This is a genomic window from Saccharospirillum impatiens DSM 12546, assembly GCF_000423605.1.
Taxonomy (GTDB): Bacteria; Pseudomonadota; Gammaproteobacteria; order Pseudomonadales; family Natronospirillaceae; genus Saccharospirillum; species Saccharospirillum impatiens.
Genome location: NZ_AUIH01000022.1, coordinates 1 through 57671 on the forward strand (window position 1 = coordinate 1; position 57671 = coordinate 57671).

Below are 57671 nucleotides of genomic sequence, written 5' to 3' on the forward strand. Positions count from 1 at the left end.
TTGGTTGCTGTGTTTGGGGCCATCGCCCTGGTGGGCATTCAGAGCCGGGCCGAGCGCGGTCATCACCTCGTTTTTGGCGGCTTCGACCTGCTGGCGAGCCTCGTCTGAATCGTCTTCAGCCTGGCGTTGCTGGGCCGTGTTCAGCGCCGTGATGGCCGCGTTGAGCGCCTGGTGATCCTGATCGATCAGGGCTTCCAGCAGATCCGGTACCAGCAACAGTTCATCGCTTTCTGGCAGGTAAGCCACGTCCAGGCTCAGCGGTATTGGGTCGGCGGGTAATACGGTTACCGTCAACGAGTGCTCGGCGTCGCGATTGGTCGCTTGCAGTTGGTAGTCGCCTTCGGCAATGGGAATGTCCAGCCTCCAGTCGGCTTCCGCTTGCTCGTGATTCATGGGAACCGACTGTTCACCCTGCGTAGGCCCCTGCCACTGAAATCGCACTGCGCGGCCATAACTGCTGGTACCGGTCACTGCTAATACCGGCGTGCCCGGCACCCAAAGTTCCCGACCGGGCTCGGGTGGCCGGGTCATGCTGTATTCCGGGTGGTTCAGGTTCGCCAGCGGCGTAGCGTGGGGGACGCCATATAACTCATAGGCCAGGTCCCACCAGGTCTGATCGTCCGCTAAACGGTAGCGTTCCCGGGGTTGGTGGACCGGGCGCTGGTCGAGCCTGATGCGAGCATCAGTCAGTGGGTTCACCACCCGCACCATGGCGTTGTATTCATTACCGCCTTCAACCGGAGGGCCGCCGCCAAAACGGGATGGCAGTGAGGCAGAGGGCGTGGTCTGTGCACCACCGGCACTGGCCGGGGCATCCGTAGCGGGCAAGGGCGTGCGAAAGGCAAATACTGAGCGGTGGTTGTGCAACCCCTGGCGATACTGCGTCAGCGGCTCAACCCGAGTGCCATCCCAGGCGAGCATCAACCGGTTGCTATTGGAGGCACCTTGCTGCCAGTTGCGCACCGTCTGGGCCGAGGCTTGCCAGCAAAACTGGCGGTGCTCCGGGCGCTGCAAGAATTGACGAACCGGCAAGGGCAGGTCGTACCAGCGAATGGGGTAGCAGCCGTTGGGCTGAACAGAATCAGGCAGTGCATCGGGCCGGGCGATGTCTATCGGCTCGGCACTGACTGCGAAGGGCTCTTCCCGGAACCCGGTGTCAAACTGGCTGGTCATCCCTATGGCCCGCTGTTGTGTGAACAGGGGTTACTTTAAGGATGTGCTCGTTCAGGTCCAGTAACAATGCCAATCGTTGTGATCGATTTCCCAGGAAATGGGTGATGTCGCGGTAGGTCAGTCGATAGAATCAACCAGCCTGTCTGTGCGGATACCATGCTGATTACGACACAAACCAAACCAGCAAGTGCAAAATCACGCCCGCAAAAATACCGGCAATAACATCGTCAATCATAATACCCACGCCACCGCCTACGCGCCGGTCAAGCCAGCTGATTGGCCAGGGTTTCAGGATGTCGAATACCCTGAACAAAATGAAGCCGAGCACGACTGTCCAGAGACCGACGGGCACGGCGATCATGGTAATCCAGAACCCAACGAATTCATCCCAGACGATGCCACCATGGTCGTGAACGCCCATGTCCTGCGATACGCGATCACACAAATAACAGCCGAACACAAAAGCCAGCACCACCACGACCAGATACAACCAGAGCGGTAACAGGGTGAGCAGCAGGAATAAGGGAACGGCAGCCAGTGTGCCGAAGGTACCCGGCGCCTTGCTCGCAGCGCCGCTGCCGAGGCCAAAGGCCAGAAAATGCATCCAGTGGTTGTGCCAGCGACGGGCACTCGGTTCAGTCATTCATTGCATCCTGTAGCAGAGCGATCGATTTAGAAGTGTTGAAAACCGGCCTGATCTAAGGCCTTAACCTCGCCATTATGCCGAATCAGTGCCTGGCCGTCGCCTGCGACTGCCTGGCCAATACGGGTCAGTGGCAATGCCAGAGCCGCCGCCAGTGCCTTCAGCGACTGACGCTGCCGGGGAGAGGCGGTAAACGCCAGCTCATAATCGTCGCCTCCGCTCAGTATCCAGGATGTCACCTGGTCTTTTGGGTAACCCTCAAAACTGGGGGCCTGTGGAAGGCTGTCGATATCGATCAGTAAATCGAGGCCGCTGGCTCTGGCCAGGTGCCCGCTGTCAGCCGCGAGGCCATCGGATACATCAATGGCGGCACTGGCAAGGCCAATCAACCGAAGCCCGAGTTCGAGACGCGGTTGTGGCGACCAATAGGCATCAAGCCAATCCGGTGGCACAGATGCACCGGCCGGGTTAAGCACCGCCGGTAAGACCGCTGCCGCACGCCCGGGTAAGCCGGATACCCAAAGGTCATCGTTCGGCTGTACACCATCGCGGCGCAAAGGCGTATCGACCAGACCGTGCATTTGCAGGCTGATGACCGGGCCCGGGCCCGAGGTGGTATCGCCTCCTGCCAGCACCAGCCCGTAAGACTCACTCAGCTCACGCAAGCGGCCCGCGAAGGCGTCGAGCCAGCGCTCATTCAGTGGCCGGGGTAAGGTCAGGGCGAGGGTAAAAAATGCGGGCTCTGCCCCCATAGCGGCAATATCACTGAGCGCCGGCAGAAAAGCCCGCTGGGCAGCCTGGGCACCTGTTGCCTGTTCAGGAAAATGCCGACCGGCAACAGCGGTATCAATCGACATCACCGTCGCCCGGCTCGGGTGCCAGATCAGACAATCGTCCCCCTGACCCAGAATCAAATCAGGATGAGTGCCCTGCCAACCCCGGAAATAGTGCGCTATGAGCTCGAATTCATTCATGTCGGGAAGTGTGGCGTGGCGGACGGGCAAAGGCAAGATAGGGCATCCGGGTCAGGAACCGACCCGGGACCACCTCAAACAAGGCGTGGCATCAGCCCTGAGGACCGGCCGCCTTGATGGCGTCGGATACGTCGTATTTTTCGAAGTTCTGTTTGAACTCCTTAATCAACGACGCTGCTTTGGCATCGTAGGCCGCCGGGTCGGCCCAGGTGTTACGGGGAACCAGCAGTTCGCCGGCAACACCCGGTACGGCCACTGGCACGTCGAGGTTCAAACCATCGATGTGGCGAGTTTCAACGTCGGCCAGCTCCCCATTCGTAATCGCGGTGATCACGGCCCGGGTTACCGGAATGCTGAAACGCTTGCCTTCGCCGTAGGCACCACCAGTCCAGCCGGTGTTGACCAGATAAACATCGGTACCGGCCGCTTCAACTCGTTTCATCAGCAGCTCGGCATAAACACCGGCCGGGCGCGGGAAGAACGGTGCGCCAAAACAGGTAGAAAAGGTGGTCTTGATGCCTTTACCCGCGCCCATTTCGGTTGACCCGACCAGGGCGGTGTAACCACTGAGGAAATGGTAGGCCGCTGCTTCTTTGGTCAGTTTGGACACTGGCGGTAATACGCCATTCAGATCGCAGGTCAAAAACACCACGGCATTGGGCTCGTCACCCATGTTGCTCAACTGGCGCTTTTCGATGTGCTCAAGCGGATAGGCAGCTCGTGAATTCTGGGTCAGGCTGTCGTCGGTGTAGTCTGGCGCTCGCTGTTCGTCCAGCACCACGTTCTCGAGAATGGTCCCAAAGCGGATCGCCTTCCAGATCAGCGGTTCGTTTTTCTCTGTCAGATCGATGCACTTGGCGTAGCAGCCACCTTCAATGTTGAACACCACTCCCGGGCCCCAGCCGTGCTCGTCATCGCCGATCAAGAAACGCTCCGGGTCTGCACTGAGAGTTGTTTTACCGGTACCGGACAACCCAAAGAACAAGGTGGTTTTGCCATCGTCACCCACGTTGGCCGAGCAATGCATTGGCAGTACATCCTGAGCGGGCAGCAGGAAGTTTTGAACCGAGAACATCGCTTTTTTCATTTCACCGGCGTAATACAAACCAGCAATCAAGACTTTGCGCTGCTCAAAATTAATGATGCAGGCAGAGTCACTGCCCGTACCGTCACGCTTGGGGTCGCAAACAAAGCTGGGAACGTTCAGCACATGCCAACCGGCTTTATCTTGCGCGTTCCACTCATCAGCCACAATAAAGAGGTTACGGGCAAATACCTGATGCCAGGCCAACTCGGTGCTGACGGTAATGGGGACGCTGTGTTTTACGGCCGATCCAACTTCGAGATGACCCACAAAGTGCTCCCGGTCGGCCAGGTGATCACTGACACGCTGCCACAGGGCATCGAATTGCTCTGAATCGAAAGCGCGGTTGACGGCGCCCCACTCGATTTCATCCTGACTGCCCGTTTCCTTCACGATAAACCGGTCTTTCGGTGAGCGGCCAGTTCGCTCACCGGTTCGGGCAACAAAAGCCCCGTTATTGGCAAACTCACCTTCTTCGCGGCGGACAGCAAACTCCAACAGCAGAGGGGTGCTCAGGTCCACGTGGGCGTGAGGGGAAAAAGCGGCCATTGGTGATGATCTCCTTAATGGGGGATTGTCCAGCGATTGCTTGGTTTATTATAGGTATGCGTTGATAGATGCCATGAGTGTACTGTGTGGCGACACTGGCAAGAAACGATATTTCGTCAATATTTTTCTGACAAATAACATCGGACGGATTTATACTGAAAGAAAACGACATCCAACCCAACTGGTCAGCTTTGAGATGTTCCGACCCGTCGAGAGGGCATGCATCGCACTGGCGCACCACGCAGGGCTTTATGTACATTGATTGAGCATTGATACAGATGCAGGTTGGAAAAATGGTCAATAACCGGGCAGTTTCATCAACTTTCGGGGGCATCGAAGTGATCAGGCTTTGTCAGACGAGAATGGCCATATGTTGTTAAGTTACAAGATTAATCACTCTACAGGCCAGATTTGGTAATTCGATTTCATTGATGTTTTTTTTGAAACACTGTGTTCAGGGGTGCCCGCTATCGTTGTTGCTAGGAAGCACCAAGTGAACGTTCATAACGAAGGGGCTGGGTAAGCAGTATACCGACTAGCTCAGGGGCCCAGCTTCCCGAATGTCCGGATCTCAATCAGAGAGACAAGGCAAACCGAACCACGCTGGGTAGATGCCTACTGGCCAAATGCTGGATCTTCGCTTAAAAAGACTCTGGACCTAACTCAGATTGGTCGGCTGCCGTACTGACTTTCGGGCTTACGCGGAGGGTCTGCGCGCTTCCCCCGTTCGACTTTCTCAACCTTGCCACCCGCTTCCAGAAAAGCCTCGACTTCACTGGCCATCTTGGAACGCAGTGCCTCACGGTCAGCCAACAGACGTTCGGCTTCCGTTTGCTCGGGCGCTAACTTTCCAGCCTTCTTATTATCACTCACCTTGTGTCCCCCTTTGCTGCTCTGATTGGCAGTCGAATCTGGCGACTATACATCTGGCGGTGCATAGTCTCGCAGAAGCGCTGTCACTGTCTCACACCGTTCTTTTATAAACCAATTTGGTCGTTTCGCAAACAAAATCGCACAGGGTGTAACCGTTGATTAAGGTTGCACATCACCCGCGAACGCTACTCAGCCCAGTCTGATGAATCCTGGAACAGGGGTCGCAACTCCCGCGCAAACCGCCGACTGACCGTCACCGGCTCTTCCAGCCCGCGAACACTGAGCCATATGCCGCCCTGGGCATCCCGGGTCAGTTTCTCCAGTCGGCTTTTGGGCACCAGGGTTGTACGGTGTACACGCACCAGTTGCTCCGGGAAGCGCTCTTCGAGCTGTTTCAGGCTGTAATCACACAAGCGCTCACCCTGACGACACTGTGCCACAACGTATTTTTGATCAGCCCGGAAACAGAATACATCGTTCAGGGGGATGCGCTCCTTGCCACGCCCGGTTTGCAGCGCAATAACCGGGCCGATATCGGCGCCAGTCAGTGCGGTCAATTGCGCCCGGTTCAATTGGCCGGCACTGACCAGTACCTGGTGCAGTTCAGCCGCTTTTACCGGTTTCATCAGGTACGACACGGCCTGCACCTGAAATGCCTCCAGCGCGTAATCATCGTAGGCGGTACAGAATACAATGGCAGGCGGATTTAACTGTTGTGACCATTCAGCAGCAAGCTCCAGGCCGCTGTGCCCAGGCATGCGAATATCCAGCAGTATCAGGTCAGACGGGTCGTCGATTTGCCGGCGCAGAGCCTCCTGCCCGTTAGCGGCAGTGACACATCGGGTCACACTGTCTTCCGATTGTAGCAACCGCAGCAGCCGTTCCCGGGCCAGGGGTTCATCGTCTACGATCATGACTTTCAAACGTCACTCCTTTCGCTTTCGCGCATCAGCAGTTTCGCCGGCAAGGTTAAACGAACCCGATAGGTTCGCTCATCGGCTGCCGCATAGAGTTTCGCGGTGTCCCCATAGAGTGTGGCCAGGCGGTGGCGAATGTTTTCCAATGCGACCTGATTCCCCCGGGGGCTCTTGCGACGTTCAGTGTTGCGTTCCGGCTCTGCCATGGTGGCCTGCTCAACTGAACCCCCGGCCTGCACCAGTGGGTTTTCAATTTCAATCACCAACTGCCTGTTCTTCTCCCGGCATCGAATAAGCAGTTGCCCCCCGCTGACGCTCGGGGCAATGCCATGGACAATGGCGTTCTCAATCAATGGCTGCAGAATCAATACCGGAACCGACCATCGTGCCGTCGGCCTCGGCGTCTGCCAGACAACCTTCAGCCGGTCGCCAAGACGCCACTGCTCCAGCGAAAGGTAGCCATCAACAAGTGCCAGTTCATCACTGAGGCTCCAGAACGTCGTGGCTTCTTTCAAACTGGCGCGGAACAGCCGGGACAGATCTTCAATCGCCCGCTCGGCGGCCTCAGGCCGGGTGGCGATCAGTTCGGCGATGGTATTCAGGCTATTGAACAAAAAGTGAGGTCGGATTCGATTTTGCAACGCCTCAATACGGGCCGACAGCTCCGCCCGGGAGCGATCCACCAGCGCCTGCTGTAACTGAAAATAGCGCAGCAACAAGGCAGCGATGATGGCCGTCGCGGCCGTATGACGCAAAACCGTCATCGACTCTACAGCGGCCCATCCGCCCAACACCAGTACGCTGCCGGCCAGGCTAACCAGCAAACCGACCCCGGACACTGTAGAGAACGCGACCAGCCATCCCAGCCAAAGTGGGATACGCGCTAGCCAGCGACGCAGCCGGCACAACAACGCCGCAGAAGGCAATACGATCCACTGCACCATCAGGCTCATGGAGCCAAGCTGGATCCAGTCGATTCCCGATTGCAGCAACACCCAGACCAATACCAGCAGTTCGGATACCAGGACGAGAAAAAACACCGAGGTGGCGGTGCACAAATCGGGCAACACCAGCGAATGCCGGTTTGAAGCATGGGATAGGGTATTCGCTGGCTTCAAGTGCGCGACCTGCCGGTTAATCTGCCAAAGACAAGCGCTCAGTGTCGCCCTTGCTGGCGCGAGGATCAAGCCACCAGGGTACTGTGACCATAGCCAACGCCCGCCAAGCCGATATAATGCCCTTTCAATGTGCCCAAGGAACCCTGTAATCATGTCTGATGCCCATGCTCAAAGCACCAATGCCGCCTGGGGTGGCCGTTTTGCCGAAGCAACCGATGCGTTTGTGGCTGAGTTTACCGCCTCCATCCAATTCGACCAGCGTCTGTACCGACATGATATTCAGGGCTCCATTGCCCATGCGACCATGCTGTCTGAGGTCGGCGTGCTAACGGCCGATGAGTGTGAACAGATCGTTAACGGACTGAAAGCCGTTCAGGCAGACATCGAATCCGGCCAACAGGTCTGGTCAGTGGCACTGGAAGACGTGCACATGAATGTTGAATCGGCGCTGACCGCCAAAATCGGGCCAGTCGGTAAAAAACTGCACACCGGTCGCAGCCGGAACGATCAGGTCGCCACCGATATCCGGCTGTATCTGCGCGAGGCCATCGACGGCCTTGGCGCCGAACTGACTCGGTTGCAACGCGGCCTGATCACGCTGGCGGCGAATGAAGCCGATACCATCATGCCAGGCTTTACTCACTTGCAAACGGCCCAGCCAGTCACCTTTGGCCACCACCTTCTGGCCTGGAATGAAATGCTGCAACGTGACTTCGAACGCCTGCAGGACTGCCGCAAACGGGTGAATATTCTGCCATTGGGCGCCGCGGCCCTGGCCGGCACCACGTTTCCGATCAACCGGGTGCGCACCGCCGAACTGCTGGGTTTCGACCGCCCCTCCGAAAACTCGCTCGACTCAGTATCAGACCGGGACTTCGCCATCGAGTTCACCCACTGGGCATCGCTGACCATGATGCACCTGTCGCGCATGTCCGAAGAGTTGGTGTTATGGGCCTCAGCCCAGTTCGATTTCATCAATTTGCCAGACCGCTTCTGTACCGGCTCCAGCATTATGCCTCAGAAGAAAAACCCCGATGTGCCGGAGCTGGTACGCGGCAAAACCGGCCGGGTATTTGGTCATCTGATGAGTTTGCTCACGCTGATGAAAAGCCAGCCGCTGGCGTACAACAAAGACAATCAGGAAGACAAGGAGCCCTTGTTCGACACCATCGACACACTGGCCGGCAGTCTGCGTGCCTTTGCCGACATGATTCCCTACATAGAGGCCAAGCCCGCCGTCATGAAGGCCGCGGCTTTGCGTGGCTATAGTACGGCGACGGATCTGGCAGATTACCTGGTCAAGAAAGGCATGGCCTTCCGGGATGCACATGAAGTGGTTGGCAAAAGTGTTGCCTACGGGCTGGCAGAGGGTAAAGACCTGAGTGAAATGACGCTCGATGAACTGAAACCCTTCAGCGATACCATCAGCGCTGATGTATTCGACGTGCTGACTCTGGAAGGCTCGGTCGCAGCCCGTGACCATCTGGGGGGCACAGCGCCGATCCAGGTTCGGGCAGCGGCAACGCGGGCCGAGTTGCTGTTGGCCAGTCGATCATAAGCTGTCGCGGCTATCACCACTCCAGCGAGCGGTGATAGCTGTCCAGCCATTCAGTCATCTCGACGGCGGGCAGTGGCTTGGCGAAGTAATAGCCTTGCAGGAAATCAATCCCCAAACGCACCAGTTCGTGGAACGTCGCCTCGTTTTCAACGCCTTCACCAACCGTTTTCAAGCCCAGATTGTGGGCCATGGTGATGGTCGACTCGACAATTACCCGGTCCTGGGCATCCTCAAGCAAATCGTCAATAAAGCTTTTGTCTATTTTCAAGGCTTGAATCGGCAATGCCTTCAGGTAAGCGAGCGACGAATAACCGGTGCCAAAATCATCTACTTCAACCCCTACACCAAGGTCGGCCAATTGATTGATGATCGCAATCGCCCGAACCGGATCAGAAAGCAAGGTGCTCTCGGTTAACTCCAGCACCAGCGCTGAGCCAGGCAATGCGTATTTGACCAACAGATCTTCAATCTGACCAGGCAGCGCCTGGTCCAACAATACGCGCGATGAGAGATTCACCGCGACGTGGCAATCAGGGTGTTTGCCTCGCCAGTGGACAATTTGTGCCAGGCATTGCTCCAGCACAAAGCGGGTAATCTGGCGAATGCCCTGCCCCATTTCCGCCAGCGGAATGAAGTCGGCGGGTGACAGAGCCCCCAGTTCCGGATGCTGCCAGCGAACCAGCCCCTCGAACCCGGCCACCTGGCCCGTAGCAGCGCTGATGATTGGTTGGTACGCCACCCACAATTGCCCGGCGCCAATGGCCACTTCCAGTTCAGACAACACGGCGATTCGCTGGGGGGTATGAGCATCCAGATGCGAATCAAATACGACGACTGACTCGTTATTCGCCTTGGCCGCGTACATGGCTACATCGGCGCAGCGCAGCAGCTCGTGACCGTCTTGCCCCTGCTCCGGGTAATGAGACAGCCCAATGCTGGCCTCAACTTGCAGTTGCATGGCGTCAATCTGATAGGGTTCACGCAAACAAAGCGCCATGCGCTCGGCAACGCTCAACGCCTCTTGCTGACTCACATCGGGCAGGAGCACGGCGAATTCATCGCCACCCAAACGGGCAATGTTCTGGCTGGTTCGCCACCCCAGCATGCGTTGAATGCGCGGTCCAATCTCACACAACAAGCGATCACCAAAATGATGGCCCAGAGTATCGTTGATTTCCTTGAACCGGTTCAGGTCAAACAACAACAGGCTTGCGGTCTGGTCAGGCTGTTGACCCAATACCTGCTCGATCCAAAGGTGCAACTGAGCGCGATTGCCGAGCCCGGTTAAACTGTCGTGCATCGCCTGGCTGCGCAAGTTCTTTCGCTGCATCAGGTTGTCGAACGACAAATTCAGGGTTTGAGCCAGCATCGACAGAAAATCAAGATCATTGAGAATCAGTTCATCGCCCAGAATTGCCAGGCCCGCGACGGCCTGATCATCCACCACCAGGGGAATGTAAAACCACTGATTGGAGTCTGTTCCCCAACTGATGTGGCGGGTATCCAGCGCCTGTTGCAAAGCAGCGCTGTGCTCCCGAAAGTGCGTACGCTGCTCTGGCTTGAGACTACTGGCGTACCAGAACTCACTGCCTGGCTGATAACAGGCAACCTGATTAAGGCCCACCTTCTGTGTGAGTGCCGTGCAGCTGGATACCAAAAAGTCGCGCACGCTGTTCTGGCGCTCCAGGCGCGTAGCGACGTCGACCAGCCCGCGCAGGCGTTGCTGGCGGCGGTTCATTACTTCATGTTGTTCACGCAACGAGGCTTCGGCGCTCAACCGGTCACTGATGTCATTGAACGACAGCATGACGCCCTCGGTCTGATTAACGCTGACCCGAAAGGAGTGCACGACCATGGTCCGCGTCGAGCCGGTGAGTGTTTGCAACTGCCACTGGCTTTGCCGGGTCTCTGCATCGCTGGCCTGCTCAACAAATGCCAGAAACGCTGGCCAGGTCTGCTGACCGTCGGGTTGATTATCCGGCAGAATGGCTCTCAGTTGCAGAGCTTCGACGTTTTGATCCGCATTGAATAAACGGGCCGCAGACCGATTAATATTTACCACCCGGCCCTGACGATCAACAATCATTGAGGGCTGTACTGCGGTCTCGAAAAATGCCCTATACCGTGCCTCACTTTCCTGAAGCCGACCTTCCAGGCCGAGGCGTTCAATTTCAGTTACGGCTCGCTCTGTATAGAGTTCAAGCACGCGGGACAAGGTCGAATCAACCGGCCGTGGCTGGTCATGATCAATGACCAGAATACCGACCCACCGTCCGCGCCGGTTATCCAGACGAAACGCCTCAAGGTGAACCATGGACTCCAGGATCGGCCATCCGTGACGATCCGGGTCGGACAGGTTCCTGACCATATGTGGCTGGCTGCCGAGCGGAGCCAGCAGGCTGTCGGCCAGGCGCATACTGTAACGGGGCTGCATCAACCCATCCTGAATCGACACCAGGCAGCCCAAATACTGCCCATCACTTACCTGAAGCAGGCTAACTTGCCGGCAATCCAGCAGCAGGGCCAGACGTCTGCACAGGTGTTCGATAAAATCCTGACCGGTAGCAACGGCCACATCGGCATTAAGACGAATCAGGACCTTATCGAGCCGAGCATTGTGTTTTTCAATGCGAACCGGGGCATGGGTATCCACCAAAGACCCCAGGCACACGATGTGCTCACTGTCCTGGCGAACAAAGTTGGTGCGCTCTTCTACCCAGATATAACCCTGGTCCCTGTGTTTGATCCGGTAAGTCATGTAGATCGGAGACAGCATAGCGCGGCACCGATCATATTCAGCACCCACGCGCCGCCGGTCTGTGGGGTGGACCATCTGGTACAGGTAGCGTTTCGGGTTTTCACCCAAAAAGTCCTCAGCCGGATATCCGGTCAGTTGCTCAATCGACTCACTGACATAGTTCAACGCCCACAGGTCTTTTTGTTCGCCTCGCGATTCCGCTTCATAAAACACCAAAGGTGCATGTTTCAACCAAGTGGAGGGATCTGCAAGGCGCCGGGAAACGGTATTCCCGACCCTGGAATGTGCGGTTTTTCCCTTCAGAGGCATGGTGACAGGCTTTTATGGTCCGAATACTGGCAGTTTAGTCAGTTAACGCAGATTTGACGAACAGGATCGGCATTTTTCGATCTTTCCGGGGGTTAAGCGAGGTAATGAGGGCAGAGGGGATGCATATAATGAGTTGTACGTCACAAAAAACGCAGCCCGGAGGCTGCGAAAAAAGAACACACCATGATCTTACCGTCTGCCTTACAGCCGCGCCTCGGTCTGCTCGTCGAAAAACACGGCCTTACTCATATTAAACAACAGATCCATTGTATCGCCGACTTTGCCAGCTTCCTGGGGGTGAACCCGACACTCGCATTCCTGATCGTTGATTCGCGCCAGAATCAACGTATCTGCTCCAGTCGGCTCCGTCACTTCGATCTTCACAGGTACCTGGGTGATGAACTGTTCAGAGACCAGATGGGGCATAACATGAGTGATTTGCTCAGGGCGAATGCCCAACACCACCGTTTTGCCCACATAATTGCTCAGATCGGCTTGCTTCGGGTCGACCGGCAACTGAAACACGGTGCCCTGAGACTCGATCTGGACGGCATAATCGTTTTCATGACGAGTAACTTCACACCGCAAAAAGTTCATTGACGGTGAACCCATAAAGCCTGCAACGAACATATTGGCCGGGTCATCGTACACTTCCTGCGGCGTACCAAACTGCTGGACGATACCGCCTTTCATAACCGCAATGCGGTCAGCCAGGGTCATGGCTTCGATCTGGTCGTGCGTGACGTACACGATCGTTGTGCCAAGACGTTGATGCAGCTTCTTCATTTCGGTGCGCATTTCCACACGCAACTTGGCGTCCAGGTTCGACAGGGGTTCGTCAAACAAATAGATCTTGGGTCGACGCGCCAGCGCCCGGCCCATCGCAACGCGCTGGCGCTGGCCACCGGACAACTGCGATGGTTTGCGATCCAGCAGCGGTTCGATTTGCAACAACTTGGCAACCCGGGCCACTTCCTCGGCGATTTCAGCCTTGGGCATCTTGCGAATTTCAAGACCAAAGGCAATGTTCTTGCGCACGTTCATGTTCGGGTAGAGTGCATAGCTCTGAAACACCATGGCAATATCACGGTCTTTCGGCGCTTCGTAAGTGACGTTGGTATCGCCTAGAATAATGTCGCCTGTGGTGACATCCTCAAGGCCCGCAATGCAATTCAACAGCGTCGACTTACCACAGCCCGAAGGCCCCACCAGAATGATGAACTCACCGTCTGTAACATCCAGGCTAATGCCTTTCAGAATGTGCTCTTCACCAAAACTCTTGTATACGTTGTCTATTTTCAGTTCAGCCATGTTCAGAACTCCCGTTAACCTTTTACAGAACCGGCCGTCAGACCGCGTACGAAATATTTACCGGCAACCACATAGACCACGATGGTCGGCAGCGCCGCGATGATGGCACCGGCCATATCCACGTTGTATTGTTTCTCACCGGTTGAACTGTTCACCATGTTATTAAGGCCCACCGTCACAGGCTGGGAACTCGGATCGGAGAACACTACACCAAACAGAAAGTCATTCCAGATCTGGGTGAATTGCCAGATCACGGTGACCACCAGAATGGGCGCCGACAATGGCAGAATGATACGAAAGAAGATGACCCAGAACCCGGCTCCATCCAGCTTCGCTGCTTTAACCAGTTCATGCGGCAAATTAACGTAATAGTTGCGGAAAAATAGCGTAGTGAAGCTGACCCCATACACAACGTGGGTCAGAATCAGGCCAGGTAGGCTGCCGGACAAGCCCAACCAACCAAGCAACTGCGATTGCGGCAACAAGATGGCCTGAAACGGCAGAAAACAACCAATCAACAGCGCACCGAAAAACAGCTCACTACCCCTGAATTTCCAGAAACTCAGCACGTAACCATTGAGTGCACCCAGAGTGGTTGATATCGCAACCGACGGGATGACCATCAGGATCGAATTGATAAAGTAAGGACGCAGACCACGATCTTCACGGGCGCCAATCTGCACTTCGCTCCAGGCCATAGACCAGGCGTCCAGCGAGAACGACTTGGGCCACTCAATTAGTTGACCCATACGTATTTCATCCATAGAACGAAACGAGGTCATGATCATCAGGATCAGCGGCAATAAATAGTAGGCCGCCACAATAATCAGTACCGCATACAGGACAGCCCGACCATTGATGCTGGCATAACTCGGATTCTTTGACTTAGCCATTTTTCGGAGTCCTCAGTTCTGAATACAAATAGGGAACCAGTATCGCCAGCACCGTCATCAGCATGATTACCGCCGAGGCCGCACCAATACCCAGCTGACCGCGCTGGAAGGAAAACTGATACATGAAAATCGCAGGCACATCGGTTGAATTGCCCGGTCCACCGCCGGTCAGTGCTATGACCAGGTCAAAGCTCTTGATCGCGATGTGCGCCAGCATAATAAATGCGGAAAAGAACACCGGGCGCATTGATGGAATAATGATCCGGGTATAGACCGCGAACAAATTAGCACCATCAAGTTGAGCCGCTTTGATGATGGATGTATCAATGCCGCGCAAACCAGCCAGAAAAATCGCCATCACAAAGCCGCTGGCCTGCCAGACACCCGCAATGACGACGGTGTAAATCGCCATATCCGGGTCAATGATCCAGTCGAAAATGAAACTATCCCAGCCCAAACTGATCACGAATTTCTCGATACCAACTGTTGGGTTCAACAACCACTTCCAGACGGTACCGGTGACAATGAATGACAGTGCCATGGGGTACAGGTAGATGGTTCGAATGGCGCCTTCTGCTCGAATATTCTGATCCAGCAAAATAGCCATAACCAGCCCGACGACCATACAGATACCAATGAACAACACACCAAATACCACCAGGTTCCACATGGCGTTCAACCAGCGCGGATTCATAAACAATCGCACGTATTGGTCAAACCCCACGAAATCGTAGCTGGGTAGGAAACTGGAATTGGTGAAAGATATGAAGGTGGTCCATAGCACGAAGCCATAAAAGAACACCAGAGCAATAACCAGAGTTGGCGAAACAACGAGTTTCGGCAACCAATAGTCAATGCCCTTCTTGCGTGATACCGACATAGGTTTTCCGTCCGTTCAGTAAGGAGACTCTTAATAGCTCAGCGAAAGGGCTGGGCTATTAAGAGATTCCCTGGATTCCTGTTTGCATTCATCATTCACATGTCCGCTCAAACTACGGGTACTATCCATACCCCCGGGCCGGTAGCAGTTTTAATGTCCCCGGTAGGAATACAGGTCGAGATGAATAACTGTATCTGTGATTTGGAGATTTGCCAGAATCAGCCTGCACCCGACGGATGCAGGCTGAAGGTCAAAGCAGCTTGGACGCTACTCTGACCAGACCAAACCCTTACTGGGCAGCGCGAACCGCGCGAGCCAGGCGAGTGGCGCCGTCTTCAGCACTCATGTCCGAGTTGAAGAACTCGGTCACGGTGTCGTAGATAGCACCCTGAATGGTCGATGTCGTTGACATGCCATGGGCCATGGAAGGCACCAGGCCTTCGCCTGAAGCAGACGTGCTCTTGAAGGTTTCCATAGAAGCCAGTGCGCAATCGTCAAACTTGCTCATGTCCAGATCGGTACGGACCGGGATAGAACCTTTGTTCAGGTTAAACGTTTCCTGAAAGCTTGGCGACAAGACCAGTTCAGCCATTTTCAACTGAGCCTCGGCGTTTGCAGCGGTACGCTGCTTGAACATGGCCAGTGAATCGATGTTGAATGTGAAGGCTTCCTCGGTACCCGGGAATGCTGCACAGATGTAGTCTTCACCCGGGGTCATGTTGGCGGCAGTGAATTCACCTTTCGCCCAGTCACCCATGAACTGCATGGCCGCTTCACCACGAATGACCATAGACGTTGCGACGTTCCAGTCACGTCCCGGTGCACCACGATCGATGTAGTCATTGACTTTGCGGAACTCTTCAAAGGCTTCAACCATGGTGTCTGATTCAAGAGCGGCCTGATCCATTTCAACGAAAACGTCGTTGAAGAATTCAGCACCACCAACAGCCAGCACAATGCTTTCGAAGGTTGTCGCGTCCTGCCATGGCTGACCACCATGCGCAATTGGTGTTACACCAGCTGCTTTCAACTCTTCAGCAGCAGCCCACAGCTCGTCGAGTGAGGTTGGAATTTCAACGCCAGCATCTTCAAACACAGCCGGGTTTGCCCACATCCAGTTAACACGGTGAACGTTCACAGGCGCGGCAACGTATTCGCCGTCGTGCTTCATAACGTCGGCAACGACAGAAGGCAGGTTTTCATCCCAGTTATTTTCGTCAGCAACTTCATCCAGGCTGGCGAGAAATCCGAGATCGCCCCATTCCTGAATTTCCAGACCTTTGATCTGCGCTGCGGCAGGTGGGTTACCGGATACGGCGCGTGAACGCAGTACGGTATAAGCATTTTCACCGCCACCACCGGCAACCGCGAAATCAGTCCAGGTGTGACCGGCGTCTTCAACCATTTCTTTCAGAACCGCGATGGAGCGAGCTTCACCACCGGAAGTCCACCAGTGCAGTACTTCAACTTCACCGGCCTGGGCGGTTACCGCCAGTGTGCTGCCCATTGCCATCGCAATCAGTGTTTTCTTAAACATCATGGTCTCAGTCCTTCTCTTTGTTGTTTTACTCGGGCTTTTTCAGTTTTGATAGTTCCATCGTTGCAGCTACTGACCAGTCGTCACGGCGACAACAATGAAACAACGAACAAAGCTGTGAACTCGAACCCTTGCAGCTGCTTGAAGCTACCTGCAGGGACGATTGCCACAGCCTTACTCTAGTCAGCCCCGATGGCCGAGTAACGTCTCTAATAGCAACCTAGAGTAACAAAGCCTAACAGCGATCTGTCGATAGGCGGTGTTACCCCTGTTACCAGAGGTGACACCCTGTAACGCGTTATAAAAACGAAGCGCTGCTGTATGGTTATTGGTAAACGTAGATAGGCAGGAAGGTAACACTGGTCTCTTACGGTAAGTCCCGTCTATGTAACAAAGTTGTTACATAGACGGGACTTACCCGATGATTCACGTCAGCGGGATTCGGCCCACATCTTCGCGCAAAGCAGCGCAATCGATTGCAAACCTTCAATATCGGCTTCGGTAAAAGCATCCAGTTGATCGCTGTCGACATCCAATACGGCCACAACGTCATCGTCCACTATTACCGGCACTACGACTTCTGACCGAGACAAGCTGCTGCAGGCAATGTGGCCGGGAAAAGCATCGACATCCGGTACCCACTGACTGGTCGCTTCGGCCCAGGCGGCACCACAGACACCCTGGCCGTGTTCAATACGAGTACAGGCGATGTCGCCCTGGAAAGGGCCAAGCACCAGCTGATCATCCCGTACGATGTAAAAACCGACCCAGAAAAAACCAAAGCTCTGGCGCAGGGCTGCCGCCAGATTGGCCAGGTTTGCTACCCGGTCAGGCTCACCCTGTACCAGGCCGCTTAATTGCGGCAATAGCTCGGCATATTGGGTTCGACGGTCGTCCGTCGGGGTCAGTGTTAACGTTTCGGCCAAGGTTCAGTCTCCCAGGTGAGCCAGTTCACGATATTGCGCTAAAGCGCGATCGGTTTGCTGACGATGTTCAAAAAAGTTGGCCAAAGCGAGACCTGTTTCACGGTTCGGGTCGGTCCGCCAGGCCTCAACAAGATAGTCTTCAGCTTTCCCCCACAAAGACTGGGCTTCGCACAATTGGCCCAGAGTCAGCATCAGCTCGGGATTGGGACCATGGCGTTTTTCCAGATGCTCGGCAAGCGGTAGCGTTCGGGTTCCCGGCAAGTGTTCATCGAGCAAGCAGCGCAGCAATACGGGGGCGGGCGCTTTCTCCAGTGCCTTGGTCAGCCGTTTCAACGCGTTATCTACCTGGCCATGCATCAGCAGGCAGCGGCATTCTGCAGCCACGACATCCGCTTTTTGGCGGATCAATTTGGGCAATGTTTTCAGTGGCAGCAGGGCATCAACGGACGTTTGGCACCCTTGCTCGATCAATTGCAATGCGACTTGTTGCTGCCAGCGCACGCGATCGAAAGGGTTCAGGTTGGGCGTTTTATTGATGGCATGCAATGCGACCCCGGCTTGCCCCTGATCCATCAGCGCTCGCCAGTAATCGGGTTGCAGTTTTCGAATACGCTGGAGCCCGGGCTCTTGCTGCCACAAGGCGAGCAAGGCGGCGGAGTCGCCAGACTGAACCAGGCGCTCGGCCGTCAAAACGTCAGCGACCAGGGCAAGGTCCGGGTCTGTTCGTTTGAATTCACTGACCAGGGCTGGCCAGTCGCCGCTGTCCTGCGCCGGTATCAACGTCAGCACCCTTGGCAGACGCTCTGATCCACCGGCTTTAACCACTCGGTGCAATGCTGACAAGGCGGCACTGTCATCGCCCTCCAACCAGGCCATGACTGCCTGCCCGGTTGCTACCCGGGCTGTCTTGCGATCACGCCGGTCTCGATACTGCCGGGCCAGACGAACCGGATTAACACCTCGCAGCAGCTTGATTGCCAACCAACTGACCAGGAGCAAAACCAGGAACAAGCCCACTGCACTCCACAAGGTAATCTCGACCATCCACTGACCCCAGGCGATCATCACGTAACCTGGATAACGCACCATGAAATGCGCCAGCAGGCCGGCTGCCAGGACCAGCACCAGCCATAACAATACTTTCAGCAAAAGCCGGCTCATGCGTCATCCTCCCCATTGTCGGCAGGTTCAGTCGCCTCGGTTTCTACCCGGGTCATATATTGCTCAAGCGTTTCAACACTGGCGTGGATATCAGGAAAGTCCGGCGTCAGAGTCAGACCCTGCATGGATTCCAGTTCAGCCTCTATAGCGCTCAGTTCCAATTCAGGCGACATGGCACCAACGCGCACCAGCAGTTGTGCCAGAGCTTCGTTGTACAACGGCTGGTTGCGAGCCAACAGTGCCAGTTGAACTTGCTCGGTCAACAACAGACTGTGTTGCTGCCATTGGGCAAATTCAGACAATAGCGGCGGTGCCTGGTAAGGCACATCCAGCCGACTGACGGTCACCAGACTGCTCAGGCTGTCTTGAAAAGATTGCCAGCTCAGTGGCGTCTCATTGCTCTGGGGCTGAGGTTCGAGGCGCTCGGCAGGCGACCACTGGCGACTGGCGATACGTTCGCTGATCGCTTCCAGTCGAAAGTAAGTGCCGTTCAAATCAACGCTGCTGACCGACTGCAAGGCAAGCCTGTCTGAGGCGATCTGGCGGCGTACCGGTAAAACAGCAGCCTCGGTGAGCCCGGCTAAAACCTGGTCAGCGGCGTTCAGCAGGCTAATGGCGATGGTCGCATCCCCATCCAATTGCAAGCGCCGCTCCGCGAGTCTCAGCAAGGTTAGCGCTTCTTCAAGCGGCCAGCGATCAGCGTCCAGATCCTGGCGCCGGCTAAGCCGCTGCGCGGTTTCTATTAGCATTGATTCCAGCGCTTGCTGCTCTTGCTGAACCCGCTGTGCCAGCCGCTCACGCTCGCTGTTCGATGATTCGAGACGCACACTTAGGCTAGACACCTGCTGACGCAACTCACTCAGTGAACTAACCACGGTTTCGGATTCCTGCTGCAATACGCGGTATTGCTGCCAGCCCCAAAACACCAGCCAGGCCAGGCCTGCAATCATCAGGACCAAAACCAACACAGTGACCAGCAGCCGGTTTGACCGACCCGACCGGCCGGATCCTGGCCGACGACGAGGGGAAGCGCCGGAATTGCCGGGGGGCTTGGCTTTCGGCACAGCCTTCTGCTTCGGCTTATCCTCTGCCTGAACCGCTTCAGAAGAGGGCTTGACCTTCTCGCCGTCAACGCCTATGCCAGCATCGTCTGACTCGGTCGCTGGTGGCCTGGCCATTGCCTCATCGGTTGCCGAAGTGCTCTGTGCCGGTTCCGGCTGCTCAGCAGCTGGCTTGTCAGTATCCGGTGTCGGTGTCTTTTCGGACTCGGTATCTTTATTCATGGGCGGTGCGGCCTTTGCTGTCCAGTGGCGGTCGTGTCGCGACCACAGGGGTTCCATTTGTGGGTATCAGTGTAAGGTGAACCGGGTCGTGTCGTCACGCCCCATCCGGAAAAGCCTTTAATAACACACTCAGAGCTTGCCGAGTGCCTGCGCCACGGCCTCTGGGGAAGCGCCGGGCGTACCCAGTGAACGGCCAATTCCCTGATCCCGGGCCCAGTCCATCAACCGCGGCGACGTCAGCACCCAAAGTCCCGGCCAATTGAGCCACCTGCTGTTTTCCCCAGCCAGCAAGGCTTCACCCAGCATCTGAGAACTGACCAGCACAGCGTCTGCCTGGCTGCTTGATCGGGACATATGCTCAAGTATGGCAGGGTCAAGGGCGCGCTCGTAGACGTCCATCGTCTGTACCTGCGCGCCACGGTCCCTCAGCTCTCTGGGGTACAGGTCTCGCCCACCGACCCCTTTTACGACCAACCATTTGCGCTGGGCCACATTCAGGGTCGACAACAAGGAAAGCACATCCTCCGCCGTGTGGCCGGAGACAGGAAATACAGGCGTCAATCCGCCCCGGCCAAGGACCTCGGCTGTGGCCGGGCCATTGCACACCCACAGCACCCCCTGCGGCGGCTGCGGCCAGTAGTGGTCCAGCGCTGCAGTCAGTTGGCTGGCTGCTGTTGGGCTGACGCAGATCACGCCCTGATACTCGTCTAGGTTTAGCCAGAGAGACCGCCTTTCCGGAGTTTCCGGGCTTAACGTCAATTGCCATGGGTCGTGCAACATCAGTTCAGCATGGGGGTCCAGGTAAGACTGCCAGCGTGCCCAGTCCGAGCGCGCTTTTGCCAGTAGCAAGCGCATCAGTCAGACAGTTTGGCCAAAATGGCGCCAGCGCCCTGGTCCAGCAGTCGCTCGGCCAGATCCAGACCCAGCGCAGACGCCTGAGCCAATTGTTCTGTCAGCGACCCGGTTAACACGATGACATCGTTTGCTTTCAGAAGCCGTTCACCGTTCACCTCTCCAACCCTGGCTTCCATGCTCAGTACGCCATCGTTCAATAATGAGAATCCGGCAATGGGCACCTGACAGCCGCCTTCCAGGCGGCGGTTCATGGCACGCTCGGCGGTGACACGAATTTGGGTCTCTGAATGCATCAGCGGTGCCAGCAAGGTCCGGGTGGCCTGGTCACCGGCTCTGATTTCGATACCAACAGCGCCCTGGCCGACCGCTGGCAGGCACAGATCGGTATCCAGGGTGTGGCGAATACGCTCCTCCAGCTTAAGGCGGCGTAACCCGGCTGATGCGAGAATGATGGCATCGTAATCGCCAGCATCCAGCTTGCCCAGACGTGTTCCCACATTGCCGCGCAAAAAGCGGATCTGTAGGTCCGGCCTGGCCGCCAGCAACTGAGCTTGTCGGCGCAGAGAAGAGGTGCCCACCACCGCGCCTTTGGGCAAATCATTCACGTGAGCAAATTGATTGGAGACGAAGGCGTCTGTCGGATCTTCACGCTCGCAGATCACCGCCAGTTCAAATCCTTCCGGCATTTCCATCGGTACATCTTTCATGGAATGCACCGCGATATCGGCCTCCCCTTCAGAGATGGCCACCTCCAGTTCTTTAATGAACAACCCTTTCCCGCCCACCTTGGCCAGTGGAACATCCAGCATTTTGTCGCCTTTAGTGGCCATTTGTACCAGTTCAACGCGAAGTTCCGGATGCAACTGAACCAGTGCAGAACGAACATACTCCGCTTGCCACAGGGCCAGTGGGCTCTTACGGGTTGCGATACGCAAAATTTGGGTCATGACACTCTTCGCCATCAAATGTGGTGCAAAGTGTAACAAATAATCGCTGGAAGAAGCGTTTGTGATCGACTTCCCATCCGCCGGCACCAACCCTTTGATACGGTTTGTTACATTATGTCGAGGTCCTGTCGAGGTACTCTGTCCGTGCCCATAGCGCCAACAACGATAAAAAAATACCGAACACGCTGGAGTACGCAATGACCCGATCCAACCGCACGATGGCGTTCAACGCCATGCTATTACTGCTGCCGGGCCTGTCTCAGGCAGGTTCCGTTGAAGTGTTGCACTATTGGACCAGCGGCGGTGAAGCCCGCTCTGTTCAGGTGTTGCAGGAGGCCATGCAGGAAGATGGTCACACCTGGGATGACTTCGTTGTACAGGGCGGCGGTGGCGGTAATGCCATGGCCACCCTGCAAGAGCGGGTTCTGCGCGGCAACCCGCCCACAGCGGCCCAGATCAAGGGTCTGGACATTCAACGCTGGGCCCGCCTGGGCTTTCTGAGCAACATTAACGACCTGGCTGATGAGCAACAGTGGGATCAGCGACTGCCTCCCGTGGTCGCCTCCGCGATGCAATACAACGGTGACTACGTCGCGGTACCGGTAAATGTGCACCGAACCAATTGGTTATGGGCCAACAAACGCATCCTCGATGCAGTAGGTGTCGCCATTCCATCCACCTGGGCTGAGTTTGACCAGGCCGCAGACCTCATCGCAGACGCCGGCTACCAGGTGATCGCCCAGGGGCACCAGAATTGGCAACATGCCACCCTGTTTGAATCGGTGGCCTTGTCGGTCGGGGGCCCGGACTTTTACCGGGAAGCACTGGTCGAGCATGATTTTCGCGCCATGCGCGGCGACACGATGGATGCCGTGTTTGACCGGTACTACCGGCTGCTCGATCACATAACGCTGTCAGACGACCTGAGCGAGTGGAACCAGGCCACCGCCCTGATCATCAATGACGAAGCCGCGTTTCAGTTTATGGGAGACTGGGCCAAAGGAGAATTTTCGGCTGAAGGCAAGGAGGCCAACACCGACTACATCTGTGCACCGGTGCCCGGCACCGAAAATCAGTTCCTGTTTAATATCGACAGTTTTGCCATCTTCGATCTGCGCGATGCAGACCAGGCTGATCAATCGGCCCAGAATGACCTGGTGCGCAACATTATGGACGATTCCTTTCAGCGCACCTTCAACCAGAACAAAGGCTCGATTCCACCCCGTACAGACATGAGCATGAGTGCCTTCGACGATTGCGCCCAGGTGTCGATGAACGAGTTTATCGCAGCCGCCGCCAATGACGCCCTGCTGCCCAGCATTGCCCATGGCATGGCAACCACGGGTACTGTTCAGGGCTATTTTTACGAGAAAATAGGCGAACTGACGGTGAATCCGATTTCACCGTCAGAATCGTCGCGCGAACTGGCCAAAGCAATTCGCTATGGTCAGTACGTTATAAAATAAGCAGATTACCCGCGCAGTCAGCCCTGACTGCGCGGGTAAGGTTTGAGGTGCCAGATGCGTTGCACGTAGTCTTCAATCGAACGGTCTGAATTGAATTTACCCATGGTTGCCGTGTTGATGATAGCGCTGCGTGCCCAGGCTTTTTTATCCTGGTATCGGGCTTCTACCTGTTGTTGGGCGTCGCAGTAGCTGCGAAAGTCTGCCAACACCTTGTAGGGATCCCCACCTTTCAACAGGCTGTGTTTAATCGACGACACCGCCCCCGGGTTATCCGGTGTGAAATAGCCATTATCCAGCCAGTCGAGAACCGCCTTAAGCTCTTCATCTTCATGGTACAGATCAAAAGGGTTGTAGCCCTGCTTATCAAGTTGGCGAACGTCATCGACAGACAGACCGAAAATAAACACATTATCCCGGCCTGCCTCTTCAGCAATCTCAATATTGGCACCATCCAGAGTGCCGATGGTCAGTGCGCCGTTCAAAGCGAGTTTCATATTGCCGGTGCCCGAGGCTTCTTTGCCTGCGGTTGAAATTTGCTCCGACAGATCGGCCGCCGGTATGATCTTTTCAGCCAGGCTAACTCGATAATTGGGCAACATCACGACTTTAAGCTTACCCTGAATGCGGACGTCATTATTGATGCGCTCGGCCACGCAATTAATGGCATAGATAATGTCTTTGGCCAATGTGTACGCTGGCGCGGCCTTGGCACCAAACAGGAAAACACGCGGAACCTTTACGGCATCCGGATCGTCAAGCAAACGACGGTACAACAGCAAAATATGCAGCAGGTTTAAATGCTGTCGCTTGTACTCATGCAGGCGCTTTATCTGAACATCAAACAGAGCGTCGGGTTCAATGTCGATACCCGTAAGGCGTTTGACTTCACCGGCCAGATCTACCTTATTCTGATGTTTGATGGCCATGAACTCAGACTGAAATCCCTCATCGTCAGCCAGGGTGGTCAGTCGCTCAAGCTTACTCAGGTGCAAAGGCCAGTCGGACTCGATGTGTTTGTCGATCAGCGTGGATAACCGTGGATTGCAGGCCTTCAGCCAGCGCCGGGGAGTGACTCCGTTGGTTACGTTGGTGAATTTTCCAGGCCAGAGCTGATCGAAATGCGGAAACAGGTCAGACTTGACCAGATTGGAATGAACCTCAGCGACCCCGTTGACAGTATGCGAGCCGATGACCGACAAATGCGCCATGCGAACTTTCCGTTGATGCCCCTCCTCAATGACCGATAATCGGGCTTTCATCGCATCGTCGCCGGGCCAACGGCGCTCGACATCCTGACTCAGAAAACGATGATTAATTTCAAAGATGATTTCCAGATGCCGGGGCAATACCCTGGCGAAAAGCGCCAGGCTCCAGGTTTCCAGGGCTTCCGGCAACAAGGTGTGATTGGTATAGGAAAAGACCGGGTGACAAATTGCCCAGGCGCTATCCCAACCCAGACGCTTTTCGTCCATCAGCACGCGCATCAGTTCAGGGATGGCCACTGCCGGGTGAGTGTCGTTCAATTGCACGGCAACGCGCTCAGCAAACTGGGACCAGTCATCACCATGGGCTCGCTGATACCGCCGGATAATGTCAGCCAGCGACGCCGCACTGAAAAAATACTGTTGAATCAGGCGCAGTTCCTTGCCTGCATCCGTTTCGTCGTTGGGGTACAACACTTTGGAAATGGTCTCTGCCTGCGCTTGCTCGACCTGGGCATCAACATAGCCACCCGCGTTGAACACATCCCAGTCAAAGTAGTCGGTCGCCCGGCTCTCCCAGAGGCGGAGAATATTAACGTTGCTCCCGCCATACCCGACAATCGGTATATCCCAGGGCACTGCCTTGACGGTCCGTGCCGGTCGCCAGACCTTATAAGCGCGCCCGCCTTCACTGAGCGTTTCAACATAGCCATAGAGTTTGATCTCCTGAACCGATTCCGGCCGACAGACCTCCCAGGGGTTGCCATACTCGCGCCAGTCATCCGGTCGCTCAACTTGCCGACCCTGGTTAAAGCTTTGCTCAAACAGCCCATGCTCATAGTGAATGCCGTAACCTACGGCCGGGTAATTCAACGTGGCCAGGGAATCCAGAAAACAGGCGGCAAGACGCCCCAGGCCGCCGTTGCCCAGAGCCATATCCGGCTCTTCTTCCAGAATATCGGTTAATGATTGCCCCAGATTCGCCAGGGCTTGCTCTGCGAAGCCATACAACTGCAGATTATTCAGGTTATTGGACAGCAGCCGCCCCATCAGAAACTCCATGGACAGATAATTCACGGCCCGGGTGTCCTGTGTGGAATGGGAGCGCTGAGTATCGGTGAGGCCTGCCATAACGGCCTCATTGACGGCGCCTGCGGTGGCTTTCCACCAGCTCTGGGGGCTGGCTTTTTCTTCGTAGGTACCCTGGGTCACGTGAAGATGGTGCACGATACTGGCCTGCAGGGACTCAACAGTAAAAGGAGGTTGCGCGTTGCTATTCGTCATCGCGGTGATGCCCGGAAACGAAGGCCAGTGCATGCGTCACGGCCTTTTCGACTTCAGTCTCCATCCCATGTTGCTCCTGCACCGACAGATAAAACGCCATATCCACCGAAAACCGGTAGTAGCGTGCAGGCAACTGATTCAGCGCCACACACGCGATGTCGGCCAGTTCATTTTCTGTTTTTCCGTCGGCTTCCAACCGGCCTTTCAAATCATCGATCACCAGCTTTTCGTAATAATTGGCGATTTGGGTGTCTATGGTCATGCGCGTGCCTCCGTAAATCCTGCCCTGAAGACTAGCCGATATTTAGCCAAGTAACAGAGTCGGTGTAACCTTATTCAACACCGATGCTTGCGACGCTCTGGAACCCTCGGGGCAATTTATTACCCCGGCGACCGCGCTCACCCAGATAGTGCTCCAGATCCGCGCCTTTCAGTTTCAATTTGCGCTTACCTGAGTAGATCAGCAGCGTATCACCACTACCGAGCACCACCGCACCGATCATGTATTCTTCATGTTCAGTTGCCCGCGCTGCCGGTATGTTGATGATTTTATTGCCCTTGCCTTTGGCCAGCTCAGGCAGATCACGCACCGGAAACACCAACAGTCGTCCTTCATTGCTAACCGCTGCCAGATAGTCCGTCTCACGTTGATGAACAACCGCCGGTGCCAGAACCCGGGCGTTTCTAGGCAGGCTTAATAGCGCCTTGCCGGCTTTGTTTTTACTGACCATGTCTTCAAACCGGCCAATAAAGCCGTAACCGGCATCTGAAGCCAGCAGATACTGCTGGTTGGGTTCGTCGAGCAGCAGGCCACGCATCTCTGCACCCGGCGGCGGACTGACACGTCCTGATATGGGTTCGCCCTGCCCCCTGGCTGATGGCAATGCATGAGTGGCCAGCGTATAGGACCGACCGGTCGAGTCGAGCAGCACGGTAGGCTGGTTACTCTTGCCTGGTGCGCTGAAAGCAAACGCATCGCCGGCCTTGTAACTGAGGTTAACGCCGTCGATGTCGTGCCCCTTAGCGGCCCTGATCCAGCCTTTTTGGGACAACACTACGGTAACGGGTTCTGACGGCAGTACTTCGGTTTCACTGAACGCCTGGGCTTCTTCGCGTTGAACTCGCTGAGTTCGACGGTCGTCGCCGAAAGTATCCGCATCGGCCATGATCTCTTTTTTGATCAGGGTGCGCATACGAGTGGCTGAGCCCAGGATTTTTTCGATCTTGTCACGCTCGGCGGCGAGGTCATCCTGTTCGCCACGGATCTTGAACTCCTCCAGTTTGGCCAGTTGCCGTAGCTTCAGTTCGAGAATGGCTTCTGCCTGCACATCACTCAGTTTGAAGCGGCTCATCAACTCTTGTTTGGGCTCATCTTCGGTGCGAATAATGTGAATGACTTCATCGATATTCAGGTAAGCGATCAGCAAACCGTCGAGTATATGCAGCCGGGCGATGACTTTATCGAGGCGATGCTGCAATCGGCGACGCACAGTCGTGGTTCTGAAGGTCAGCCACTCGCTCAGGATATGAGTCAGGGATTTAACCTGGGGCCGGCCATCGGTACCAATCATGTTCAGGTTAATACGGATGGTTTTTTCGAGATCGGTGGTGGCGAACAGGTGGTTCATTACAGCATCGACATCAACCCGGTTGCTGCGAGGCTCAATAACCAGTCGCGTCGGATTTTCATGATCGGATTCATCGCGCAGATCAACCACCATCGGCAGTTTCTTGACCTGCATCTGGTGGGCAATCTGCTCCAGTATCTTGGAGCCGGATACCTGATAGGGAAGCTCGGTAATGACAATATCGCCCCCTTCGGTGCCATACCGTGCCCGAACCTTGACTGTACCACGGCCAGACTCGTAAATTTTCTGCAGATCCGCCGTCGGCGTTATCAGCTCGCCACCGGTTGGAAAATCAGGCCCCTTGATGTGCATCATAACGTCGGCCAGCGACGCATCGGGTGAGTCCAGCATATGAATGCAGGCAGCAGCGACTTCACGAATGTTGTGCGGTGGTATATCGGTGGCCATACCGACGGCAATACCGGTGGTGCCGTTCAGCAGAATATGCGGCAATCGTGCCGGCAACACCGAGGGCTCTTCCATGGTGCCATCAAAATTGGAAACCCAGTCAACCGTGCCCTGACCGAGCTCATCGAGCAACAGACCCGCATGCGCATGCAGGCGCGACTCGGTGTAACGCATGGCAGCGAAAGATTTCGGGTCGTCGGGTGCCCCCCAGTTACCCTGACCATCGACCAGCGGGTACCGGTAGGAAAACGGTTGCGCCATTAGCACCATGGCTTCATAACAAGCGCTGTCGCCGTGTGGGTGGTATTTACCCAGCACATCACCCACTGTCCGGGCGGATTTCTTGTATTTGGAGGTGCTTTTCAACCCCAGCTCGCTCATCGCATAGATGATGCGCCGCTGCACGGGCTTGAGGCCATCACCCAGGTGGGGCAAGGCCCGGTCCAGAATGACGTACATGGAATAATCCAGATACGCCTTTTCAGTAAACTGGCTGAGCGACAGATGCTCGATGTATTCGCCGGATTGTTCAGTCATTCGATGGGTTCGCCTTAACAGGGCACCCGATTCTGGAAGGCACCCCGGGATCAATAGAATCAGACCGGTGTCGGTTCAAACTGGCGCAAGTGTCGCAATTTCAACCGCTTATGACAATCAGGCATGGGTTTGCCAAGGCACAACGGCGTTGTCAACTGACCGGCATAACCTGTTACCGGAGCCTTTGGGCTCTCGTGTTTCTGTGGCAAACTGCAATCCGAGAGCGGCCGCATTGCCTTTCGTGCCAGAAAACCGTGCCAGCCACCGGGCTTACCTCTCCGGGGTCGGCGTGAACCCGTCCATGGGGCCTGGACCGCAGCATCCTTGCTGCGGACTCCCCCGGATAGGCAGGCCCGGAGGCTAGCACTCGGATTAGCGGTCAGCCTGACTAATAAAAGACGTTTAAAATAACCATAAAAAGGAAACTGGCATGGCCGTATCGCGCCCTATTCGATGGATTTTCAGGACCCTTTTACTGTTGCTGGTCCTGTTGGCAGGCGCTATCGCCTGGCTCTGGTGGCAACTGAATGGCAGTTTGGCGCCACTTGAAGGCACCCATCCGATGCCCGGCCTGAACGCTGACGTCCGCATTGAGCGTGATGCTAAGGGCATTCCGACGATTTACGCCCAAAACCGGCCAGACGCCGCCTATGCGCTCGGTGTTTTGCACGCTCAGGAGCGCTTCTTCCAGATGGATTTGTTGCGTCGCAACTCCGCCGGCGAGCTAGCTGAGTTGGTCGGCGAAGCGGCGCTGGCCTACGATCAGGACATTCGCGTCCACCAGTTTCGCAAACGGGGGGAACGTGCCGTCGCTGCCCTGAAGCGACCTGAGCTACTGCGCCTCAATGCCTATACCGCCGGGGTGAACGCCGGCCTGGCCGCTCTAGATAGCCCTCCATTCGAATATCGCTTGCTGCAAACCCAGCCCCGTAACTGGCAACCGGCAGACAGCATGCTTGCTCTGTACAGCATGTATCTTGACCTCCAGCCTCAATGGAACGAGCGCGAGCGCTCACTGGCAGTGATGAAAGATTTGCTGCCGAACGACTGGTATACCTTCCTGACCCCGGCAGGCGGCGAATGGGACTCTCCCGTTCACGGTGAGGCGTATCAATGGTCGCCGTTCTTTCCCGAGCAACCGCTTGCTGAGCTACAGGCCCCCCAGGAAGTAGCTTCCGCTGGTGACCTGAAGCCCTGGCATTATCAGGATACCGTGGAGCTGGGCTCCAATAACTGGTCTGTCTCCGGCAACCTGACCGACTATGATGCCGGCATGGTGGCCGATGACATGCACTTGGGTCTGAGCGTGCCTAACATCTGGTACCGTGCCAGCTGGACCGTCGCCGGGGCCGACCGGCGCATCACCGGGGCGACCTTGCCTGGCGCACCCGCCATGGTGGTTGGCTCTAACGAACACATTGCCTGGGGCTTCACCAACTCCAATGGTGACTTTCACGACACCATTATTCTGCAAACCAATGCTGAAGAATCGGAATACCTGACGCCGGCGGGCTGGCAGCCCTTTACTGTCGAGAACGAAGTGGTTCAGGTGAAAGGCGCTGAACCCGTCACAGCAGCAGTGAAAACCACCCGCTGGGGACCTGTCATCGGTTACGATCATTTTGGCAACATGCTGGCCATGCGCTGGGTGGCTCACGACCCGGAAGGAGCCAACCTGGACCTGACCCGAATGGAAACCGCCAACACCGTCTACGATGCGCTGACGATCGCGGCCACCTCGGGGGTGCCCGGCCAAAACCTGAACGTCGTGGATGTGCGCGGCAATCAGGCCTGGACAATCATGGGCCGTCTGCCACGGCGCTTCGGATTCGTCGAGGCCGGCATTTCTCCGACTGAACCGGCCGACTGGTCAACTGGCGAACTGGGGTGGTCCGGCTATCTGAGCCCATCTGAGTTCCCCGCCCTGGTAAACCCGGCCGGCGATCGTATCTGGACAGCCAATGCCCGCATTGTATCCGATGAACTGCTCGATCTGGTTGGCCGCAGCGACTACGCTCTGGGCGCGCGTCAGCAGCAAATCGAGACCGGGCTCTTTGCACGGGAACAATTCGATGAACAGGCGTTTCTTGATATTGCGCTCGATGACCGCGCCCTTTTCCTGCAACGCTGGCAACGACTGCTGCTTGCGGTACTTGAGAACGACGAAAGCCCCGGTGCCATCGAACGATCCGAGTTGGCCGAGTACGTGGCCCGATGGGAAGGGCGGGCCAGCAAAACCTCCGTTGGGTACCTGGCCGTTAAACGGTTCCGTGAACGCATCATCAATCACACCATAGGATCGGTTTACCGCCAGCTCGACAGCGCCAGCAATGTCTTCTGGCCAGAACGTGTGGATAATTTTCTGGAATATCCGGTTTGGGCGCTGGTCACTCAGCAGCCGGAACAGCATTTGCCACTTGGCTATGACGACTGGGATGATTTCATGCTGTCAATGGTCGATGAAACCCTCCAGGTGATGACCGTCGATGGCGAGCCGCTGTCCGATCAGACCTGGGGCAAAGCCAACACTCTGTCGATCAGCCACCCGTTAAGCGCCGCTGTACCCCTGCTATCGCGCTGGCTCGATATGCCTGAAGAGCCGATGGACGGCGACACTTACATGCCACGGGTGCAGCGCCGGAGCAATGGTGCATCCGAGCGCATGGTAGTCGCGCCAGGTCAGGAAGAAAACGGGATTTTTCACATGCCGGCTGGCCAGAGCGGCCACCCGATGTCGCCTTATTACGACCGGGGCCATCGTGATTGGGTCGAAGGGCGCCCAAGCGGGTTCATGCCCGGGCCGACACAATGGCGCATGACACTGGAACCGATGTAATTATACACGACGGAAATCCCTGTACCGAGTGGGCGGTTTGCCGCCCACTCGGTACAGGCCGGTAAGTCTGATCAGGCGCTACGGGACCAGGCCACAGGATAGAAACCCCCGCCCTGGCAAGTACCTTAGCGCCTCACCTTACTCATACTAAAACAAAAACGCTCCTGGCATGTCAGCCCTTGCTGCTGACTCCACCGGGTGCAACCACACCCGGTGGCATGCACTTGACTGGGTAGCCCGGGTTAACACCAGAAACCACCGCTGACTGCCCGCAAAAGCATTAACGGTGGTACTTCGGACTCAACTCAACCACCGCCTCAACAAAGGCCCCGGCATGCTCCGGATCAACAAACTGGTGAATCCCATGACCCAGATTGAAGATATGACCAGAGCCTTTGCCGTACTCCGCCAGAATGCGTTCGACCTCGGTCCGGATACCCTCCGGTGAGCTATAGAGGACCGACGGGTCCATATTACCCTGCAAAGCCACTTGCTCGCCTACCCGGGCCCGGGCATCCGCCAATGAAGTCGTCCAATCCAGCCCCAGCGCATCGGCGCCTGACGCCGCCATCGACTCAAGCCACTGACCACCGCCTTTGGTGAACAGAATCACGGGTACCTTGCGACCCTGGTGGGTCCGCTTCAGGCCATTAACGATGCGGGTCATGTAATCCAGCGAAAAAGTCGGATAAACCGTGTGGCCCAGAGCGCCTCCCCAGGTATCAAAGATTTGCACCGCCTGCGCGCCCGCCTCAATCTGGGCATTCAGGTAATCGGTGACTGAATCGGCCAGGCGAGTCAGTAACGCATGGAGTGTATCCGGCTCGTTGTACAGCATGGCTTTGATGTGACGGAAATCCTTTGAGCTGCCGCCTTCGATCATGTAGGTCGCCAGTGTCCATGGGCTGCCGGAGAAGCCGATCAGCGGCACCCGGCCATTCAAGGCACCGCGAATCGTGCTGACCGCATTCATCACGTAACCCAAATCACTGGACATGTCTGGTTTATGCAACGCCTCAACATCCGCCATGGTTCGGACCGTCCGCTCAAAGCGCGGCCCTTCTCCCGTCTCGAAATAGAGCCCAAGCCCCATGGCATCGGGAATGGTCAGAATATCGGAAAACAGTATGGCCGCGTCCAAGGGGTAACGCTCCAGGGGTTGAAGCGTCACTTCACAGGCAAAATCGGCATTCTTGCACAGGCTGAGGAAATCGCCCGCTTCCGCCCGCAACGCCCGGTACTCCGGCAAATACCGCCCTGCCTGACGCATCATCCAGACCGGAGTGCGGTCCGTGGGTTCACGCATCAGGGCGCGCAGTAAGCGATCGTTGGTCAAATCGGCCATGGTGAAAGGTCCTGTAGAAAAAGTGCGCGCATTATACGCATAGCCAGCACGGCTGACGAATCCGGTTAGGTCCAAGGGTGATACACTAGGGATCAATTTTTTAGATGCTATAGCAAGGGGGCTTTTTTGAATTTCCTGGGTCACTGGCTATTCTCAGATTCAACCCCCGACGCCCTTATCGGTTCACTCTGGCCCGATTTTGCGCGCCGCCCTGACCCGACCACTGTTTCAGAAGAGTTTCTGATTCATTTTGACCGGCACCAAACTATAGACAAGTTGACCGATACCACGCCTCTACTTGAACCTTTGAGAGTAGCCCTCCGACCAAAGTTACGTAAAACCACTCCTATCGTGGTCGACATGCTGATTGATCATCACCTGGCGAAACACTGGCATCACTACCATGAACAACCACTGACTGATTTCACGCGATCGCGATACCAACAAGCCTTTGAGTTCAATACATTGGCACTACCTGAAAGATTGACTCGCACACTCCACTGGATGGAGGTTGATGATTGGCTCGCAGGGTACAAAGAGCCAGAAAACCTCGTTCGAGCACTAAGCGGTATGTCCAGAAGAATCCGGTTTGAGGATTCGATGTCAGAATGGGGGATGTGGGCTACAAGGCAGGCCGATAGCCAATACGAGAACTTGCAAAACTACATTAATACGTTGCTTTCAATTGACTCAACTCCAATCAATCGAAAGCGATAACCAGTAAGCCAAAACAGTTCGGGGTGCCTGCAAATGCAGGACACCCCGATTTACAGCTAGTTGGAAACCGGGATAACTATCGCCGATTTCACGCCACTCGGTGTTTCTACTTCAACAATCATATTGCCGTTACCAGGGTCCGTATCTGGCTCAAACAAAATGACCACTGTGTAGCCAGTGGTTGATACGCCGTCAGGAACATCACTTTCACCGATGATAGTCGCGGTTCCATAGCTCGTTTGTACGGAGACGCTTGATCCCGCCGGGGGCTGGTTGCCATTTACATCTTCCAGCAAGATATTGAAAGTTGTTTCGCCAGTTGCTGCTCCCGGAGTTGGAGTAATAGTAATAGCGCTTCCGGCCATCAATATTTGAATATCGTCCCAAACTTCAACGCTGTTAGCACAGTGCCCTGCGGTTTTTGCAGATTCCGAACAACTATATCCCCTAAAAAGTGCACTGCTAGCGTTGTAGGCACCATCTTCGTTGTAGTCGTAATAAGACTCAAATGCAGGATCGTAAGTACCGTTTTTATTCCGGTCATAAAACCTTTCTGGAGTGGATAGAAAGGACTCACCCGGATCAAATAGCTGATTAGCGGCTCCAGTCTCATAAAAACTATCTTCTCCGGCTGTCCATGCTGTAATAGTAGCAAGACCATCGGCGGGCAGTGGCAAAGTAGAGCGATCACCACCTGATGTCCAAGTTACCGAGCAACGGCCTTCAGTCGTTGTACAGGTATCAGAAATGATCCCAAATTCAGTCCAAAAACTAATCTCAGTGCCGTCAGGTACAGGATTATTATGATGGTCACCTGAAGTAACTGAAAACTCAATTTCCTCTCCGTCTCTATTCCAGGCTTCTGGCGCAAAAAGACTGGCAGCCAGACTAAAGCTGTCTATCTCTGCAGGACCGGAGTTAACTGCAATTGGGTAGGACACTGTAGATATTTCACGCCCATCGCCCGCTGTAAACGTTGCGATGACTCTTACACTTAAGGCAATTGAGCCAGCTTTAACGCGGGTAGTTACAATACCAGACTCATTTGATTCAGCCGTGTTATTAGCAAGTGTAGTTCCACCTTCCTCACTCGTAAGGGAAAACGTAACTGTTTGTCCTGATACTGGCTTGCCCCTATCATCGAACAAGGTGAAAGTCACAGTAGCGATACTAGGTTGAGTTCCGCCCCAATAGGTGTTGTAAGCAATAGAAGTAACATCGGTTCCCGAATAAGCAACAAATCCAACGTCGGCAGGACTTACGTTTACCGTTGCAGTCGCTCGTGCGTCACCGATGGATGCCAGAATCACATCGTCCCCAACACACCCTTCAGGCAAGTATGTCGTAGTCGCAGTACCTGTACCTGTAACCACACTGCTGTTAGAAAATGTCGCTTTGCCATCCTGCAGGCACGCCGACGTAAACTCAACGGTTACCGGAGCGCCATTATAAAGAGCGTCATCATTATTGTTGTCCACGATGTTTACAGTAACAGCGGTTTGCCCTTCAGCTCCGATGGATACTGCTGCAAGGGTTAGGACTCCGGCGTCAAACGAACCGCTTGAACCTGAGCCCAATACAATCTCTACACCTTCGTCTGTGGTCGTGGACCCACCGGTATCTCCACCAGTATCCCCACCGGTATCACTGCCAGAATCTCCATTGTCATCATCACTTCCATAACCATCGCCATCACAGGCAACCAGCGCTAACGACAGCAACAAGGCCATCCCTACTTTTTTATTGAACATCAGACGAGCTCCCATTCGGGCTTTGTATAGTGACTGTAAGGCCTAAGATAATCGTACCGGGCGCTGCAATCAAAAAAAAACGGCGTAAAACGCCGTTTTTTCCAGATTTAAGACTCAGGTCACACTTCGAGGTAGTCCAAAATCCCATCAGCCGCCTTGCGGCCTTCATAAATAGCGGTAACCACCAGATCTGAACCGCGAACCATGTCACCACCGGCAAAGATCTTCTCGTGGGTGGTCTGGAAAGGGTATTCCTGGTGCTCAGAGGCCGTCACGCGCTGCCAATCGTCCAGCTTGATCTGGTTGGGCTCGAACCAGTCTGCAGGGCTCGGCTGGAAACCAAACGCCACGATCACGGCGTCTGCGGCCAGTATTTCTTCAGAGCCCGGGACGACTTCCGGACGGCGGCGGCCGTTTTCGTCCGGCTCACCCAACTTGGTGGTGACCAGCTTGATGCCTTCTACCTTGTCCTCACCCACAATTTCCACCGGCTGCCGGTTGAACAGGAACTCAACCCCCTCTTCCTTGGCATTGGCGACTTCGCGGCGTGAACCGGGCATGTTGGCTTCATCGCGGCGGTAGGCGCAAATCACCTTTGCGGCCTGCTGGCGAATCGAGGTGCGGTTACAGTCCATGGCAGTATCACCGCCACCGAGCACGACGACCCGCTTGCCTTGCAGGTTGATGAAGTCGGCGGGGTCTTTCTCCCAACCCTTGGTGTGGTTGACGTTGGACACCAGGAACGGCAGGGCTTCGTGAACGCCCTCCAGCTCTTCGCCCGGGAAGCCGCCCTTCATGTACTTGTAGGTACCCATGCCCATAAAAACAGCGTCGTAGTCAGCCAGAAGCTGGTCGAATTCAATGTCGACACCGATTTCGGTGTTCAGACGGAATTCGATGCCCATGTCTTCAAAGACATCACGGCGCTTGGCCATGATCGACTTCTCCAGCTTGAATTCGGGAATACCGAAGGTCAGCAGGCCACCGATTTCCGGGTATTTGTCGAACACCACAGCCTTGACGCCATTGCGTGCCAGCACATCGGCACAGCCCAGCCCAGCGGGGCCAGCTCCGATGACGGCGACCTTCTTGCTGGTCTGAGTAACCTTCGACAGGTCCGGCTTCCAACCCATGGCAAAGGCGGTGTCGGTAATGTATTTTTCAGCGTTACCGATGGTGACCGCGCCAAAGCCATCATTAAGCGTGCAGGCACCCTCGCAGAGGCGATCCTGCGGGCACACCCGGCCACAGACTTCGGGTAGGGAGTTGGTCTGGTGGCACATCTCAACCGCCTCCAGCACGTTGCCCTCGCTAACCAGCTTCAGCCAGTTGGGAATGAAATTGTGCACCGGGCACTTCCATTCGCAGTAGGGGTTGCCACATTCCAGGCAGCGGTGCGATTGTTCGGCCGCCTGTTTCTGACCAAAAGGTTCGTAGATCTCCACAAACTCATGTTTGCGGGTATGGATGTCTTTCTTGGCAGGCTCGCGACGGCCGACATCGACAAACTGAAAATCGTTGTTCAAACGCTGTGTCATCACCATTCTCCGTCGGGGTTACTCGGGGCGGGCCCGTGTGTTGGACAACAAATCGGACAAGCTGGCGGCTTTTGGCTTCACCAGCCAGAACCGGCTGACGTAGTCGTCGTAGTTGTCCAGCAGCTCTGCGCCCCAGGCGCTCTTTGTGTCGTCAACAAATCGACCGATGACACCAAACAGGTGGTCACGGTAGGTTTCCATGCTCTCGGTGCCAATGCGATGAATATCCACCAGTTCACGGTTGTACTTGTCCGGGAAGGTATTTTCCAGATCCAGGACATAAGCAAAGCCGCCGGTCATACCCGCGCCGAAGTTACCGCCCACATACCCCAGTACAGCGACCATACCGCCGGTCATGTACTCACAACAATGATCACCCGCGCCTTCAATCACCGCGACGCAACCGGAGTTTCGTACGGCAAAGCGTTCACCGGCTGAACCGGCCGCGAACAGCGTACCGCCAGTAGCACCGTACAGGCAGGTGTTGCCCATGATGGAGGTTTTCTGTGTTTCAAAAGCACTGCCTTTTGGCGGCCGAATGGCAATCTTGCCACCGGTCATGCCTTTGCCAACGTAGTCGTTGGCATCGCCATCAAGAACCAGGTTCAAACCACCAGCGTTCCACACCCCGAAACTCTGCCCGGCAATGCCCGACAGGTTCAACGTGATGGGCCGGTCACTCATGCCCTGGTTGCCATACCGCTTGGCGATCTCACCCGAAGCGCGGGCGCCGATCGAGCGGTCGCAGTTGCCAATACTGAATTCGAATTCGCCACCGGTCTTGTTTTCGATGGCTGGCAAAATGGCATCGAAAATCTCACGCTGCTTGGTGCCTTTATCAAACGGGACGTTACGTTCAATTTCACACTGCTGCGGTTTGTCGGCTGGAACCTGATCACTGAACAGAATATTCGACAGATCCAGACAGTTTTGCTTGTCGGTCTGACCTTTTTTTACGGTAATCAGATCGCTGCGTCCGATCACTTCACTGAGGCTGCGATAACCGAGCATAGCCAGGTGCTCACGCACCTCTTCAGCCACAAACCGAAAATAGTTTTTCACCATTTCAACCGTGCCACGGAAGTGCTGATCACGCAGATGATCGTCTTGCGTTGCCACACCGGTTGCGCAGTTGTTCAGGTGACAAATGCGCAGGTATTTACAGCCCAGGGCAACCATGGGAGCGGTACCAAAGCCATAACTCTCAGCGCCCAGCAACGCAGCCTTGATCACGTCCAGCCCGGTCTTGAGCCCGCCATCCGTCTGCAGACGTATCTTGCCGCGCAGATCGTTGCCGCGCAGCGTTTGTTGCACCTCAGCCAGGCCCAACTCCCAGGGCGAGCCTGCGTGTTTGATTGAAGTCAACGGACTGGCGGCCGTACCACCGTCGTAACCGGAAATCGTAATGAGGTCAGCGTAGGCTTTGGCGACCCCGGCGGCAATGGTGCCCACGCCGGGCTCGGATACCAGTTTCACTGAGACCAGCGCATCCGGGTTGATTTCCTTCAGGTCGAAAATCAGCTGTGCCAAGTCTTCAATTGAGTAGATATCGTGGTGTGGAGGCGGTGAAATCAGCGTCACCCCTGGCACGGAAAAGCGCAGCTCGGCAATCAGTTTATTGACCTTGCCACCGGGCAATTGACCGCCCTCCCCGGGCTTGGCGCCCTGGGCCACCTTAATTTGCAGGACATCGGCACTCATCAGGTAGGCCGGGGTTACCCCGAAGCGACCCGAAGCGACCTGCTTGATCTTGGAACGACGGTTGGTGCCGTATCGTTTCGGGTCTTCACCGCCTTCGCCCGAGTTGCTGCGACCGCCCAGTTCGTTCATGGCAATGGCCAGTGCCTCGTGCGCTTCCGGCGACAGGGCACCGAGCGACATAGCAGCAGAGTCGAAGCGCTTGAACAAGGCCTCGGCCGACTCCACTTCCGACATGGGTATCGCTTTTCGATCCGACGTCAATTCAAACAGATCACGAATGGTCGCAACCGGGCGGCTGTTTACGTAATTGGCATAGTCGCGATAGCGGGACTCGTCGCCATTCTGCACCGCATCCTGCAGGCTGGTCACTACATCCGGGTTATAGCTGTGATACTCACCACCGTGTACGTATTTGAGGTAACCACCCTGCTGGATCGACTTGCGCGGTTTCCATGCGGTCTTACCCAATGCCTGAAGTTCTTCGTGAAAGTGTCTGAAACGGGCTCCCTGAATGCGGCTTGGCACGCCTTTAAAGCATAAATCAACCACTTCGTCAGCCAGCCCTACCGCTTCAAACAGCTGAGCGCCGCGGTAGGAGGCGATGGTCGAAATGCCCATCTTCGACATGATTTTGAACAGACCCTTATTGACGCCCTTGCGATAATTCTTGTGCAACTGACGCGGGTCACCCTGCAGTTCGTTGGTACGAATCATGTCATCAAGCACTTCGTAAACCAGGTATGGATATACCGCTGTGGCACCAAAACCGATGGCTACGGCAATCTGGTGCGGATCACGAATGGCACCGGTATCAAGAACAATGTTGGTGTCGCAGCGCAAGCCGTGATCTACCAAATGGTGATGCACCGCCCCGGTCGCCATGACCGCTGGAATGACCAGTTGGCCGGCTTTGAGGTCGCGGTCCGACAGCACAACAATCTTCACGCCCTCGCGGCTGGCTTCTGCTGCTGTCTTGCACAAACGATCCAGTGCCTGTTCCAGATCACCGTCAGCCGGGTAAGCCAGTGGCAACACCTGATGGCGAAACTCCGGGGCTTCCTGATGCAAGAAATTCTGAAACTTCAGCGGAGATAACACCGGAGAGGTCAGAATCAGGCGCTTGGCGTGGTCCGGCGTTGGCTCAAACAGGTTCCGCTCTGGCCCGAGACAGGTTTCCAGCGACATGACCACGGCTTCACGCAATGGATCGATCGGTGGGTTTGTTACCTGGGCAAACTGCTGACGAAAATAATCAGTGACCGGTCGAATATGCTGGGACAATACGGCCATGGGGGTGTCGTCACCCATCGAACCGACAGCTTCCTGGCCACTCTCAGCCAGGGGTCGCAAGACCTGGTCGCGCTCCTCAAAGGAGACCTGGAACATTTTCTGGTAAGCCAGTAATTGCTCGGGAGACAGGGAGGAGCCATCCACTTCCTCAGCCAATTCCAACTTACTGCGCAACCGCACTGCGTTGTTTTTCAGCCAATCCTTATAAGGGTGGGTCTTCTTCAGACGGTTATCGATTTCCTCGGTTTGCAGGAACTCACCCGTATGGGTATCAACCGCAACGATACGGCCCGGCCCAACCCGACCTTTGGCTACAACGTCTTCTGGCTTGTACTGGAAGGTACCAATTTCAGAGGCCAGCGTGATAAAACCGTTCTTGGTAATGACCCAGCGCGCCGGGCGCAAGCCGTTTCGGTCAAGCATGCACACGGCATAACGCCCGTCGGTCAGAACAATACCCGCTGGACCATCCCAGGGCTCCATGTGCATGGAATTGAATTCGTAGAACGCTTTTAGTTCACCGTCGATGTTTTCAACGTTATGCCAGGCTGGCGGAATCATGGTTCGACAGGCGCGGAACAAATCCATACCGCCGAGCAGCATCAATTCCAGCATGTTGTCCATGCTGGAGGAGTCTGAACCGGTCGTATTAACCACCGGTTGCAGCTCTTCCAGATTCGGCAAATGAGGAGACTCAAATTTACTCGCCCGGGCGCGGGCCCAGTTTCGGTTCCCCTGAATGGTGTTAATTTCACCGTTGTGCGCCAGCAGACGAAACGGCTGGGCAAGAGGCCATTTGGGCATGGTGTTGGTGGAAAAGCGCTGGTGGAACACGCAGATCCCAGTTTCCAGTGTCTCACTCGCCAGATCCAAATAGAACCGCGGCAAGTCTTCCGGCATGACCAGCCCTTTATAAGACAAAACCGTGTCGGACAGTGAGCAGATGTAAAACTCATCATCGTCCTGCATGGCCAGCTCCGCCTTGCGACGAGCGCTATACAGTTTGACCGCCAGGCCTTCAGCAGACTCAGCTTTGATGAACACTTGCTCGATTACAGGCAGGCAATCCAGTGCCATGGGGCCACAAACCCGGGTGTCGGTCGGCACGGTGCGCCATCCGACCAACTCCAAACCTTCATTACTTAACGCGGTTTCAAGCGCGGAGCGACCTGAGGCGGCTCTGGTTTTTTCCGCGCTCAAAAAGATCATGCCGATGGCGTAATGCTCGCCCAGGTCGGCTTGGAACAGAGTATCGGCTTGCTCACGCACGAAGGCTTCCGGCATTTGCAACAATAAGCCGCAGCCATCACCCGTTTTTCCGTCGGCGGCAATACCACCCCGGTGGGTCATGCACGTCAACGACTCGATGGCCGTTTGCAACAACTCGTGGCTGGCCTGACCCTGCATATGAGCAATCAACCCGAAACCGCAGTTATCGCGAAATTCATCAGGCTGGTAGAGGCCGGTGGGGCGATCGAGATGGTCAGACTGTGGTGAACTGTCTGAACGGTGGAGACCCTGTTTCATAGTGACTCTCTTCTTATCTGGGGAACACCGGCAGCCTGGGCACAGGAACTAATAGCGTCTTGTACCGTCACGGTTAGCTTCACCGGAGTTCATGCTGATCTGCTCAGAAAGGGTTGCGTGGCAGCTCTTAAGGCAAGTCACTAAAAGGACGCTGCCAGCCTTCGACCCACCTCATGAACGACTGAATCTGCGGCTGAGTCTACTGAGCAAAACCGACTTCACAATTAATAACGGTATAATATGAGGGTAAATTAGTCGCTTCGATGAAAGAAGCGACTTAAACCGTGAAAATCAATTGCCTGAGCGAGCTGTCGCTTTCAAATCAGCCACATTTCTGGCCCAGGGAGACTGATCTGAGAAATCATCAGGGAGGTTGGGAATATCTGCTCTGGCCGTCGCCGAATCCGGGTAAAGACCATACACCAAAACATGCCAGGGTCGATTGTCTAACTGAGTAGTTACAATGCCAAACTGCTCGGGATTCGCCTGGTTCTGCACCAGTCGCACGATAGCCGATCGATCTCGTACACCCAATAACTGCAGCGAATATTGGGTGTCGCTGGCATCAGCCAGCCACCCGGGAAGTGACGATCCAGCAGGAACAGGAGTAGACGCGGGTTCCGGTGGAGCAGGCTCCTGAGCAGGGCCTGGAACCTGCGCAACCTCTTCCGGTTCAGGTTCGCTGGTTGGTGCGACTTCGGAAGGTTCTGAATCGGGGACACTGGGCGGTTCAATTGCCAGGGCAGACTCTGATTCGGCGGGATCCTCTGGCGTCGTCACAGCATCCCCGCTTTCAGTACTGTTCTGCTGCCGCGCTTCAACCCGGGCGACAGCTTCGGCCAGACGCTGTTGCACCTCAGAATTTGCAGAAGATACCTCAGTGTCCGTCCCGGAGACGGTCGGCGCCGGCTCATCCCCACCCCGGCTGTAGAGGAACACCAGCACCAACAGGGTGACAACAGCAGAGCCAGCAATCACATGTGTCAGTGGAAAACCCTGCCGGCGCTCAGTCGTCTTGAAGGTACCTGCAATCAGATAATCACTCACTACCTGATTCAAGTGCCCGGGTAACCCATGGGCCAGATCGTTCAGACGGGCAATGTCTCGCGTGTCTATCGGTACCGCATCCAGATGCCCTGCGGCAGCAAAACGGTCACGCAGGTATCCGGCGGCATCGGTTTCGGTAAAGGGCTCAAGTATCAATACGAACCACAGTTCATCGTTTCCAGCCTGCTCGATGGCGGTCGCCGACTCTGCCATCCACAACTGACGCAAACGCAGATCCGGCTGTGTTGCCAGGGTGTGCAGTGACTGGACCCAGGACTGTACATCGGTTGTCCAGCGATCTGCGTGCTCAACAATCATCAGAAAATTTTCGCCGTCTGCCGTGCGCTGAGCAATGGCTTCGGCAATATTTCGAAACAGGGATGCCGTATCGGAGTCGACTCTCAAACCGAGCCCAAGCTGACCAATCAGTTCCCGGCAAATGACGTCCAGTTGGCTTGCAGTAGTAGCATCCAGCCAGGCGACACGCCACTCGTCGTCAAAGCGCCTGAGGACTTCTCGAGCCAGGTGCCGCTTACCGCCCTCGGCCGGCGCCATGAGCAGACAATCCTGCGGGCTGAATGTCAGCAGGTGTTTGAGTTGCTCCACGGTATCAGAGCGTTCAGCGACGCCGCTGAATACGGTTGAATCAACATCCTCGCCGAACGGATCTCGCGCCAACCCGTAATAGTCGAGCATACGCTGGGTTTGATCGGGCATATCCTGCATAAAGGGTACCGGTCGTGAACGTTCCTTCATTAAACCGACTCACTTCAGCACTGTCCAGCGACTTTGTAAAGCCCGAACAACCGCATCTCTTACAAACCTGCCATGATCGATCAGGCAACTCTGGCGCAAGCCTCTTGCAGTGTTTGCTCGAGCACGTCAGGGGAAAAGTCGCCGGTTACCACCGCTTTACCGAGATCAGTCAACAGCACCAGTCGTAGCTGACCCGACTCCACTTTTTTATCCCGAGCCATATGTTTCAAAAAAGCCGAGGGTGTCATTTTCGATGGGACCTCGACAGGCAGGCCTGCCTGAGTGATCAGCGTCAAGGCACGGGTTACGACATCGTCTGAGATCCAACCGAGGCGCTGACTCATAGCACAAGCCATAGCCATACCCGCACCCACTGCTTCCCCATGCAGCCAGGCGCCATACCCCATTTCAGCTTCGATGGCATGTCCGAACGTATGACCCAGATTTAATGTTGCGCGAACGCCCTGCTCCATTTCATCGGCTGCCACGATGCGCGCTTTTGACTCGCAGGAACGATAGACCGCTTCGCTGACGGCGGTTGCATCATTCGCTAAAAGGGCGGGCATTCCCTGTTCCAGCCACTCAAAGAAATCGGCATCACCGATCAGGCCGTACTTGATCACCTCAGCCAGGCCGGCAGAAAGCTCCCGAGCCGGAAGTGTGCACAGAACGGTTGAATCAATAATCACAGCTACTGGCTGCTTAAAAGCACCGATCATGTTCTTGCCCAGCGGATGGTTTATACCCGTTTTACCACCGACAGATGAATCGACCTGGGACAATAAGGTCGTCGGAACCTGAATAAAATCGATCCCGCGTTGGTATGTCGCGGCTGCAAACCCGGTCATATCCCCAACGACACCACCACCCAGCGCGACCAACACCGCCTTACGACTAAGATTGTTCTCTAACAGGAAATCGTAAATGAGGGTCAATGTTGATTGGTTCTTATGAGCTTCGCCGTCGGGTAAAACCAGGGTAAGCAAGCGCCGACCTGGCCGAGCCAGGCCCGCTTTAAGCGCGTCCAGATACAGAGGTGCGACCACGTCGTTCGTCACAACAACTACCTCAGCATGTGCCACACAGTCATCCCAGACTGCGACATCTTGCAAGGCGTGGGGCTGAATCAAAATGGGGTAGCTACGATCACCCAGTTCAACGGTTAGTTTCATAAGCAGTATCCAGAGCTTTTAATTGACGAAGAATATCTCGCACTACAGATCTCGTACCGTGGCCATTGGTATCAACCATAATGTGCGCGGTTGCTTCATATAAAGGATTGCGCAGTTGCGCCATCTGCTTGAGCACCAGACGGGGGTTGGAGTTTTGTAACAAAGGGCGATTTCGGTCTTTGGCAGTGCGCACCAACTGCTGTGCGACTGATGTTTTCAGGTAAACGACAACGCCAGCAGACCGCAACAGAGATCGGTTTTGCTCTCTGAGGATCGCGCCGCCACCAGTTGCCAAAACCTGAGGCGACTCCATTGCCAGATCAGCCAGCACCTGACTTTCCCGATCCCGAAAACCGGCCTCACCCTCCAGATCAAAAATCCAGGGAATATTGGCTCCGGAGCGCTCTTCAATCTCTTTGTCGGAATCGACGAAATCCAATCCCAGATGCTCAGACAGCAAACGGCCGATGGTGCTTTTGCCAGCGCCCATCGGCCCGATCAAAATGACTCTTCCAGACGACATCAATTCACATCAGTTAGAGGCCAATCCTTCTTGCACCAACTTAGGCGTAATAAAGATCAACAATTCAGTTTTTTCTTCAGACGAACTGGTCCGCCTGAACAGGGTACCAAGCACTGGCAAGTCACCCAACAGTGGGGTTTTATCTATCGTAGTCACGCTTTCAGTACGATAGACGCCACCTAACACCAGGGTATCCCCATTATTAACGAGTACCTGCGTCGTCACGGAGTTCGTGTCGATGGCGTTACCACCCGCGGCCAGAGAATCCTGCGTTACCACAAGATCCAATACGACTCGATTATCCGGAGTTATCTGAGGGGTTACACGCAATGACAAACCAGCATCACGGAAGATAGTTTCGCCTTCAGCGCCCTGGAATGGAATAGACTGACCGGAAATTATATAGGCTTCTTGTCCGTCTGAGGTCACGATTTTAGGCTGTGACACGACTTCCGCAGAGCCACGAGTTTCAAGTGCCGACAACTCAAGATCCAGCGCATAGTCAAAAGCGGCGACCCCAATCGCGAAGGAACTAGCGTTACCACCGGCCGGCAGGTTGACTGCCAATGCTTCTGGGTAGGACTGGGTATAAGAAGTACCACCAGAATTTTGCAAATCACTACCAATGCTGCTCGTAGAATCCAAAGAACCCGAAGCCACCACAGGTGGAAAGTTTCCTCCAGAGTTAACATTACCACCCCAGCGAATACCAAGCTCTTTACCCACAGAAGTACGAGCTGCAACAACCCGCGCTTCAATTAACACCTGCCGCACCGGACGGTCAAATATCTGAATGGCTTCCCGGATACGGTCAAGGTTACCGGCGGTATCTCGAATAATCAGCGTATTGGTTCGGGTATCTGCCGATGCTGTACCTCTGCGAGACAGGAAGCCAGAAGACGATGAGCTTTGCTCCGTTGTAGTCACAGTACCGTCTTCTGCAGTAGTCGTTTCAGAATCAGCTCCCGCCCCCCCGGCACCCGTTCTCAGCACTTCGAGAATATCAGCTGCCCGAGCATAATTTATTTGAACAAACTCAGTGACCAGTGGCGCCAATTGCTCCGCCTGCTGTTGCGATTCAAGCTCAAGTCGTTCGCGTTCTGCGATTTCCTGAGCAGGACCCACCAACAGAACATTGCCGGTCTGTCGCTTGTCAAGCCCCTTTGTCTTTAACACAAGATCCAGGGCCTGATCCCAAGGAACGTTTTGTAAACGCAATGTGATGTTTCCAGATATAGAATCCGACGCGACCAGATTGAGACCAACATAGTCAGCAATCAACTGCAATACGTTACGAACCTCAATGTCCTGAAAGCTGAGTGACAGCCGGTCTCCACTGTACGGAAACTGCGCTTCCTGACGGGCCTGGGCTTCTGCTGGTGTGACCGTCTGAACGTCAATTGTCATTCGGTTGTCAGTCTGATAGGCAAGGTAATCGAACGCGCCATCTAGCTCTAACTCAACAATTCCGTTCTGGTCCTCACGGTAAACGTTTATGTAATGCACTGACGTCGCGAAATCGACTACATCCAAACGACGACGTAGCTCTCTCGGGACTTCAAAATCTTCTAACTCAACGACGATGGATCCGCCTCGCTCAATAATGTCAGTACGGGCGTTACTGTTCGAAAACTCAAGAATTACCTGCCCGGTACCTTCTTCAGAGCGCCTAAAATCAACATTCAACAGCTCGGAGCGGCTGTCATTGGCCACCTGCGTCGGGCGAGTAACTGTGGAACTTGTCGACCCGGTCGCAGGCTGTGCCTCGGCTACAGACGATGAGGCAGATTGTGCGGAACTGCTCGAAGGGCCTGAATCAGAACCCAATACATCTTGGGCACCTTCTCCAACAACAATTTGAACAGTATTTCCTGACACCGCAGTGGCATATGGCACCAGAGAGGACAGACTTAGCACGATACGGGTACGCCCTCCCGAGGAAACGATGGCTGCATTTCGGGTATTGCCCGTGCCAATCTGAATATAGCGACTGTCCAGCAAGCTGTCTGTATCCCGAAAATCCAGTGAAATTCTTGCCGGATTCTCAATACTGTAACCCCTTGGCGTCGGTGCAGGGCCGTCAAACGTCAGCTCAAGCTGAGTTCGATCACCCGACAAAGCCAAGGCCTGGAAATCGGTCAATGACACGGCCAGAGCGCTGCTGCACCAGGCTATCAGGACCAGCGGTAATGTGTATTTCTTAAAAACGGTTTTCAAATTCATTGGTTTCACCTTATCGCTCTCCCAGCCTTAATTGTCGAGACCCGAGAGAACTATAGCCCTGGGTCGCTCAACCCAGTTGTCCTGACCCGACGGTACGATTTCGATTAAATCTATTTGCGTTTCGCTGATACTGATAATTTCGCCATGGTTGCGACCCATATAGTTCCCGACCCTAACCCGATGTATCTCACCATCACCGTCACGGATAAGCCCCCAAAGATCGCCCTCCTGGAGACCAGCCAAAGTACCTACCATCGCTAAATTTTCGACCCGGTAAGTCTCTAGAAACTCAGGAACCCGATCCGGGTCGGGCCGCACGTTACTGCGAGGCACTTCCGCTTCATCGACCTCCAAATCTAATGGCCGGGGTGCTTCAAAGGGTGAACGTTCTCCGCTAGCGGTATACGATACAAACTCAAATGCTGCGAATTCAGGCGGCGGCGGAATAGTTCCGCTCGGCCGGGCATCTATTTCTGCCACATAATCGCGCAAATCGACAAGCGGGTCTTCCTGCACACATCCCGCCAAAACAATCCCAGACAACACAATCAGGTAAACACTGATTCTCACTGTGCACCTCCTGGGTTGTAACGATAGGTTCGGGCATTTATGGTCATCGATAGTGGAGATTCCTGATCGGCGCTTGTGTTTCCACCGCCCTGTCTATTTGACGACGCGTTCATCGAGAAATCATGCAGCGTAACAATACGTGGAATCGCAGACATGGCGCTCACGAATGTACCCATTTCGTGATAGGTGCCACGAACTTGAATGGCTATCGGCGTTTCGATGTAGAACTCACGGACGACATCGCTGTTAGGCGTAATACGGTCGATTTCCAAGCCGCTCTGCGTCCCAGTCGTACTTATATCGTCCAGCAAACCGGGCATTTCGGTTTCGTCCGGTAGCTGATTCAACAACGCACCGAAAGATTCTTCCATTTCTGCCAGTTGGGCTTTGAACGAATCCAGGTTCGCCACTCGAAAGGCTTTCGATTGGTACTCCTGTTTCAGGTTTGGCTCCCGCGCGGTGTCCCGCTCTAACTCGGCATAGGAGTCCTTAATCGCAAACCAATAAAAACCAAAGACAATGGCGCTAGCCAGTAAAAGCAGCATGACTAGCTTTATCCCGAGCGGCCAAGACCCCATATTTTCAAAATCAGGGTTGTTGTAGTCGAACCGGCGAAAGCCGTCAGCAAACTCCTGAAAGGTCATGATGAAGACTCCTCATTCGGGTTTGCTCGCTCTACCCGGATACTGAAGGTATTACCTATAACTTCAGCACCGTCAGTTACCGATTGAACGTTGATCAAAAATGCATTTTGAAACCAGGCTGAACGATCAAGGTTCCGCAAAAAATCAGAAATGCTCAGCGGGCGATCTGCATTACCGATAATATTGATCGTCGTGCCCTGGCTGGTCATGCTGTTGAAATACACCCCTTCAGGTGTCGCTTTAACCATTTCATCAAACAGATGCACGATAATAGGCCGGTCGCCCTGTAGACTTTGAATCACTTCCATCCGCTCAACCAGCTGCTCTCGCTGTTCGCGCAACGACTGAATTTCAACAATCTTCTGATCCAGATCGCTTATGCGACGCTCCAGGAAGGTATTACGCTGATCCTGGAATGCAATCTGGCTCGCCACTTGTTGATCCCAGCTCCAGCCTGCTGCGCCGGCGGCAACAACCACCAGCATCAGAATAAGAATGAACTGCTTCTGACGCTCTTTGCGGCGCTCTTCGCGCCAGGGCCTTAAATCAATATTTGCCACGTTCGAAACTCCTCAATGCCAGACCGCAGGCAATCATCAGGGCCGGTGCGTCATTGGTCAGATTGCTGGCATTTACCTTATTCGACAGGGTCATACTGGCAAAGGGGTTCGCAACCATGGTGTTGGTTCCGATCTTTTCCTTAACCATCTGCGCCAGCCCCGGGATCGATGCTGTCCCGCCTGCCAACAAAATATAGTCGACATCGTTATAAGGGGACGCAGCAAAGAAAAATTGAAGAGACCGGGTAACCTGTTGGACGACAGCTTCTTTAAAGGGCTCTAGCACTTCACTGGCATAATCATCCGGCAATCCACCCTGTTTTTTGGCAAGCCCGGCTTCAGCCTGAGTCATGCCATAACGGCGCATGATCTCTTCGGTCAATTGCTTGCCGCCAAAGAGCTGCTCGCGAGTGTAGATTGTTTTACCGTCATTAAGCACGCTGAGCGTTGTCATCGTGTGACCTATGTCCACCACAGCGACGGTCAGGCCATCTTCAGAGGGTTCGAGTTCTGGAATCAGGAGCTGAAAGGCCCTCTCCAGAGAAAAGGCCTCCACATCGACAGCACGGGATTCCAATCCGCCCAACTCCAGCGCATCTTCCCTCAGCTCAACGTTTTCACGCCGGCAAGCTGCCAATAGCACATCAACCAGGCCATCGCCTTTTTCTGACGGCCCGACCACATCGAAATCGATCGCTACCTCGTCCAGCGGGTATGGAATGTATTGGTCCGCTTCTACCTGGATCTGGTTTTCCATCTCTTCATCAGACAACCCAGACGTCATTTGTATCGACTTGGTAATCACAGAAGAGCCGGACACCGCCACAGCAGCCTGTTTCAGCTTGGAGCGCGACTTTGTAACAAGCTTGCTGATGGCTTCCCCCACCCCTTCAATGTCGTTGATATTTTTTTCAACAACGGCATTTTCAGGCAGAGGCTCAACAGCGTAAGCTTCTACTCGGTACCCATTGGACAACTGACTCAGCTCCATCAACTTGACAGAGGTGGAGCTGATGTCGATGCCCAACAGCCTTTTTTGCTTCTTTTTGAATAGCGAGGCCACGAATGTTTCCCTTGAACGACACGCACTTACGAACGTTTTATAGGTTTTACATTAAGTATTACATAACACAATAGACCAATCCGCAATGTATAAAAAGCATCATTTCTGACTATAATGGCTGCCTTTTTCGGCGGTTTTCAGCTAACCCCTTCATTTAACTGGGAAAACATGAAGTATTTGGTCAAATCAACAGGCGTTATTCTGTGGGCATTCTTCTCTTTGATTTGTGCCCTGGTTCTCATTTCAGCCAGTGTCTATCTGTATCTTAGCCCGTCTTTACCTGACGTACAGACTTTACGGGACATTCAGCTGCAAACTCCCATGCGTGTCGTTAGCGCCAACAACGAGCTGATTGCCGAGTTTGGCGAACAGCGTCGTAATCCGATTCAGTTCGACGAGATTCCACCATTATTCGTCAAAGCACTGGTCGCGATTGAGGATCAGCATTTCGAGGAACACCTGGGCGTAGATCCTTCCGGGTTCACCCGGGCGGTACTGACCGTGCTAATGACCGGGGAAACTGACGGCCCTGGCGGCTCGACTCTGACGCAACAAGTTGCCAGAAACTTCTTTCTGACCCGTGAAAAGACCATTACCCGCAAATTTACTGAGATTTTGCTCGCCTTTCAGATGGAACGGGAACTCAGCAAGCAGGAGATCTTTGAGCTTTATGCAAACAAACATTTTCTGGGTTACCGAGCATACGGCATTCAGGCCGCAGCTGATGTCTACTATGGCCGGGACGTCAATGATCTCACTCTACCCGAGCTAGCGATGATCGCCGGTTTGCACCAGGCCCCTTCAGCCGCGAACCCACTGATCAACCCGGACAGGGCCAAGCGACGTCGCGACATGGTTCTGGGCCGAATGGCGGAGTTGAATTTCATACCCAGGGCAACCTACGAGGCGGCTGTTCAGTCACCGCTTACAGCAGGTCTCAGCGGAAACCGCCCCCAGATCGACGCCTCTTATCTGGCAGAAATGGTGCGCGACCATATGGTTCAGCACTACGGCGAAGCCGCCTACACCGATGGCTACACCGTACACACGACGGTGAACACTCGCCTGCAAGCCGCCGCCAATCAGGGGATACGTCAGGCCCTGACTGATTACAGTCGTCGTCATGGCTACCACGGCCCCGAAGATCACTACGATGCTGAAGGCCTGTCAGAGGAAGACGCCCTGGCACGCTGGCGTGAGTTGATAGACAGAACACCGCGCTACGGCGGGCTGACACCAGCCGTGGTAGTCGCCACGACAGAGGACGCATTGCGTGTCATGCCACGCGGCAGTGAACCTGTCGACATCCCACTTACCCAACTCGAATGGGCGCGCCCCTACATCACTGAAGACAGCATGGGCCCCATCCCGGAAGCGGCTGCAGATATCGCCGAGCCTGGCGATCTGGTGCGTGTCGTTCAAACCGACGGGCAATGGCAGCTGACTCAGGTACCCTGGGCACAGGGGGCCATGGTGTCACTGGACCCCTCTGACGGTAGTGTGAACGCCCTGGTTGGCGGTTTTGATTTTCTACTGTCCAAGTATAACCGGGCCGTGCAGTCCAGCCGTCAACCGGGGTCTGTGTTCAAGCCCTTCGTGTATGCCGCTGCACTGGACAAGGGCTTCACTCCTGCCAGTATTGTTAACGACGCACCCATTGTGCGCTCAGACTCTCTACTGGAGGATGTCTGGCGACCGCGTAATTCAGGCGACCGCTACCTGGGGCCGATTCCCTTGCGTCAGGCACTGTATCAGTCCCGCAACTTATCAGGCATCCGCATCCTCGAGGATATCGGCGTCGACTATGCCCGCCAATATGCCGAGCGATTCGGTTTTGACCAAAATGCGCTGCCGCGCGATATGACCCTGGTTCTGGGCAGCACTGCAGCATCGCCTATGAACATTGCCCGGGCCTATGCTGTGTTTGCCAACGGCGGGTACCTGGTGGAGCCCTACTTTATTGACAGCATCACCGACGCCAATGGCAACATCATCTTTGATTCCAATCCCACAGTGGTTTGCAAGAACTGCCCCGAGACACCCCGCCCCTTTGAACTAGAGTCTTCTGAAGAGCCCACTGATGGGCAGGCAGCGTCAGTAGCCGTAAATGTCGCCCCCATTACACTGAATATCGAAGACGACTCTGCCACTGAATCGCCCGTCGGGCCTCTGCAACCGCGCTATGCACCTCAGGTTATGTCGGAGCAAACCGCTTATCTGATGGACTCCATGCTAAAAGATGTGGTTCGCCGCGGCACCGGTCGCGTGGCTTACTCGACCATGGGCCGGGACGATTTGGCCGGCAAAACGGGAACAACCAATAATGCGGTTGACGCCTGGTTCAGCGGTTACAACGGAGATGTAGTGACCGCGGCCTGGATCGGCTTTGACGATAACCGGGGCCTAGGCCAAGCTGAATTTGGTGGTAAGGCTGCCTTGCCCGCCTGGATTACGTTCATGCAAGCGGCGCTGGCAGGCCAGGGCAGTAACACCCTGTCGCAGCCAGTTGGAATTGAGCGTATCCGCATAGATCCGGCAACTGGCTTGCTAGCCCGGCCCAACCAATCAAATGCTGTGTTCGAAATTTTCAGAGAAGGCACAGCACCGACTGAAGTTAGCCGGGAAGATGTCACCATCGACTTTTCATCTGACGGCAACGACAACAACTCAGGCGGCGAAGCCATTTCACCGGAAATGCTTTTCTGAAGTGCTTTTGTCACCAGAAACCAATAAAAAAGGCCCCTTGAGGGGCCTTTTTAGTTTATAGCACATTGTCGTTAACGACACGGTTTCACAGCTTGTACTCATCCGGCAATGGCAACCGGGCAACACCGGTCTCCACTGCTGCACGAGCCACTGCACCGGCAACCCGGTTCAGCAACCGCGAATCCAGAGCCTTGGGGATGATATAATTGCGTCCGAAGGACCATTGCTCACCACCGTAAGCGGCCACTACTTCCGGCAACACCTCTTCACGTGCAAGCTCTTTAATCGCATAGGCTGCCGCCAGTTTCATCTCTTCATTAATAGCTGTAGCACGCACATCCAACGCCCCCCGGAATACAAAGGGGAAACCAAGTACGTTATTGACCTGGTTTGGGTAGTCGGACCGACCTGTTGCCATGATCAGGTCATCGCGGGTAGCCAGAGCCAGCTCAGGCTTAATTTCGGGATCCGGGTTGGCACAAGCAAAAACGATAGGATTTGGAGCCATGCGTTTTAACTGTTCAGCACTGAGCATGTCGGGGCCCGAAAGACCCAAAAACATATCAGCACCCTCAATGGCATCATCCAGCGTTCGGGCGTCAGTCACCGGATTGGCGAACTCACGCTTGTATTGATTCAGATCGTCACGCCCCGCATGAATCACGCCTTTGCGGTCGATCATCAGCAAATTTTCAAGAGGCAGGCCCGCCGATACCAGCAAACGGGAGCAGGAAATGGCGGCAGCACCGGCACCCAACACAACCAACTTGGCGGTGGACAGCGATTTGCCTTGTATTTCGAGGGCGTTGAGCATTCCGGCAACCGTTACGATGGCTGTGCCATGCTGATCATCGTGAAAGATGGGAACTTTGCACTTTTCGATCAACCGGCGTTCCACCTCAAAACACTCCGGTGCTTTGATGTCTTCCAGATTAATACCGCCAAAGGTCTCGGCCATCAGCGAGACCGCCATAACGATTTCATCCACATTTTCTGTATCGAGCTCAATGTCGATGGAATCGATGTTGGCAAATCGTTTGAACAACAAAGCCTTGCCTTCCATGACTGGCTTGCTGGCCAGTGACCCCAGATTGCCCAGGCCAAGAATGGCAGTGCCGTTGGAAATAACGGCTACCAGATTCCCCTTCATAGTGTATTTAAAGGCGTTTTCCGGATCTTCCGCGATTGCACGCACCGGCTCAGCCACGCCCGGGCTGTAGGCCAGAGACAGGTGCCGTGAGGTTTCAGCGGGTGTGGTTATTTCGATACTGAGCTTACCCGGGCGGGGCATGGCGTGGTATTCAAGCGCGTCGCGCTTTAACTCGTCTGACATGATCGGTGTCCATTATTATTGTGCAGATAGGTAGGAAAGCCCGCAAAGCATAACGAAGCGCCTCGGGTCGCTCAAGCAATCGGGATAGAGGATAGTGCACGACAGTCTTGCTGACCATGCAAGAAATCGCAGAATTCCGGCTCAGCAACGGCCACAAACAAAAAAGCCCGGCAGAGCCGGGCTTTTTCAGTGCAATGCGCTTAAACCGACAAATTGTACTTATTTGCCGATCTTGCGTGCAGAAAAACGAGACTTGAAGCGATCGATACGGCCGCCAGAGTCAACAATCTTCTGCTTGCCAGTATAAAACGGGTGACAAGCCGAGCAAACGTCGAGGTGCATTTCACCGCCACGGGTGGAGCGAGTCTTAATGACGTTACCGCAGGAGCAGTTGGCCGTCAGTTCCAGATAGTTCGGATGTATATCAGCTTTCATGGGTCACCTCTATTGTGCCGCCACCCGATCTTGATTGCCGGGCACCGCACTTTGACGAAAGAAACAGCTTCAGGGCACAATGCCTGCAGCTTGCTGCCTGAGCGGTAACCGCAAACAAGCAACTATGCATGACCAATGCCCCAAAAATGGGAGCGCAATCATACCAGAGTCTGATCGATTGACAACCACTTCTGAATACCTGCCAAGTATCGCTGACATAGCCGTTCCAGGGCCTTTCAAAGGTCCGTTAAGTTACCGGATTGAGCCTGGCCAAACACCGGAACCCGGCTGTCGGTGTCTGGTGCCATTACGCTCCCGGCAGGTAGTGGGTGTGGTGACCAGCGTTCGGCCTGCAAGCACCGATGACGGCGATAACCTGAAAAGCATCCTGCGGGTTCTGGATGCCTCGCCATTGCTCAGTACCGATGTTCAGCAACTGGCTCAATGGGTCAGCCGCTACTATTTATACGACGTCCACCCGGCCTATATGCTTGCCTTACCGGCCGCTCTACGCAGTGGCGACACAGCGCAACTGAATGACGAACCCGTGCTGGAACTCACCGTCGCTGGCCGGCATTTGGACTCCGACAAACTAAAAGGTCGCCGCCAGAGAGAAGCGCTGGCCTTGTTGCAAACGCTTGACAAGGACAACCAACCAAGCACGCCCGCTTTGCTGCGAGCCAGGGGCATGGAGCGCACGCACTGGAAAGGCCTGATCGACAAGCGCTTGTTAAAACAGCGACCGGCGCACCTGGTACCCGGGGTTCCAAAAGGTCAACTGCGCCAGGAGGCTCTGGTCTTGAATAAGGACCAGGCAGCAGCTCTGAAAAAATTGCCCGTCACCGATTTTGCGGTTCAGTTACTGGAAGGGGTAACAGGAAGCGGTAAAACCGAGGTTTACCTGCAAGCCATGCAACGCACGTTAGCCCGGGGCAAACGCGTATTGGTGCTGGTACCTGAAATCGGCCTGACCCCACAAACCCTGACTCGGTTCCAGCAACGTTTTCAGGATAGCCTGGTGGCCCTGCACAGCGGTCTGACCGACAAACAGCGCACCAATGCCTGGTTGCGGGCACAGGCTGGCGAGGCGAGCATTATTCTGGGCACACGCTCGGCCGTGCTGACGCCGATTCCGGATCTCGGTCTGATCGTCGTCGACGAAGAACACGATGCCTCATACAAACAACAGGACACCTTGCGCTACCACGCCCGGGATCTGGCTATCTACCGTGCCCGCCTGCTGAACATTCCGGTCATGCTGGGTTCGGCGACGCCGTCGCTGGAATCTCTGCACAACGCGCAGCAGGGCCGCTATCAGCATCAGCAGTTGCAGCAACGTGCCCAGGGGCAAAAACGGGCGCGGCTGGAAACCATCGACATGCGCAAGCAGAAACAGGAGCACGGTGTTTCGGAGCGCCTGTTGCACAGGGTTCGCCAGCACCTTGAAGGCGGCAACCAGGTATTGCTGTTTTTGAATCGGCGTGGCTATGCACCTTCCTGGTTCTGCCGCCAGTGCGGCTGGATGTCGGACTGCCCCTTCTGCGACGCTCGACTGACCTACCACCGGGGTCGCCACCAGATGCTGTGCCATCACTGTGGTCACCAGGAGCAACCGCACCAGCAATGCCCCGACTGCGGCTCAACCGACCTGACGCCCCTGGGAGCGGGCACGGAAAGAGCCGAAGAAGCACTGGCGTCCTGGTTTCCGGACACCCCCATCATTCGCTTCGACCGCGACTCGGTCGCCAACGCGCGCGACCTGGAACAACAGCTCAGTCGCGCCCAGGCCAAAGGCCCTGCCATTCTGGTGGGCACCCAAATGCTGGCCAAAGGCCACCATTTCGAGCGCGTTACCCTGGTGGGCATCATCGACATGGACGCAGGCCTGTTCAGTGCCGACTTCCGGGCTCGTGAGCGTATGGGGCAACTTCTGGTACAAGTATCCGGCCGGTCCGGTCGGGGCGATCTGGCCGGCGAAGTCGTGCTGCAAACCTTCCATCCGGACCACCCCTTTTTTACCCCTTTGCTGGAACAGGACTACCCCGCGTTCGCCACTCAACTATTGGCTGAACGTCAACGCTCAGGGCTGCCCCCCTTTGGCTTCCTCGCCTGTCTGCGCAGCGACAGCGCCTACCCGCAACGAGCCGAGCAACTTCTGAAGGAAATGGCACAGCGGCTACTGGCTGAACCCGGCATTCGTGTCTTTGGTCCGTTACCAGCGCTGCTCTCACGCCGAGCCGGGAAGCACCGTTTCACCCTGCTGGTGCAAAGCCACCAGCGCAGCCGATTGCACTCTGCACTGCAACCGCTGGTCGCTGACTACCCGCGCCAACAACGTCACCTGACCTGGCATCTGGACATAGACCCGATTGACCTGATGTAACTCAATTTTTTTGAATTCACTGAGAAGACAAGCAGCGGCTGCCGGGTGAGCTCCTGAGGGGTAGTCCGCAGCAGGGATGCTGCGGCCTAGGCTCCAGGGACGGATTTACGCCGACCCCTCAGGAGCTCGCCCGGTGGCCGTTGCGGACCAATGCCACTCAGCCAACCCAAACGAGTTGTCTGCCCGGCGACTCATGGTGACAACACCAGCAGCGGTGGAGTCCGGCCGGGGTTTCATGGATAATGCCCAACATTCAAATCGCCTCCACCGCCCAGCCGGGTGAGCGCCCTCAGTTCCGCCTACGTTATAAACGGGAGTTTCGTACACAATGAAAGATCAGGTTGCCGAGTTACTGAACCAGGCTGTTAGCCAGTTGAAGTCCAGCGGCGTTATTCCCGAGCAACACCCGGTGCGCATCATGGTCGACAATACCCGTGACAAATCCCACGGTGACCTGGCCAGCAACGTTGCCCTGACTCTGGCCAAACCCTGCGGCCAACCACCCCGTACCATGGCCGAACAGATCATTGCCGCGATTCCGGAAAATACCCTGATCGACAAGGTCGAGATTGCCGGGCCAGGCTTTATCAATGTGTTTCTTGCGGGTGCTTCCAGCGCTGAAATCGTTTCCGACATTCTCAGTCAGGGTACCGTCTTTGGTCGCAACGCCAGCGGCCAGGGAGAAAAGGTTCAGGTCGAGTTTGTGTCTGCAAACCCCACCGGTCCGCTGCACGTCGGTCACGGTCGTGGTGCGGCAGTTGGTGATTCGCTGTGCCGCTTGCTGGCCGCCAATGGCTGGGAGGTTACCCGGGAATTCTATTACAACGACGCCGGCGCACAGATCAAAAACCTTACCCTGTCAGTCCAGGCCCGCGCCAAAGGCCTCGGGCCGGACGACAGTACCTGGCCGGCCGACGGTTACCGGGGCAACTACATCACCGACGTCGCCAACAGCTACATGGACGGCGACACCATTGATGCCGACGACCGGCACGTCACTGGCGCGGCCGATGCAGACAATCTCGACGCGATTCAGCAGTTTGCCGTCGCCTATCTGCGCCGCGAGCAGGACCTGGACCTGAAAGCCTTTGGCGTGCAGTTCGATGTCTTCTTTCTGGAATCTTCGCTATACAACGATGGCAAGGTTGAAGCAACGGTTCAGCGCCTGATAAAACAAGGTTTCACCTACGAATCGGACGACGCGCTCTGGTTAAAAACCACCGAATTCGGAGACGACAAAGACCGCGTCATGCGCAAGCGGGACGGCGGCTACACCT

The 57671-nt window shown here is 55.3% G+C and carries 41 protein-coding genes (1 of these 41 running past the window's edge); 7 read left to right on the top strand and 34 right to left on the bottom strand.

The genetic code is table 11. The annotated features are described in order from the left end of the window. The 7 genes from G565_RS23965 to G565_RS23970 form a co-directional block, all read right to left on the bottom strand. A partial coding sequence (locus G565_RS23965) for a hypothetical protein (protein WP_037339007.1) occupies nt 1–1173 on the bottom strand: 1173 nt, incomplete at its 3' end. A 163-nt stretch (nt 1174–1336) separates the two neighbouring features. Further along, entirely contained in the window at nt 1337–1816 is a 480-nt protein-coding gene (locus G565_RS0111945) for a phosphatidylglycerophosphatase A family protein (protein ID WP_028671129.1), read from the bottom strand. Between the two features lie 29 nt (nt 1817–1845). Beyond that, nucleotides 1846–2826 (bottom strand): thiamine-phosphate kinase, encoded by a 981-nt coding sequence (thiL, locus tag G565_RS0111950; protein WP_084649363.1) that lies wholly within the window; start codon nt 2824–2826, stop codon nt 1846–1848. Between the two features lie 55 nt (nt 2827–2881). After that, the gene (locus G565_RS0111955; RefSeq protein WP_028671131.1) at nt 2882–4423 is read right to left on the bottom strand and encodes a phosphoenolpyruvate carboxykinase; all 1542 of its coding nucleotides are present in this window, start codon (nt 4421–4423) and stop codon (nt 2882–2884) included. Nucleotides 4424–5086: 663 nt separating this feature from the next. Beyond that, nucleotides 5087–5296 carry a hypothetical protein gene (locus G565_RS0111960; RefSeq protein ID WP_028671132.1) on the bottom strand — a complete coding sequence of 70 codons (210 nt, stop codon included), beginning with the start codon at nt 5294–5296 and terminating at the stop codon, nt 5087–5089. Nucleotides 5297–5481: 185 nt separating this feature from the next. Continuing rightward, complete coding sequence (locus tag G565_RS0111965) at nt 5482–6210, bottom strand: LytR/AlgR family response regulator transcription factor (protein ID WP_245584174.1); 729 nt, start codon at nt 6208–6210, stop codon at nt 5482–5484. Nucleotides 6211–6215: 5 nt separating this feature from the next. Next, the gene (locus tag G565_RS23970; protein WP_169579645.1) at nt 6216–7331 is read right to left on the bottom strand and encodes a sensor histidine kinase; all 1116 of its coding nucleotides are present in this window, start codon (nt 7329–7331) and stop codon (nt 6216–6218) included. A gap of 151 nt (nt 7332–7482) precedes the next feature. On the opposite strand from G565_RS23970, the gene argH reads away from it, so the two are divergent. Further along, complete coding sequence (argH, locus tag G565_RS0111975) at nt 7483–8889, top strand: argininosuccinate lyase (RefSeq protein ID WP_028671134.1); 1407 nt, start codon at nt 7483–7485, stop codon at nt 8887–8889. A gap of 13 nt (nt 8890–8902) precedes the next feature. Here argH and G565_RS26035 read toward each other — a convergent pair whose 3' ends face one another. The 10 genes from G565_RS26035 to hemC form a co-directional block, all read right to left on the bottom strand. Beyond that, nucleotides 8903–11878: a bifunctional diguanylate cyclase/phosphodiesterase gene (locus tag G565_RS26035; RefSeq protein WP_051207830.1), complete on the bottom strand. Its 2976-nt coding sequence runs from the start codon at nt 11876–11878 to the stop codon at nt 8903–8905. Nucleotides 11879–12157: 279 nt separating this feature from the next. Then, complete coding sequence (locus G565_RS0111985; protein ID WP_028671135.1) at nt 12158–13267, bottom strand: ABC transporter ATP-binding protein; 1110 nt, start codon at nt 13265–13267, stop codon at nt 12158–12160. A 14-nt stretch (nt 13268–13281) separates the two neighbouring features. Then, nucleotides 13282–14160 carry a carbohydrate ABC transporter permease gene (locus tag G565_RS0111990; RefSeq protein ID WP_028671136.1) on the bottom strand — a complete coding sequence of 293 codons (879 nt, stop codon included), beginning with the start codon at nt 14158–14160 and terminating at the stop codon, nt 13282–13284. Beyond that, on the bottom strand, nt 14153–15040 hold the full coding sequence (locus G565_RS0111995; RefSeq protein WP_028671137.1) for a carbohydrate ABC transporter permease: 888 nt from the start codon (nt 15038–15040) through the stop codon (nt 14153–14155). The genes G565_RS0111990 and G565_RS0111995 overlap by 8 nt, the downstream gene beginning before the upstream one ends. A gap of 289 nt (nt 15041–15329) precedes the next feature. Continuing rightward, on the bottom strand, nt 15330–16577 hold the full coding sequence (locus tag G565_RS0112000; RefSeq protein WP_211227172.1) for an ABC transporter substrate-binding protein: 1248 nt from the start codon (nt 16575–16577) through the stop codon (nt 15330–15332). A gap of 431 nt (nt 16578–17008) precedes the next feature. Further along, nucleotides 17009–17503: a GAF domain-containing protein gene (locus G565_RS0112005; RefSeq protein ID WP_028671139.1), complete on the bottom strand. Its 495-nt coding sequence runs from the start codon at nt 17501–17503 to the stop codon at nt 17009–17011. A 3-nt stretch (nt 17504–17506) separates the two neighbouring features. Next, entirely contained in the window at nt 17507–18664 is a 1158-nt protein-coding gene (locus tag G565_RS0112010; protein ID WP_028671140.1) for a heme biosynthesis HemY N-terminal domain-containing protein, read from the bottom strand. Further along, nucleotides 18661–19947, bottom strand: coding sequence for a uroporphyrinogen-III C-methyltransferase (locus G565_RS0112015; RefSeq protein WP_028671141.1), 1287 nt, complete (start codon nt 19945–19947; stop codon nt 18661–18663). Before G565_RS0112015 ends, G565_RS0112010 begins: the two co-directional genes overlap by 4 nt. A 129-nt stretch (nt 19948–20076) precedes the next feature. Then, on the bottom strand, nt 20077–20802 hold the full coding sequence (locus G565_RS26040) for a uroporphyrinogen-III synthase (protein ID WP_051207832.1): 726 nt from the start codon (nt 20800–20802) through the stop codon (nt 20077–20079). After that, complete coding sequence (gene hemC / locus G565_RS0112025; RefSeq protein ID WP_211227170.1) at nt 20802–21749, bottom strand: hydroxymethylbilane synthase; 948 nt, start codon at nt 21747–21749, stop codon at nt 20802–20804. Before hemC ends, G565_RS26040 begins: the two co-directional genes overlap by 1 nt. Before the next feature lie 197 nt (nt 21750–21946). On the opposite strand from hemC, the gene G565_RS0112030 reads away from it, so the two are divergent. Then, entirely contained in the window at nt 21947–23215 is a 1269-nt protein-coding gene (locus G565_RS0112030) for an ABC transporter substrate-binding protein (RefSeq protein ID WP_245584173.1), read from the top strand. A 17-nt stretch (nt 23216–23232) separates the two neighbouring features. Here G565_RS0112030 and G565_RS0112035 read toward each other — a convergent pair whose 3' ends face one another. From G565_RS0112035 to parC, 3 genes are all read right to left on the bottom strand, one after another. Further along, nucleotides 23233–25701 (bottom strand): glycogen/starch/alpha-glucan phosphorylase, encoded by a 2469-nt coding sequence (locus G565_RS0112035; protein WP_051207834.1) that lies wholly within the window; start codon nt 25699–25701, stop codon nt 23233–23235. Beyond that, complete coding sequence (locus G565_RS0112040; RefSeq protein WP_028671145.1) at nt 25691–25963, bottom strand: late competence development ComFB family protein; 273 nt, start codon at nt 25961–25963, stop codon at nt 25691–25693. Before G565_RS0112040 ends, G565_RS0112035 begins: the two co-directional genes overlap by 11 nt. Nucleotides 25964–26033: 70 nt before the next feature. Further along, on the bottom strand, nt 26034–28274 hold the full coding sequence (gene parC, locus G565_RS0112045) for a DNA topoisomerase IV subunit A (RefSeq protein ID WP_028671146.1): 2241 nt from the start codon (nt 28272–28274) through the stop codon (nt 26034–26036). A 430-nt stretch (nt 28275–28704) separates the two neighbouring features. On the opposite strand from parC, the gene G565_RS0112050 reads away from it, so the two are divergent. Beyond that, the gene (locus tag G565_RS0112050) at nt 28705–31110 is read left to right on the top strand and encodes a penicillin acylase family protein (protein ID WP_028671147.1); all 2406 of its coding nucleotides are present in this window, start codon (nt 28705–28707) and stop codon (nt 31108–31110) included. A gap of 280 nt (nt 31111–31390) precedes the next feature. Here the strand turns inward: G565_RS0112050 and hemE are convergent, their stop codons facing one another. Further along, entirely contained in the window at nt 31391–32455 is a 1065-nt protein-coding gene (gene hemE / locus G565_RS0112055; RefSeq protein WP_028671148.1) for a uroporphyrinogen decarboxylase, read from the bottom strand. Nucleotides 32456–32581: 126 nt separating this feature from the next. On the opposite strand from hemE, the gene G565_RS0112060 reads away from it, so the two are divergent. Further along, entirely contained in the window at nt 32582–33172 is a 591-nt protein-coding gene (locus G565_RS0112060; protein WP_028671149.1) for an acyl carrier protein phosphodiesterase, read from the top strand. Nucleotides 33173–33228: 56 nt separating this feature from the next. Here the strand turns inward: G565_RS0112060 and G565_RS26045 are convergent, their stop codons facing one another. The 11 genes from G565_RS26045 to G565_RS0112115 form a co-directional block, all read right to left on the bottom strand. Further along, nucleotides 33229–34923, bottom strand: a complete 1695-nt coding sequence (locus G565_RS26045) for an Ig-like domain-containing protein (protein WP_028671150.1) — start codon at nt 34921–34923, stop codon at nt 33229–33231. Between the two features lie 119 nt (nt 34924–35042). After that, entirely contained in the window at nt 35043–36461 is a 1419-nt protein-coding gene (locus G565_RS0112070; protein WP_028671151.1) for an FAD-dependent oxidoreductase, read from the bottom strand. An 18-nt stretch (nt 36462–36479) separates the two neighbouring features. After that, nucleotides 36480–40979 (bottom strand): glutamate synthase large subunit, encoded by a 4500-nt coding sequence (gene gltB / locus G565_RS23995; RefSeq protein ID WP_051207835.1) that lies wholly within the window; start codon nt 40977–40979, stop codon nt 36480–36482. A 291-nt stretch (nt 40980–41270) separates the two neighbouring features. Beyond that, nucleotides 41271–42782 carry an SPOR domain-containing protein gene (locus G565_RS0112080; RefSeq protein ID WP_157600070.1) on the bottom strand — a complete coding sequence of 504 codons (1512 nt, stop codon included), beginning with the start codon at nt 42780–42782 and terminating at the stop codon, nt 41271–41273. A gap of 80 nt (nt 42783–42862) precedes the next feature. Further along, nucleotides 42863–43954: a 3-dehydroquinate synthase gene (gene aroB, locus G565_RS0112085; RefSeq protein WP_037339024.1), complete on the bottom strand. Its 1092-nt coding sequence runs from the start codon at nt 43952–43954 to the stop codon at nt 42863–42865. Continuing rightward, entirely contained in the window at nt 43938–44477 is a 540-nt protein-coding gene (aroK, locus tag G565_RS0112090; protein ID WP_028671154.1) for a shikimate kinase AroK, read from the bottom strand. The genes aroB and aroK overlap by 17 nt, the downstream gene beginning before the upstream one ends. Nucleotides 44478–44486: 9 nt before the next feature. Further along, complete coding sequence (locus tag G565_RS0112095) at nt 44487–46700, bottom strand: type IV pilus secretin PilQ (protein WP_028671155.1); 2214 nt, start codon at nt 46698–46700, stop codon at nt 44487–44489. A gap of 27 nt (nt 46701–46727) precedes the next feature. Next, complete coding sequence (locus G565_RS0112100; protein ID WP_051207838.1) at nt 46728–47270, bottom strand: pilus assembly protein PilP; 543 nt, start codon at nt 47268–47270, stop codon at nt 46728–46730. Beyond that, nucleotides 47267–47914 carry a type IV pilus inner membrane component PilO gene (locus tag G565_RS0112105; protein ID WP_028671157.1) on the bottom strand — a complete coding sequence of 216 codons (648 nt, stop codon included), beginning with the start codon at nt 47912–47914 and terminating at the stop codon, nt 47267–47269. The genes G565_RS0112100 and G565_RS0112105 overlap by 4 nt, the downstream gene beginning before the upstream one ends. Further along, nucleotides 47911–48474, bottom strand: a complete 564-nt coding sequence (locus G565_RS0112110) for a PilN domain-containing protein (protein WP_028671158.1) — start codon at nt 48472–48474, stop codon at nt 47911–47913. Before G565_RS0112110 ends, G565_RS0112105 begins: the two co-directional genes overlap by 4 nt. Beyond that, nucleotides 48461–49537, bottom strand: a complete 1077-nt coding sequence (locus G565_RS0112115) for a pilus assembly protein PilM (protein ID WP_028671159.1) — start codon at nt 49535–49537, stop codon at nt 48461–48463. Before G565_RS0112115 ends, G565_RS0112110 begins: the two co-directional genes overlap by 14 nt. A gap of 168 nt (nt 49538–49705) precedes the next feature. On the opposite strand from G565_RS0112115, the gene G565_RS24000 reads away from it, so the two are divergent. After that, nucleotides 49706–52243: a penicillin-binding protein 1A gene (locus tag G565_RS24000; protein ID WP_169579646.1), complete on the top strand. Its 2538-nt coding sequence runs from the start codon at nt 49706–49708 to the stop codon at nt 52241–52243. 85 nt (nt 52244–52328) lie between these two features. Here the strand turns inward: G565_RS24000 and G565_RS0112125 are convergent, their stop codons facing one another. Together G565_RS0112125 and rpmE are read right to left on the bottom strand one after the other, a co-directional pair. Continuing rightward, the gene (locus G565_RS0112125; protein WP_028671160.1) at nt 52329–53576 is read right to left on the bottom strand and encodes a malic enzyme-like NAD(P)-binding protein; all 1248 of its coding nucleotides are present in this window, start codon (nt 53574–53576) and stop codon (nt 52329–52331) included. Between the two features lie 219 nt (nt 53577–53795). Beyond that, nucleotides 53796–54011 carry a 50S ribosomal protein L31 gene (gene rpmE / locus G565_RS0112130; protein ID WP_028671161.1) on the bottom strand — a complete coding sequence of 72 codons (216 nt, stop codon included), beginning with the start codon at nt 54009–54011 and terminating at the stop codon, nt 53796–53798. Between the two features lie 178 nt (nt 54012–54189). Here rpmE and G565_RS0112135 point away from each other — a divergent pair, with 178 nt between their 5' ends. Further along, nucleotides 54190–56394, top strand: a complete 2205-nt coding sequence (locus G565_RS0112135; protein WP_169579647.1) for a primosomal protein N' — start codon at nt 54190–54192, stop codon at nt 56392–56394. Nucleotides 56395–56722: 328 nt separating this feature from the next. Continuing rightward, nucleotides 56723–57671, top strand: partial view of an arginine--tRNA ligase gene (gene argS / locus G565_RS0112140; RefSeq protein WP_028671163.1) — the 5' portion only. 737 nt of this gene lie beyond the right edge of the window; the window shows 949 of its 1686 coding nt (coding positions 1–949); it begins with the start codon at nt 56723–56725; the stop codon falls past the right edge of the window.

Excerpts from the sequence above, each read along its gene's own strand:
- G565_RS0112035 (WP_051207834.1), bottom strand. The coding sequence starts at position 25,701 with ATGACGAATAGCAACGCGCAACCTCCTTTTACTGTTGAGTCCCTGCAG.
- G565_RS0111985 (WP_028671135.1), bottom strand. The coding sequence starts at position 13,267 with ATGGCTGAACTGAAAATAGACAACGTATACAAGAGTTTTGGTGAAGAG.
- G565_RS0112015 (WP_028671141.1), bottom strand. The coding sequence starts at position 19,947 with ATGAATAAAGATACCGAGTCCGAAAAGACACCGACACCGGATACTGAC.
- G565_RS0111965 (WP_245584174.1), bottom strand. The coding sequence starts at position 6,210 with ATGATCGTAGACGATGAACCCCTGGCCCGGGAACGGCTGCTGCGGTTG.
- G565_RS0112030 (WP_245584173.1), top strand. The coding sequence starts at position 21,947 with ATGACCCGATCCAACCGCACGATGGCGTTCAACGCCATGCTATTACTG.
- G565_RS0111995 (WP_028671137.1), bottom strand. The coding sequence starts at position 15,040 with ATGTCGGTATCACGCAAGAAGGGCATTGACTATTGGTTGCCGAAACTC.
- G565_RS0112105 (WP_028671157.1), bottom strand. The coding sequence starts at position 47,914 with ATGACCTTTCAGGAGTTTGCTGACGGCTTTCGCCGGTTCGACTACAAC.
- gltB (WP_051207835.1), bottom strand. The coding sequence starts at position 40,979 with ATGAAACAGGGTCTCCACCGTTCAGACAGTTCACCACAGTCTGACCAT.
- G565_RS26040 (WP_051207832.1), bottom strand. The coding sequence starts at position 20,802 with ATGCGCTTGCTACTGGCAAAAGCGCGCTCGGACTGGGCACGCTGGCAG.
- argH (WP_028671134.1), top strand. The coding sequence starts at position 7,483 with ATGTCTGATGCCCATGCTCAAAGCACCAATGCCGCCTGGGGTGGCCGT.
- G565_RS0111955 (WP_028671131.1), bottom strand. The coding sequence starts at position 4,423 with ATGGCCGCTTTTTCCCCTCACGCCCACGTGGACCTGAGCACCCCTCTG.
- G565_RS0112050 (WP_028671147.1), top strand. The coding sequence starts at position 28,705 with ATGGCCGTATCGCGCCCTATTCGATGGATTTTCAGGACCCTTTTACTG.
- G565_RS0112000 (WP_211227172.1), bottom strand. The coding sequence starts at position 16,577 with ATGTTTAAGAAAACACTGATTGCGATGGCAATGGGCAGCACACTGGCG.
- aroK (WP_028671154.1), bottom strand. The coding sequence starts at position 44,477 with ATGTCGTCTGGAAGAGTCATTTTGATCGGGCCGATGGGCGCTGGCAAA.
- G565_RS0112040 (WP_028671145.1), bottom strand. The coding sequence starts at position 25,963 with ATGACCATAGACACCCAAATCGCCAATTATTACGAAAAGCTGGTGATC.
- parC (WP_028671146.1), bottom strand. The coding sequence starts at position 28,274 with ATGACTGAACAATCCGGCGAATACATCGAGCATCTGTCGCTCAGCCAG.
- G565_RS0112080 (WP_157600070.1), bottom strand. The coding sequence starts at position 42,782 with ATGAAGGAACGTTCACGACCGGTACCCTTTATGCAGGATATGCCCGAT.
- hemE (WP_028671148.1), bottom strand. The coding sequence starts at position 32,455 with ATGGCCGATTTGACCAACGATCGCTTACTGCGCGCCCTGATGCGTGAA.
- G565_RS24000 (WP_169579646.1), top strand. The coding sequence starts at position 49,706 with ATGAAGTATTTGGTCAAATCAACAGGCGTTATTCTGTGGGCATTCTTC.
- G565_RS0112095 (WP_028671155.1), bottom strand. The coding sequence starts at position 46,700 with ATGAATTTGAAAACCGTTTTTAAGAAATACACATTACCGCTGGTCCTG.
- G565_RS0111990 (WP_028671136.1), bottom strand. The coding sequence starts at position 14,160 with ATGGCTAAGTCAAAGAATCCGAGTTATGCCAGCATCAATGGTCGGGCT.
- G565_RS0112125 (WP_028671160.1), bottom strand. The coding sequence starts at position 53,576 with ATGTCAGACGAGTTAAAGCGCGACGCGCTTGAATACCACGCCATGCCC.
- rpmE (WP_028671161.1), bottom strand. The coding sequence starts at position 54,011 with ATGAAAGCTGATATACATCCGAACTATCTGGAACTGACGGCCAACTGC.
- aroB (WP_037339024.1), bottom strand. The coding sequence starts at position 43,954 with ATGAAACTAACCGTTGAACTGGGTGATCGTAGCTACCCCATTTTGATT.
- hemC (WP_211227170.1), bottom strand. The coding sequence starts at position 21,749 with ATGACCCAAATTTTGCGTATCGCAACCCGTAAGAGCCCACTGGCCCTG.
- G565_RS0112010 (WP_028671140.1), bottom strand. The coding sequence starts at position 18,664 with ATGAGCCGGCTTTTGCTGAAAGTATTGTTATGGCTGGTGCTGGTCCTG.
- G565_RS0112070 (WP_028671151.1), bottom strand. The coding sequence starts at position 36,461 with ATGACACAGCGTTTGAACAACGATTTTCAGTTTGTCGATGTCGGCCGT.
- G565_RS26045 (WP_028671150.1), bottom strand. The coding sequence starts at position 34,923 with ATGTTCAATAAAAAAGTAGGGATGGCCTTGTTGCTGTCGTTAGCGCTG.
- G565_RS0111945 (WP_028671129.1), bottom strand. The coding sequence starts at position 1,816 with ATGACTGAACCGAGTGCCCGTCGCTGGCACAACCACTGGATGCATTTT.